The following is a 57,671-nucleotide window of genomic DNA, read 5'->3' as shown; positions in this document are numbered from 1 at the left end:
ATGGGCATAAAAGTGGAGTCTAAACTGAGTATCTTCGGTCAGTAGCTCCACTTTATGCCAATATTCAGGATGTGAAATGGCGGTTTCACCTGCGCGAATAATAATTTCTTTATCTAACTCGCCCCTGCTACCCGTATAGCCATAAAACTTTAAGCTGCCCGTTAACACTTGGATTTGCCCATATACGCCAGCCTTAGTATTGTGCATGTGCAGCAACATTTTAGGGACGTTGTCATGGTTGAAAACCGGCGTTGATTTGTAATTGACAAAATCTTTGGGGACTAGGGCCATGATGTTTTGCACTCCTTGCGTCAAATCACGAAAATCGAACAATGCTTACGGCAAGACTAATATAGCCGTTGCCGTATTTCTGTCCAACTCATATCTTGACCTGTATTAACGAGCGGGTTTAAACGTCGAATTTGAAAACACCAAAGTGCTCATTCATGCTTGCAATAGCAAGGTTAGTTACTTTCATCACTGTAATCGCTACACTAGCCCGCATTAAGTGCCACCTCAATTAGATGACATGATGCCAACGCCCTATTCATACTCCACAACGTATATTTTAGATAAAGCCCATTTCGATGAATGCTATACACAATCAGTGGTACCAGATCCCACGCTCAAACCTTACTACAAAGCCATTGGATTAACACTGATAGGTATCGCGCTTATTTTCACCGATATTAGCCTTTATTTAGCTTACTTTTTTGTTGGGTTAGGTGTTATCGAAGCGCTCAATGTGAAGTATCACAAAGCATGGTGGTTGATGCGTCAGATGATGAGTAAAGCGGCCAGCAATGAGGTCACACTCACTATTGATGGGCAAGGGATTCATACTCAATCCATGTCTGTGACCAGCCAAATTTTATGGACCGACATTTACCGGATTAAAGAAACTGAAAAAGGCTTCTTGATCACCCACAAAGCAGGCACGAGTTATGTTTCTCTCCGTAGCTTAGATGAAGCAGCTGTGGCCTATATTAAAACTAAAATCTAGTACAGCTAACACCCATAAAAAAGGCTGATCTTCATCAGCCTTTTTTACAACTCTGCATTGCTGAATCGTTACTTTTTCAATTCACCAACCGGTAAAATCGTACGGCCATACTCATTATTAAGCACCTGCGCCATCGCAAAATAAATCGCACTCGCACCGCAAAGTATCCCTTCAAAGCCCGCAATAGTGCCAATCAAGGCGCTACCCGTAAAATCACGCGCCGCCAGCAGAAAAAATAAGATAGTCAAAGAAGCAAACACAAACTGTTTGGCTCTTGGATAACGCAAAGAACCCACAAACATAAATGCCGTGAATATGCCCCAAAGCGTTAAATACCAGCCCATAAAATACGTTGGACTCGCCGCAATGCCAGCATTAGGCATTAAAATGAGGCCCACTAGCGTTAACCAAAACAAACCGTATGAGGTAAATGCCGTCGTACCGAAAGTATCGCCGCGCATGAAACACATAATCCCCACAATTACTTGACCAATGCCGCCGTAAAAAATCCCCATGGCTAAGATCATAGAATCAATAGGGAAATATCCCGCATTATGAATGTTTAACAAAATTGTTGTCATACCAAAGCCCATTAAACCTAATGGCGCTGGATTAGCCAGTTTTGTAGACACAGAGTTCCCCTAGAGAAAAATCAACAATTCAATAAAAATCAATAGCATTTGCCATTAATCTTATGCACGCGCACCTGCGAGAGCGGCGCATTCTAGAGGATAGCTATAATCTTAGCAATGTAATCATCAAAAACAAACTAACACATAAAAATAAACAATAAAAACATAAAGTTAAAATAATAAACTGTAAAATAAAATTTAAACTAAAAAACACATAAAAATTAATTCTTTTTAATTCAATATTCTAGAAAAAAACGGTCTACAACATGCGTCATATCTCATTTTATATGACTTCTTATAACTACCGCATAATTCAGTTAACAGCGGCGATTAAACCTTCATTAAAAATCGACCATAAACAGTGATAATAATGCACTTTATCGCAAATAAGTCCTTAAAGTGATGCAAGCAGCACTTTTGAAAGAAATCCAAGTTCTACTGTACGCACAATTAAGCACACAATTAAGCGCATAAGTTAAGCACATAAGTTTATGTGCAGAGTTTCATCAATAAATTTCAAACACAAGTTCAAAAGAGCCAACTTAGCGCGCATAAGTTCAGAGGGAGGGTTGTGAACCTAACTCAAGCAGCAAAAGATGCTGAGAATGAATCAAACTAGAGCAAATAAAGTACACTTATCCAGCCCATTTACTTGAAGCGAATCAAGGGAAAACAAGGTAAAAAACCTTAATCAAGAAAGGTCAAAATTATTTATATCTAAAACAGAATAGCAGTGATAAATTGCTAATGTTGGCACAGTGGTATTAAGAGAATGCTTCTTAATCTGTGATTAACAATACATAACTAAAGGAAATAAAATGAATAAGTTATCAGCTGTTTTTACTCTATTGGCATTAGTAAGTTTCACTTCCTTTGCTGACGACTCCTCTTTACCGCCTGCACCAGCAGCCGATCTCGCTCAGTTGAAAGAAGTGTGCCAGCAGATGGCCTCTGAAGATCAAGTCGAAAATGCTGAGCTAAAACAATATGTGCTTGATTGTGTAAACGATCAATTGACAGAAATGGGCTACAAGTCAGTTACTGAGGTCAATTAATCTTCATTCTAATCTCTGTGTTATTACCGCAAAGTAGGTTATTCGGCTCCAGTCTGTGCCATTCACACTTGCGAATGGCATTATTATTTCCAAGCAACACAGCTTTTACATCATAATTAACATCATTTCAGTTACACTCGAAACTTATAAAACACAAAATTTAACATCCACAATTAACCGTACGAAAGCTGCCAAGATAAGCTTTTAGCATGACTATCAACATATTGTGCAATTCATAAATTTATTATTTAATTGATAGCTGTATCATTTTGCATCTCCGTGAATGAAACCACTGTTGAATTGAGCATAAAATGCTAATCTGTTTTCCTGTATTGTTAACCTCAGCCCTTAATCGTTAAATCATGTATCGTATTCTTTTTGTCCTCATTACAAGTTTAAGTATTTTGCCTGCAATCGGAATGGCGAAAGAAGCCTGTGCACCAGAAAATCAATGTATTGAGATGAACAACTGGGATCTAGGCATCGCCATAGGCTGGGGACAAAAAAGCAATCCACTCAGGGATTTTGACGATATTCCATTGTTCTTTATTCCAACAGTGGCCTATTACGGCGAACACTGGTTCTTCGACAATGGTAATTTAGGTTATACCTTAGCCGAGCAAGAAAGCTTTACAATTAACTTAGTAACAAGTTATAGCTTAGATAGAGCCTACTTCTATCAATGGGACCCATCGAATATCTTTTTGAATCGTGGCACTCAAGTTGAAGCCAAAGCCATAAATAGTATGGCTTTGTCGACTGAGCCCGAGCCTGAGTTTAATTCCTTAGAGACTCGGAACTTCACCTTACTTGGCGGTGCCGAAGCATTCATCTATACGCGGCTCGGTATTATTAGATTGGCGTACACCCATGATATGTTTAATGTTCATCAAGGTTCAGAAGCACAAATAAAATGGACCTATGGCTGGGATTACGATCGTTTCATTTTTGAGTTTGCGCTGGTATTTGATTGGAAGAGCCAAGCCGTAGTGGATTATTATTACAGCGTTAGACCCAGTGAAAACGCCTATTGGAGTGAACAATATCAAGCAAAATCAGGTTGGGATAAAGGTGCGGAAATGACGGCCCGTTACATATTAACTGACAATTGGGATCTACTGTTGGCAGTTCGTTACACTCTAATTGCCGATGAGATTGCCGCCAGTCCCTTGTTAGACCAAGACTATAGCAGCACCTACTTTATCGGCGCAGCCTATAGGTTCTAACGTTAGTGACACTGCCTCAGTTAAGCTTGCTTTGCTTTATAGGTCTAAGCCTCGGCTTAATGGGCCAAAGTTCAGCACAAGCCAAAACTCGTGACTCGGCACTCAAACTCACACCCGAAATTTGCATCACAAGTTCAGAAACTGAGGCCTGTGACGTCTATATAGAACTACAGTGGGAACTCGCTAAAGATGAGCTTATCTGTATCTTGTCCGACAACGCCGCCTATCCAAAATGGTGCAGTGATTCAGTTTCAACCCATACGTTAAGCATGAAAATCCACACTATGACGGATATTCAATTTGTCATGGTGAGTAAAGACAGTAACCAAACTTTGGCTGGTGCCAAACTTAAAATCACTTCTGCATCACAACCTCAGGTTCGCAGACGTTACCGCAACCCTTGGAGTTTATTTTAATGACAAGCCCACAATCGAACCACAGAGTATTATTGGTTGAAGACGACGTTCGCCTAGCAAACTTGATTGTAGATTACCTAAAATCCCATGGTATGCATGTTGAAGTTGAACGCCGTGGCGATACAGTGCTAACACGATTAATCAATTACAAGCCAGATATCATACTGTTAGACATTATGCTACCGGGCATGGATGGTCTCACTCTGTGTGAGAAACTGCCCGATTATTTCGCAGGTCCAATCCTATTGATGAGCGCACTTGGCTCAAGTGAAGATCAAATCAAAGGACTAGAACTCGGTGCCGATGACTATGTAGTCAAGCCCGTCGATCCTGCTCTGTTAGTTGCGCGGATCAACAACTTACTTCGCCGTCAGAATCAGCCACCACAGGCAGAATCACACTGTCTAACCTTCGGTAAATTGAGTATCGACCCGCATACCCATGCGATTCGTCTTAATGAAACTGAAATTGATCTCACCAGCCATGAATTCGAATTGCTGTGGTTACTGGCCTCGCAAGCGGGCCAAGTGCTCAGCCGTCAGTATATTTATCAGTTGTTACTCAATATTGATTTCGATGGTAAAGATCGAAAAATTGACGTGCGGATCTCTAGATTACGTAAAAAACTCAACGATAATATTGAGACACCTTTCAGAATTAAAACCGTTTGGGGACAAGGTTATCTCTTTGCTCCTGAAGCTTGGAATAACTAAGCACAAATACAGTGAAACGTCTCTTTATCAGTTTATATCTGCTACTCAGTCTCAGCGTGCTTGGGATTGGCTGGACACTCGACAGCCTGTGGCAGAAGAATGTTGATGACAATAATGCCCTCGATGCGCCGTTAGTGGCATTGGCGCAATTATTAGCGGAATTACCTCCCGATGCCCGCCAACGGTATCTGGAGGCGATCCCAGCGAACCCTGTGATGCCACTGCAATTACTCAATGCAGATCAAGTCGCGCTGGCAGATAATCAAGCGTTAAGCACAAGCAAGGTGTTCACCACCACGGCCAATGATGATAGCCTGCTGCAATTTATTCGAGTAGACGATCAAGTCTTAATGGCAGGGCCGCTGGACATAGATCCCAGAGCCAACCTTCGCAGCCTGTTCACCCTGTTCTTTTATTTATCGCTCGCCCTCGTTGCGCTAATTTGGGTCGGCCCGCTTTCACGGGATTTGAGCATACTGCGTAAGGCCACCAAAGAATTTGGCGAAGCCAAATGGGACACGCGGATTACCCTGTCAAATCGCTCCCAAGTTAAGCCCTTAGCCAATACGTTTAACGAAATGGCGCGACATATCAGCGCCTTGATTGAGAACCAGAAACACCTATCTAATGCGGTATCCCATGAGATCCGCACGCCACTGGCGAGGCTCAAATTTGCTCTTGCACTTATGCCTATGTATTGTCAGCCAGATTCGGACGAACAGAAGCGACAAGACTTTCTCGACGAAATGCAGCTCGACATCAAAGAAATGGAAGACTTACTTCAGGAACTGCTAACCTATGCCAGCTTAGAGTCACAGCGAGAAGGTATCCAGTTGGATGAGTACGATTTAATTAATCTCATCAATCAAAGTATTAAGCGCCTAGAAACCTTAAGTCCAACGCCTATAACGCTCAAAGCCGAAGTCGAAAAACTGCCCTTATTCGGAGAACCCGCATTAATCGAACGGGCGCTACAGAATTTACTGACCAATGCACAACGCTTTGCCCGCACTGAAATCATCATTGAGGTTAAGCAGACCCAGCACAGGGTCAATTTAAGTGTGAGTAACGACGGCGAACCTATCCCTGCAGTGGATTTACCCAAAGTGTTCGAGCCTTTTTATCGCAGCCAATCGGTACAGAATGGCAATAAAGGACATGGTTTAGGCCTTGCGATCATCAAACGGATTATGCAACGACATCAAGGGAATGTGAGTGTTACCAGTGATGCACAACATACTCGATTTAGTTTAATCTGGCCGAAAAAACGTAAGCTGTAATAGGAATCGAGATGAGACTATTACAAGTCAGTCATGAATCCCACTCGCGAATATAAAAACGAGTTAAACAAGTCAATTCAACCTATTAGTCTAGCTCGAAGCCACCAAAATCCAGATCGGCTTCAGGCTCAGGCTCAAAATTCAACTGTGGGTTTAACGCTGCTCTTTCTTGCTCTATTTGTGCTTGCCTTGCTTTCATCATCGCTAACTGGCGACGACGTTTACGTTGAGTACACAGGCGAATGACATCATACTTTTGCGCATCTGAAAACGTTAACCAATTGAATCTTTCGTCACGGCTTCGCAGGCAACCATTACAGTAACCGCGCGCATCGGTAACACACACACCGACACAAGGACTCGGGATATCAAAAAAAGCTAACTGTTCCATAACCCGCCGCTATTCCTATCTAAAAATAAACCATACTCAAAACGATCCGTGCTAAAAAACAAAGCGTGTGGATTGCATTCAAAGCGATTCAAATACAACACACTTATCTAAAGTACTTGCAGAAACAACCTTAATCAAGGCACATTGAACAGAGTTTGTACAACTTGGAGCACTATCATGGGATACCGTCACTTTGCCAGTCTGCTCGTCGCTGTTGCCTTATTAAGCGCTTGCAGCAGTAAACCGAAAAACGATTATGATCTCAATTACGACTTCACCGCACTACGCAGCTTTACCCAGTTAACACCACAGCCGACGGATGACCCGTTAAGCGCCCAGCGTATTCAAGTAGAAATTAACAACCAATTGACTCAAAAAGGGTTTGTAGAAAATACAGCGTCGCCCGACTTTAACGTCGCCTACGCCTTACTCACCCAAGATAAGCCCAAAGATTCAGGGCTATCCATTGGATTAGGCACAGGCACATTCGGAAATTCGGGCGGGATTGGAATAGGCACCAGTGTTGGCGTGCCGCTGGGGAGTGATACCGCTAAAATTCAAACCATTCAGATAGATATTGTCGATCCTAAGACCAAAGCTCTTATTTGGCGTGGCAGCGACAGCTATGATTTCGATGCAGGCGGTAACGAGAAAGCCCAAGATACCGCCAAAGCCGTCAACCGAATTTTGGCGCAATTCCCACCGAAAAAATGATCACGTTTTAAAGGGTAAAAATGGGCGTATCTCGCCCATTTTCACCCATCAAATATTCATATCGCTCAATATGCTTAAAGTAAAAATCTAGGACTCAGGAAAAAAGCCCTGACGAAAGGTAACGATCGCCCCTATCACAGACAATCGCCACGACCACAGAACCCGGATATTGTTTAGCAATCTCCAGCGCAGCAAACACGGCACCGCCCGAACTGACTCCTGCACAAATCCCTTCCTCTCGCGCTAAAGTTCTCGCCATGGCTTTTGCATCTTGCTCTTCAATATCCATAACTAAATCAACCCAAGAAGCATCAAAAATCCCAGGCAAATATGCCTGCGGCCAACGCCGAATCCCTGGAATAGCACTGCCATCGGCGGGTTGAAGGCCGACGATAGTGATGTCGGGATTACAACTTTTAAGGTATTTTGACACACCCATTATGGTACCTGTCGTCCCCATACTTGACACAAAGTGGGTAATTTTGCCTAGACTCTGTTGCCAGATCTCAGGGCCTGTCGTGAGGAAATGGGCATTAGCGTTATCTTGGTTATTAAATTGATCCAGCACCTTACCTTTGCCTTCGCTTTGTAACTGCAGCGCCAAATCCCGCGCAGTCTCCATGTTATCCACTAGCATGAGTTCTGCGCCATAGGCTTGCATCGCATCCTTACGCTCCTGAGTCGAATTATTCGGCATAATCAGGATCATCTTGTATCCTTTGATTGCCGCCGCCATCGCCAGCGCAATCCCAGTATTGCCACTCGTTGCCTCAATAAGCGTATCACCAGGACTTATTTCTTGGCGAAGTTCGGCCTGAATAATCATATTGAGTGCAGGACGATCTTTTACTGAACCCGCGGGGTTATTGCCTTCCAATTTTAACAGTACAGTGGAAGTACCACAGTTAAGCCGCTGCAAGCGAACCAGCGGAGTTTGCCCGATGCAGGCTTCAATTGTCGGAAAGTCAGACACTAGGATTATCCTTTACTTGATAAAAACAACTAAGCGATAGCCTATTCTAAGTCGGTTACCACTGACAAACACGGTGAATACTGCTTATAACATAAAATAAATCGCTCATAGTTATTCAAAAAAGTTCTATTCAACTGGCTTTTTATAAACAATTAATTCTATTACTCTAGGTGCCATAACGCTGACAAAATTGCCAGATTAAGGAGTTAAAAATGTCTGTAAAATTGATAAAGGCCCTGCTAGGAACCCTCATTCTGGGAACCTCACTCAATGTGACTGCCGCAGATCAAACCCTGCTTAATTCCTCTTATGATATCGCACGGGAATTATTCAATGCCTACAACCCCGTTTTTGCCAAACATTGGGAAGAGAAAACAGGTAAAACCGTCGAAATTAAACAATCCCATGCAGGCTCATCTGCACAGGCACGCTCGATTCTGCAGGGATTACCCGCAGATGTGGTGACCTTTAATCAAGTGACAGACGTACAAGTTCTGCACGATCGCGGTAAATTGATCCCTGAAAATTGGCAACAATTACTGCCTAACGCCAGTTCACCTTACTATTCCACCATCGCATTTTTGGTACGCAAAGGTAACCCAAAGCAGATCAGCGACTGGGGCGATTTAGCTAAAGATGACGTTAAACTGGTCTTTCCTAACCCAAAAACCTCTGGTAATGCTCGCTACACTTATTTAGCCGCATTAGGTTATGCTCAGAAAAACTATGGTAAGGATAATCAGGTTAAACTGGATCAATTCCTGAAAAAATTCCTCGGTAATGTCGCAGTATTTGATACAGGCGGCCGCGGTGCGACCACCTCCTTTGTTGAACGTGGGATCGGTGATGTATTAATTACCTTTGAATCGGAAGTGAACAATATCCGCCAGCAGTATGGTACGGACGATTACCAAGTGGTTGTACCAAAAACCTCGATTCTGGCAGAGTTCCCCGTCGCTGTGGTTGAGAAAAATGCTAAGCGTAACGGTACACAGGAACTCGCAACTGAGTATTTGAATTATCTCTACAGCGAAGAAGCGCAACGTCTACTGGCAGGATTCAGCTATCGTGTACACAACGAAAAGGTAAAAGCTGAGTTTGCTAAGCAGTTCCCTACCGTTGACCTGCTGACTGTTGAGCAAATCATCGGTGGTTGGGATAATGCCATGAAAACGCAGTTTGCTAACGGTGCAAAACTCGATGAGCTATTAAAGCGCTGATATCGTCCTTAATGTAGTAAGATATCAACATTGAACCCGAGCAAAGTCTCGGGTTTATCGCTAATTGGCATTTATCAATCAGTGTTAGCCGTAAAGATTGCATCCTACAAATGGCTTGAGCCAACAACGAGCGAACCTTATAAATAGTATTGGTTTAACGCAATTAACCTGATCGGGTGATTATTCTGTGATTTTTAATAACGGGCGTTTACGCCATAAGCGGGTTCTTCCCGGTTTTACCATCAGCTTAGGCGTGTCCCTACTGTTTGTCAGCCTAATCCTATTATTGCCGACCACAGGCTTAATCATGCAGACCAGTTCAATGAGCTGGTCCGAATACTGGGGCGTGATTGCCGATCCCAGAGTGGTTGCCAGTTACCGAGTCACCATACTATCGGCGCTCGCGGCATCATTATTTAACTGCCTTTTCGGATTATTACTCGCATGGGTACTCGTGCGTTATGAATTTCCCGGCAAACGCATTTTAGATGCCTTGGTAGATTTGCCCTTTGCCTTGCCGACCGCCGTTGCCGGTATCACCTTAGCCACCCTTTATGCGGAAAACGGCCAAATCGGTAGTCTATTAGCTGAATGGGGCATAAAAGTCGCCTACACCCCGCTAGGCATAGTGGTCGCGATGATTTTCACCAGTATTCCCTTTGTGGTTCGTACAGTACAACCCGTTCTCGAAGAGTTATCCCACGAGGAAGAAGAAGCGGGAATGACGCTTGGCGCCTCGGATCGTTCGGTATTCTGGCGGGTTATTTTGCCCTCCCTTTGGCCAGCATTAATGATTGGAACGGCACTATCTTTTACCCGCAGTCTGGGTGAGTTTGGTGCAGTGATCTTTATCGCTGGTAATATGCCTTATATCAGTGAAATCACTTCGTTAATGATCTTTGTCCGCCTACAAGAATTTGATTTTGCAGGTGCCAGCGCCATTGCCTCAGTGGTTCTGATGACCTCGTTACTGCTATTACTGCTGATAAACCTGTGGCAGGCGCGTTATCTGCGCCGCATTCATGGACGATAAGGAGCGAATATGAACTCATTTAAACCCTTAAGAGTCGGTGAAGCGCCCCTGATCAAATGGAGCCTTATTACCCTCGCCGTGCTCTTAGGCTTACTATTGTTGCTATTGCCGTTGGTGAGTATTTTTCAGCAGGCGTTTGTCGGAGGTTGGGAGCGTTATATTGGGCACCTAACTCAACCGGATTCGCTGCATGCGATTGGTTTAACACTGATGGTGGCAGCACTCACAGTACCGATCAATTTAGTGTTCGGAATCATGCTGGCCTGGAGCGTGACTCGCTTTGAATTCCCCGGTCGCAAGTTACTGATCACGCTAATTGATATTCCATTTGCGGTCTCCCCTGTCGTCGCAGGTTTGCTCTATTTGCTGCTCTATGGCAACAGTGGCTGGCTGGGCGAATGGCTATATGAGCACGATCTGCAGATCATGTTTGCTTGGCCGGGAATACTATTAGTGACCATTTTTGTCACTTGCCCCTTTGTAGCCAGAGAACTGATCCCATTGATGCAACAACAGGGCGCATCGGAAGAAGAAGCTGCAGTGATCCTTGGAGCGTCATGGTGGCAACTCTTTCGCCGCGTGACCCTACCCAACATCAAATGGGCACTGATTTACGGTGTGATCCTCACCAATGCCAGAGCCGTAGGAGAATTTGGTGCCGTTGCTGTCGTGTCTGGCAACATTCGCGGCGAAACCAATACCTTACCTTTACATGTGCAATTATTGTACGAAGATTATCAGGCCGAAGCCGCCTTCGCGAGCGCATCATTACTGGCCCTGATCGCCCTATTTACCCTAATGTTAAAAGCCGTAGTGGAATGGCGGCAACAACGCAGTTTAACCGCCAATGACAATAAAGAGCAGAGCCAACTATGAGTATTCGTCTTACTAATATTTCCAAGAAATTTGGCCAATTTCAGGCGCTTTCCCCACTTAATCTCGATATTCAAGAAGGGGAAATGATTGGTCTGCTGGGACCATCAGGTTCAGGTAAAACCACACTGCTGCGGATTATTGCCGGTCTTGAAGGAGCCGATAGCGGCCAAATTCAATTCGGCAATCGAGATGTCACCCAAGTGCATGTGCGTGAAAGACGCGTGGGTTTTGTGTTTCAAAACTACGCGCTGTTTCGCCATATGACGGTCGCCGATAACGTCGCCTTTGGACTCGAAGTCATGCCGAAAAAACAAAGGCCTTCGGCGGCAGAAATTCATAAGCGAGTGACACAACTGCTAGAAACAGTACAACTAGGCCATCTCGCACAGCGCTATCCAGAACAACTCTCGGGAGGACAAAAACAGCGCATTGCATTGGCCCGCGCACTGGCGACCCAACCAGAAGTCTTGCTACTGGATGAACCCTTTGGCGCCTTAGATGCTAAAGTGCGTAAAGAACTACGCCGCTGGCTACGCAGCCTGCATGATGAATTGAAATTCACCAGCGTGTTTGTGACCCACGATCAGGATGAGGCGCTTGAGCTCTCAGATAGAGTGGTAGTGATGAGCAATGGTCATATAGAGCAGATTAATACACCTGCTGAGCTATACTCACACCCCAATAGTCGCTTTGTGTTTGATTTTCTTGGTAACGTCAATGTCTTTGAAGCCAGTTGGCAACAAAAACGTTGGGAAAATGGTCAAGCATTTTTAACACCTCCAGAACAGCAAACCCTGCAGCAAGATGGTGTTCTCTATGTACGCAGTCACGAATTAGCGCTGTCAAATAAGCCCAATAGTCAGGCCAATTTGCCGTTCAATATTGTCGCCATGACCCCAATCGGCGCCGAAGTTAGATTGGAATTAGCCCCACATGGCTGGCATAGCGAAGAACTGTGGGAAGCCAAATTTACCCACCATAATCTGCAGGAACTCGGGTTGCAAAAAGGCAGTGTAGTTTACGCTACCCCAAGAACAGCTTACTTCTTTGGTGCGCAGGGTGAGAGTTCACCGACGCGTCTAAGTTGGCCATTCCTGACTCCGGGCAGTCTCGCCTTTGATATCTAATGTCATCATGATAGGAATAAGCAGCATTAGCGGTACCACAGGGAGTGGATACCGCTAAGATTCAAACCATTTAAAGAGATATTGTCACGCCAACACTAAAGCACTCATTAGGCATTGCCGCGACAGCTTTTGGTGATAGCGACAGCTTTGATTTTTGATGCAAGCGGTAACGAGAAAGCCCAAGATATCGCCAAAAACGTCAGCTAGATCTTGGTGCTGTCCCCTCCGAAGAAGTGATTAATCATGGATGGCATATACAGCCCAGCATATACAGCCCATCCATGTTGAATCAATAGAGCTGATAAGCAGATTTACATCTAACAATCAATATATTAGATGTTTATAACAAATAATTATTGCAGAAGTACTCATAAAATCAGCGGGTAAACGAATTAACTAACCGAGGTTAATAATTCCAATTTCAGCCTATACATTTCATCAACTGACACCACTTTCACGCTGCTTATTTCAATAGAACCTTCTTTCGCCCATAAAAATGGATAAAAGCTCAGGCATTTATCTGTAGCTATCTGTGAATAGGTTTTTTGAAAGCGCTCTTTACCTAAACTCGCATAAAACTCATTGATTCTCTTTGTAGCTGACCATTGAAAAAAATCTGTGAACCCGATTTCTAACCCTTCCCAATGAATTGAGTCTGGCGACCAATAGTATATATTCCCAACATCTGCGCCTAAACCGCCACCGTTGATAGCAAAAAATCCACCAACTACGTCATTAGCCACTAAAAGATAATGTGCACTTCTATTCCAATCAGTAAGGTTTCTAGACAATCTTTCATGTCCAGAGCCGAAAAATCGAATCCATCCATTGTCGATCAAAATCCCACCGGTTTCGTAGGCAATAGCCCCTAATACCGAACGAGTCGATACCTGAAGGGATTCAAGTACTTCAACCCGATCCTTTGAAGGCGGCAGTATCTCTACACAATGCTCAGCACCAGCAACCACTTCATTGACTACTTTTATGCCAGAGTCTTCGATATCAATCAGTTCATATATACTTTTCAATCTCTTATCCTTGTATCACTAATATCCAGTAAAACGACTCACCATTCATAACGGTACCTTGGGAATCTCGAAAATAACTAAGCCAATATAGCGTTTAAAAATGCTAGTTAGCACTCATGGTACCAAGCAAAAATCTTACTCATGGGCATTCACGGTTCGGCCTGCGGCCCATTGTCGTAGCGCATTGATTTTATCGCTCATGACCACAGATAAAGGCCGTGTCTTACTAAGTTCTTCAAGTAATAGCACTTGGTCGACACTGCACTCGACACTTCTTGCGGTATACATGGCAGCAATAACTGCTTGTTCGATTTCGGCGCCGGAAAATCCTTGGCTACGCGCCGATAACTGGGCGAGATCTAAGCTCGCCACATCGATTCCACGGCGCTTACAGTGGATTAAGAAGATGGCTTTGCGTATAGCTTCGTCGGGTAAATCGACAAAAAAGATTTCATCCATCCTGCCCTTTCGCATCAACTCTGGCGGCAGAACTTGAATATCATTAGCGGTAGCCACCACAAACACTTCAGATTTACGCTCCGCCATCCAAGTGAGTAAGGTGCCGAGGATCCGCGTCGAGGTGCCCTCATCGCTGCTACTCCCGCTTAAGCCTTTTTCAATTTCATCTATCCAAAGCACACAGGGCGACATCATGTCAGCCAGATCCAGTGCATTACGCAGGTTCTTCTCGGTTTCGCCTATGTATTTGTTATATAAGGCTGCCATATCGAGCCTAAGCAAAGGTCGTTGCCAAACGCCCGCAACCGCCTTAGCCGCGAGGCTCTTACCACTGCCCTGAACGCCCAGCAGTAAAATCCCCTTGGGCGCATCGAGCGCTTTGACGTGCTGAACTGGAGTCGGCTGGCCGCCTTGGTCAATGGCGCTGACAGCCAATATGGGCGAGCGCTGCTTGAGCCATTTTTTAAGATTATGTAGTCCTGCGACCTGTGAAAAATCACTGGTGTCGTATTCAAATTGCAGCACACCATTAAGATCGAGTAGCTGAAACTTGGCTTTATTGATGGCGTCGATATCTGACAAGGTAATAGCACCGTCATTGACTATGGCTTTGCGTACGAGACGACGGGCATCGTCTAAAGTCACGCCCCGCAGATTATCGGCTAATTTGACCACAGCATCATCATCGACCTGTAGCGGCGTACCTTGGTGACGAATTTTATCAACTTCAAGATAAATCAGATTTTGCAATTGCACTGTACTTGGCAAAGTTAAGTGAAAATAAGCGCAATAACGTTTGATTTCAGGCGGGATTTCAAAGGCATGGCTCACCAGCACTAATGTGTGTTGCAGCGTCTCGTACTCAAGGGCGATTTCTTTAAGCAAACGGACATTCTTAGGTGCATCAATCACAAAGGGATGGAAGTCGCACAGCACATAAATCCCCTGCTGTGAGGTTGATTTAATTTGCCCGAGTAGATCGGTTGGCTCACTATTAAACTTTTGCGCCGCCAAGGGCTTATCGACCCGTGCTAGGCCTTGGGTGATGCTCCATGTAAACACAGGTTGATAGAGCACACTGGCGACCCGCTTAAGCAGCTCAACCACGCGATATTCTTCATAGGTTTCAATCACTACAATTGGCGTATTGGAGCGCAGCACTGAGGTTAAATCGTGAATATCTTGCATGCTTTCAAATTCCTTTTTATTCACCCCAAAATGTGTCACAAAAAAGTCCAGCGAACTGGACTTGATACAACAGACAAAAGTTAACCGATTAAGGGTTAATGTCCATCAAAAAACAAGTAATTCAGCCAACCTTGCATCCTCAGCAATACTTTACGCATCACAGCGACATGATGGAAATGTTCAGTATAAATTGCAACCTGCCCAGAAACACCCGCAGGAAATTGCTTACGGATGGCATCATCTTCGATATCAATCAGCACAATCACGCGACCATTTTGAAATAAACGAGCCGATGACTGCAGCGCGCCGCCCATTTGAACTTCACCTTCAGCCATAGCGGGTAATATTTTCGCCACTTTCCCCTTAAAGATTTGTCCTGGAGCGGCATCCAATATCACTTCAGCTTCATCACCTTCCTGCAAACGCATTAACGAGTTTTGCCAGAATGCCCCCGCAAAGTAGCGTTGCTCGTCGGGAATAAAGCTCATTACTGGACGTAATGGTAAAGGCACTGCCATCGCTCCCGCACGAAGTGCCATTTGCGTTACCACACCATCTGCAGGTGCCCGCACGACTGTCTGTTCTAAATCGTAGAGTGCACTGGCTAAATCAGCTTGCAAGCCAGCCACTTTGGTATTAACACCATCAATATTAGATTCATAGGCCAGCCTGACACGCAGTTCTTCAGCATTCGCGACGGTCAGTTGTGCCTCTGAGGCTAAGTACAATTGACGCCTATTATCGAGTTCCAGTTCAGTAAAAGGCGAATTCGCGCCCCCTTTCTTGCGGCCTAACTCATAACGCTCGAAGGCAGATTTATTACGGTCTTTATCGGCCCTAGCGCGCTCTACATTAGCCTTAGCCGACTCCCACGCCGCGGCGAGTTGTGGCACTTGGAGCTCTGCTTCCATCAAAGCTGCGCGTTTACGTTTAACAACGGCCTCGAAGGGAATAGGATCGAGACGAAATAACACATCCCCTTGTTTAACAGGCATATTAGGCTGCACTTCCACCGAAGTCACTAAGCCTTTTACTGCGGGTGTGATAGGGATAGTGACAAAATATTCACGGGCAAAACGAGAATAAGGATGGTTGTAATTCATCACGAGCAATAAGGTACCAATAATGAACACCCCACCCAGCACTGCGGTGGGAACCGTCCATTTGTTCATCGGAATTTTAAAGACTTTAAAGATAGCAATACACACGGCCGCATAGGTGAGTATGAGTAATAAATCCATGTTATACCTCAACTTTGTCTGTTTTTATCGCATCCACAGCAGGCGCTATATTCATGGGAGTTATTTGCTCTAACTGTTCAAGCCGAGTCTGAAGCCCTCTGACCGTCTCGCGCAATGAATTCACATCCTCCTCTAAAACTAATTCTCGCTTCATTACAGTATTGAACCCCCAACCGCGATCTTCACGGTATAAAGTCGCCCAGATCCATAAAAATGGCCAAATAGCATGTAGGGTGAATAGACTCACCCACCCGGCGATATGCAATGCATCTTGCTGGGGATGATTACGTTTTTTGGCTATTTCATAGGGGATATCATGAATGGCAATGACACCATAAAACATAATAATGATGACAAAAAACAAAATACCTAACGCAAAGTAATCTAAGAACATCTGCATCTCCTTGTATTAATAATATGTATTCCATCCCAAAGATTAGTGGATGGTCTCCAAACATGCCACCAACATGAAATTAACATGACACTAACATTTGAGTTTGCTCTCAACCTCAGCCCCAATATTAACCAAAGATATGCTGTTTCGTTTTTGCCCCCAGTGATCCGGGACACACTTGTCGATTTACTCCATGATCCTAAAGCCTGTTCAGGCTAAACTAGCCACATCATTGCGGCATAGAACGCAAGCATAAAACCCATCATCCCTACAATCTCAAAGGTACCCACACATGATAGGCACTCCCTACACTGAGGGCGCACGACGCGCCATGTTGCTCGGCTGCGGTGAACTTGGCAAAGAAGTGGCCATTGAACTGCAACGCTTAGGCGTTGAAGTGATTGGCGTTGACCGTTACGCCAACGCCCCCGCCATGCAAGTCGCGCATCGCTCCCATGTGATCAATATGCTCGATGCCAACGCCCTGCGTGCGGTTATCGAGTTAGAAAAACCGCACTTAGTCATCCCAGAGATTGAAGCCATCGCCACCCAAACCTTAGTGGACATGGAAGCCGAAGGGGTAAATATTATCCCGACTGCTCGGGCAACAAAGCTCACTATGGACAGGGAAGGTATTCGTCGCCTCGCCGCTGAAACCTTAGGTTTACCAACCTCGCCATATTTTTTCTGTGATACCGAAACCGAATTTAATCAAGCGATTAGTGAAATTGGCGTGCCCTGTGTGGTGAAGCCAGTCATGAGTTCCTCGGGCAAAGGCCAAAGCGTTATTCGCGATATCGCCCTCAGCCATAAAGCATGGCAATACGCCCAAGAAGGCGGACGCGCCGGCGGCGGTCGCGTGATAGTCGAAGGCTTTATTCCCTTCGATTATGAAATCACCCTGTTAACCATCAGCGCAGTCAACGGCATTCATTTTTGTGCGCCCATTGGCCACAGGCAAGAAGATGGCGATTATCGCGAGTCATGGCAGCCACAAGCCATGTCCGATGAAGTGTTAGCAAAATCCCAAGCGATTGCGAGCAAAGTCATCGAAGCCCTTGGCGGTTATGGACTATTTGGCGTAGAACTGTTTGTTAAAGGCAATGAAGTGTATTTCTCTGAAGTCTCGCCAAGACCACATGACACAGGCTTAGTCACACTCATCAGCCAAGATTTATCGGAATTTGCCCTGCATGTTAGAGCGATTCTCGGCCTGCCGATTCCCAATATCCATCAGCATGGTCCAAGTGCCTCGGCGGTGATTTTGGCCGAAGGCACCTCAAGCAATATCCGCTATCAAGGGATTGGTGCGGCATTAGAAGCGGTCAATACTCAGCTTAGATTATTCGCCAAACCCGATATTGATGGTCGCCGCCGTTTAGGTGTCGCGCTTGCCCGTGATATCGATATCGACAGCGCAATCAGCAAAGCACTCGATAGCGCCAGTAAAGTGAAAGTCATCTTTTAAGCGGGTTTAACCGTTTAAAATTGGCTTTAAGTACAAGCTACATATCAAAGGGAAATGCGCTTTAATGCCATTTCCCTTTTTCAACACAGAGCCGCACCAATAAAAAGTGACAGCCCAAAATCGACAGTCCCAAATCGACAGAGTAAACTAACGCCCTTTCTTGATAGCCCTCATCTAAGTTGTGGCTTAACCCAGATAATTAACTCCGATAATTAACCCAGATAAGTAAAACCAACAGTAGACCCCAATATGCATCTTCAGCCTTCTTGCTTTACCTCTTTCACACAAGCCATTGATGCCTATGCCCTACCGCAGCGTTTTACCTTTCCTTTCTATTACGAACCGCACCCACTGTGCATGATCGCTGCCAACGAATTACAACGCCACCTAGAGACTCAAAACGATTGGCAACATAACTTTGGCCTCACGGGGGAGTTAACGGGTGCCATTGGTAAAATGTTTGGTGTGCTTTTAGTGCAAGACCCGCAGGGGAAAGTGGGCTATTTGTCGGCATTTTCGGGCAAGTTAGCTGAGCAAAACCATTGGCCACGCTTCGTTCCACCTGTGTTTGATATGCTGGCTAAGGACAATTTTTTCCACGCCGAAAATCTACAAATCAACCAAATTAACGAGCAGCTACTTGCAGTAGAAAATCACCCCGATATTCCTCGGCTATCGAGCGAACTCAACGCTGAGCAAGCTCAAGCACAAGCCAAGCTTGCCGCCCACAGGCAAGTGATGATTGACGGCCGTCAATCCCGCAAGACGCAGCGCAATCAACTCGCAGTGCAATGGGCTGCCAATCCAACTGATGAGACTTTACGTGAAAATACTGTAATCGAAGCTAAACTCAGCCAAGAAAGCATTAACGAAAAGAATCAGTTAAGAGATATTAAACGCTATTGGGATGAACGTATCCATGCCATCAGCCAAGCGTTAACTCTGCTCACTGATAAGCGTGACGCATTAAGACTACAGCGTAAACAGCTCTCGGCGGCGCTGCAGCAAAAGCTGTTTGAGCAGTATCGTTTTTTGAATATTCGCGGCGCAGAAAAAAGCCTTAACGGCATATTTAACGGGACGGTTGAGTTAACACCGCCCGCAGGCTCAGGGGAATGTGCCGCCCCTAAGTTGCTACATTACGCCTTTAAACACGGTCTTAAACCATTGGCGATTGCCGAATTTTGGTGGGGGGCGCCGCCAAAATCAGAAATTCGCCAACATAAGCAGTTTTATCCTGCCTGTCTGCGCAAATGCCAGCCTATCTTGGGGCATATGCTCGAAGGGCTTGTTGTCGATGATAATCCGCTGCTGACGAACCCCGCCGAAGGCAAAACCTTAAACATCCTCTACCAAGACGAGGCGATGGCGATTGTGAACAAACCCGCCGAATTTTTATCAGTGCCCGGCAAAGAAATTGAAGACTCAGTGTATTCGCGCATGCGGCAAACGTTTCCCAATTCCACTGGACCACTTATCGTCCACAGGCTCGATATGTCGACCTCGGGATTAATGGTGATCGCATTGACAAAAGACGCCCATAAACAGCTGCAAAAACAGTTTATCCAGCGCACTGTAACTAAACGTTATGTGGCACTTTTAGCAGGGATCCCTACAGCAATGGCAGATAAGCAGGCAGCCGGACAAATCTCTTTACCCCTACGTGGCGATTTAGACGATAGACCGAGACAACTCGTTTGCCATGAGTTTGGCAAAGCGGCCCAAACCTATTGGGAATTAAGCCATATCGATGAAATGGCACGTACAGCCCGCGTATATCTATCCCCAAAAACGGGCCGAACCCATCAACTCAGAGTTCACTGCGCCCACTCAGAAGGGCTAAATACGCCCATTGTAGGTGACGATCTGTACGGCACTCGCGCCAATCGCCTGCATCTGCATGCAGATTTATTGATGCTTCAACATCCCGTCACCCGTGAACAGATGCGCTTTCAAGTCGATCCTGATTTTTGAGATCTGAGTTCTGATATTGATTAACAAGGCACCAAAAGGAAAACCAAGCTTAGTGGGCATTATCAGAAGTTTGACCGCGATGTATAAGTGGCATTTTTCGGGCATAGTAATGCCTCACTCAAAACGGAATCGACAGCGGTAGTATGGGCATAGGCAATCTGGTTAAAAACATAAACCGAAATCAATGGTTCTTATTTGCTTTGTTGAGCGCCACCGTATTTATGAGCGCCTGTCAGCCAGCATCGAACGCTAATGAAACCACGGCTAGCCCAAATACCAGTGTCGCAGTAAAAGCCGCTACAGAAGCAACAACGCTTCGAGCGCCACTTTCGCAGGAAGTCTATATCTGGCAGCGCCAATGGCGCCCCGCCAATCAAACGGCATTAGTGCAAAGCCAAGGTGCATTCCAAGGATTACGTATTTTAGCGCTGCAAGCGCATCCAAAACCCAATGGCGCAGACATTTGGTTTGAAGTTGCGGTCAATCATGCTTGGTTGCAGGCGGATCCTAGGCCAAAAATTGCCGTGATTCGCTTAGATGGTCAGTTCGTGCATTTAAATGATGAACAAGTGATCAATAAAATCAGCCAAGTACTGACAGATTGGCAGGCAAAAGGCACGCACATCGCGGGGGTTGAAATCGACCACGACAGTGCCAACAGTAAACTGCCAGCCTATCGGGATTTTCTTAAAAAGCTTAAAGCGCAGTTACCCGCAGAACTCAAACTCAGCATTACTGCACTGCCCGCTTGGCTCAGTAGCGCCGATTTTCCCGTGTTACTCACCAGTATTGATGAACTCGTGCTACAAATTCACAGCGTAAGCGATCCACGCCTCGGACTATTCGATGCGACTCAAGGTTGGCAGTGGGTGCAGCAACTGTCAAATATCAGCACTGTGCCTTACCTTATTGCGCTCCCCGCCTATGGTTCGGCGGTCATCATTACAGCTTCAGGTTATAAAGTTGAAAGTGAAACACCGCTGCGCGATCAACTCAAATCAGTCAATGTAGTACAGGAACTGATGGCCGATCCTCTAGTATTACAAGCCTTTGTGCAAAAACTACACACACAAAAAGATGCCAAACTCAGAGGCATTATCTGGTTTAGGCTGCCGCTGGAAGGGGATAAAAGGGTTTGGCCACTCAACACCTTAATCGCCGTTGCACAGCAAGGTGAACTTGCCGCCAAGATTGAATTAGTGATCTCAAGCGATAATAAGGCCACAACCCAAACGACATTAACCGCTGAAAATAAGCCAAAAAATCTGGAAATCCACAAGCCACAGCTATTCCAACTGAGCTTAATGAATCACGGTAATATTGCAGGTGAAATTCCTCCTCTTTTGTCGCTAGCGGGACAAGCTTGCAGCGGGTATGATGCGCAAAATGGCTATAGCGTAATGCAAAAAGATGGGCTGTTAACGTGGCAATGGCGAGCTGAGAATACAGCAGCGTTGACACCAACCAAAACAGTTTCACGCACTGCAATCATGCCTATGCCGCAATCAAACAGAGACATTCAAACACACATGCTCAACCCTGGCGGCCAAAAAGTGATAGGCTGGGCACGTTGTGAGTCATTATATTTACAGGGAATTTATGCGCCATAAGCCAAAACTATCGTTTACCATGGCAACACCCAATCGGGCTTTTATGCTTAAAAAGACCACGCTCATTTGTTTAAGCTTATTTTCCCCTATGCTATTGGCCTGCGGCCCCGATTTTCCTTTGCAACTCACTCAGGATAGGCAGAGCAATCTCAGTTATTTACCGCAAACCTCTTTCAGCCAGCAGCTCACCGCCCTCGCAAAACCTTTGCCTTGGCAGTATCAAGATGCACCCGCTGCACAAGAATATCTCTGGGATGAAGTGCATAGCCGTTATCTTTCACAAACTCGCGCCTTTGAAAACAGCGAGTTAAGTGACGCCCATTTGGCCTTAGTAAACACCCTGCGGGATGCAACTGGCCCCATTGAAGCCGAGCAAATGGCCGCTAAGTTAGACAAAGATCTACCACAAGCGCTAACTTGGTACACCTTAGGTGCCGTAGCGTTTGAAGCAAAAGATTATGAGAGGGCGAGTAACTATTTCAGCAAAATCATTAAATTACCACAAAGTGAACGCGCATCTCGTAGCCTGTGGGCACTCTATTCGCTGTCGCGTATTGAGCTTATCTTAAGCAAGACTTCGGCTGATCCTGAACATTTTAATCGTGCCAATGCTTACCTAACACAATTACAAAGCGAAGTCGCACAAGGCGCCGCCGATCCCCTTCGTTTGAGTTTAGCGAGCTTAGGTGAGCAAGCCTATATCCTGCTACACCAAGGCCAGCCGCTCCCGCAATTGACCAATCAAGCTACAGGTGAAACTGAGTCAGAGCTGCAAATGACTCTCACCCCTGATGCACTGAATAAAGCTATTGAGCTCTACGCCACCCAATCAGTACAGGGCGATAGCGGCGGTTATGATTCCTTATTGATGTTAAGCCGCACTTTGATGGGTAAAGAGATTGCTGAACTTAAGCCGCTACTGCAACAGGCGAGCGTGCAGCAGTTATTGATTGCCTATTGGCAAAGCAGCACTAATGAATTTGCCTATAATGGCCAGCTTTCAGAAATGGGATTAAAGGTTGCTGAGCTCCTTAAAGTATTTCCAACCGATGGCTTACAGCTCAACCATGGCGATAAATTAGCGGCGATTTATTACCAGTTAGGGGATTATGCCAGTGCTGAGCGCCTATTAACGCTAGCGAAACCGAGCGGCCTCACTTGGTGGCTCAACGCAAAATTAATGCTACAAAAGGGCGATCAAGCAGAAGCGGCCAAGGCATATGCTCAGGCAGCGCGTCACTTCCCTGAGCAACTCAATAAGATCTCGGCCACAGTTGACGCTAAAGAAACTCAGCAACAAGCCATTAATGCCGATGAAGATACAGCCACTTACTGCCGTATTCGTGCCGAGCAAGGAGTGTTGTCACTAGAGCGTGGCGAATATGTCGATGCGCTCAATCACTTACTCGCCAGCGGTGATGAGTACTGGCAAGACATCGCCTATGTGGCGGAGCGCGTGCTCACCACGGCTGAACTTAAGTTATTTATCGACGAACATGTGCCATTTATCGCCTTTGAATACCCTAAAGACAGCGACTGGTACGATAATATTGAGCCAATTAACAACCGCTTGCGCTACTTGTTAGGTCGCAGGCTATTACGCGAAGGCGCGATAGCTGAAGCACCGGTTTACTTTCCTAATCCTAAACTTAATGCCAGCGCCCTTGCCTACGGCACAGAGTTGAATGCAGCGAAAAAAACAAAAGGCATTGATAGCGCGAAAGCCTATTGGGCTGTTGCCGAACTTGCCCGCCACCAAGGCATGGAACTCTTAGGGTTTGAATTAGCCCCGGATTACACTATTTACCAAGGTGTGTTCGATCTAAGTGATTGGAATGAACCGAGCAAACTGGCTGAGAAAGAACAGCTGCGGATCAGTGCCAGCCAAGCAATCCCCGATAAACGCTTCCATTATCGCTACACGGCGGCGGAACTAGCCAACAAGGCATCGGATCATGTGCCCCACAACAGCCAAGCCTATGCAGCGCTACTCTGCCAAGCCACAGGTTGGGTATTATATCGAGATCAAGAACTTGCCCTGCGTTACTACAAAAAATACGTCGCCAACGGCCCCTTTGTGCCTTGGGCCGAGAACTTTGGTTTGCAGTGTGAAGCGCCCGATTTTGACGGTGCAGTAAAACGAGCGCAGGCGAATGAAATGGCAGAATGGAACGCCCTGTACCACAAGCTGAAAAAGCCCGTCGTATTTGGCGTATTAGCCCTCACAGGCTTATTGGGTGTGTGGTGGATGCGTAGAAGAAAAACTCAATAATAAATAACCATTTACGTCTTTCTCTCTCAACATCGATATGATGAAAAGAGAGGAAGACGCATACCGCTTTACTTGTTCACGCAGTTAATCACTTCCCCCTTCAAATAACCGTTCAAATTCGCCACTGCGATATTGAGTAGACTTTGCCTTGCTTCCTTCGTCGCCCACGCATTATGCGGGCTGATGCTGATATTAGGCGCATGCAGTAAGGGATTATCTGCAGTGGGCGGCTCAGTCGATAACACATCCACGCCGGCAAATAACTTGCCTTGAGCCAGCGCAGCAGCAAGCGCGGCTTCATCAATTAATCCACCGCGCGCTGTATTAATCAGCAGCGCATTAAGCTTCATCAAGGCGAGGGTTTGTTGATTGATAAATTGCTCAGTTTCTGGAGTAAGCGGACAATGGAGCGAAATAATATCTGATTCGCTAAGCACAGTATCACGTTGCGCCCACGTCACGCCTTGGGGTAAATCCTTGATGATTGAACGAGTATTGACAAGAACTTTCATCCCGAATGCGAGGGCGAGCGTTCCCACCTGCTGACCGATATCGCCATAACCTATTAAGCCTAAAGTCTTGCCTTTTAAAGATTGCAACGGCATTAAAGTAAAACAAAAATCTTGGCAGTTCACCCACTGGCCATCGACCACAGCTTGATGATGGGCGGCCACGGCTTGGGTGTGATGCAGAATATGGGCAAACACCATTTGCGCAACGGCATCAGGCGCATAAGCGGGCACATTAGTGACCACTATACCTTGCGCTTTAGCTGCCGCGATATCGACAACGTTCGTGCCCGTGGCCAATACGCCTATGTATTTGAGACTAGGAAGTTGCGCTAGCGTCTTTGCAGTCAACGGCGTTTTATTGGTGAGAATGACTTCAGCACCTTGGGCTCGCGCGACAATATCAGCGCCACTCGTACGGGAAAAACACGCAAACTCGCCTAATTCATTTAAGGATTGCCAGCAGAGATCGCCAGGATTTAAGGTTTCACCATCAAGTACGACTATTTTCATGCCACTAAATCTCCTTTTAAGACGATGCGTTAGATCTAAAAACTGACTTTGAGCCCAAGGTTAGCCTGAGCCTGCCACATCACATCCGACGTAATATGCCATAGGCATTCATCTTCATTGCAAAACAGCGAAGTGTCACTGTTGATAAAAGTCGCATAACCCCGAATATCCGCAAACAGGCCAAAGTGTGGCGTCACTTGATACTCTACCCCGCCACCAATTCCCATGGAGAAACGCGTTTCGCTCGACCAACCGCTAGGCAGCATGCGGGTGATCCCCGCGCTGGCGGTGACATAGGGCAGGATATCGCCACGGGGGAAATATAAAGTGCCACCCAAGTGGATGTAATCTAAATCTAACGAGGTAAGAAAGTCTGGCGTAAACAAGCCGCCACTTTTCAGTTCAGAGGCTTGATGACTATATAAAAGATAAATATTACCGGGATCATTGGTGCCAATACCCACCATCAAACCGTAATGACTCGACTCCTCAACCTTCACATCGGCCTTATCACCAGTTTGATCTGTGTTGACCTCATATTGATTCACATCAAATTGACCGCCCCCCAGACTATAACCACCAAAAGGAGCGATAAACACCTCGGCCTGCGTAGACATAGCCACAGGTAACAAACTCGCCAACAGCAACAAACGGTAAGTGTTTTTCATAATGAATTCCTTATCTTTTACAAAAACCAATTTTATCAAGGCTAACGCATACCGCGCTCAGACTTGACTCTGTCATAGGCTGCTTGAATATCCTGAGCCTTACGATTAGCTAACTCCATCATTTCCGGTGGCAACCCTTTCGCCACTAACTTATCGGGATGATGTTCATTCATCAATTTACGGTAAGCCCGTTTAACTTCTTGGTCGCTAGCTTCGTTCGTAATGCCAAGTAAACTGTAGGCATCAGTAATCGATGTTTTATTGCCACTCGATGTTTGATGGAAACGAAACTCCGCCTGCCAGCGTTTAAGTAATTCATCTAACTGCGCTCGACCATAACCTAACTCTTGAGCAATCGTCATCAAGATAGCGTGCTCAGCAGGATCCAATTCACCATCAGACAGTGCCGTTTGGATCTGGATTTCGATGAACATCTGCACTAACTCTTTGCGTCCCATCGTAATAACACGGAAAGCTTGTAAGCTGCTGCGCAGATCAAAATCCGCCGATTTACCCTCACGAAATGCCTGTTGCGCCTCTTTACGGGCTTCTCCCGTTAAACGCATTTGATCCATTAATAAGGTCGCAATGCGAATATCGGTTTCGGTAACATGTCCTGATGCTTTCGCCACATGCCCCATTACTGCAAATGTGGTATTAAAGAAAATGGCTTGGCGATTCTTAGCCTGCCCTAAAACCTGTCGAAAACCCACGCCCGATGCTGCACGCTTATCGTAAAGATGACCGAGCCACAAACCTAGCAGTGCACCAAAAATACGGCCGAACATAAAGCCAATGACAAATCCAAAAAACTTACCCCAAAGCCGCATCTTATTTCCTGATTTCTATTATGTATTTGATGCACTAGCTTAATCCTATGGATATGCCAGCACCGAAATTTACTTGTTACTTTGTAACCTTAGTTCAAGCGCTTGCAATCGTGCAATGGTACCGACATCACACCAAAATCCATTAAACAAGGCACCACTAACTCTGTCTTGAGCCATTTGCGATCGGAGCAACGGACCCAGTGCAAAGGCGCCCTGCGGCGTGTCATGAAATAGCGCAGGGTGATAAATGCCCATGCCCGAAAACGTGTGCTTAACATCGCCACGCTCCTGCACTTGATGACCATTCAAAGCAAAATCGCCATTTGGATGCTGCTCAGGATTAGGCACTAACCATAAGTGAGCGAGCCTATCCGCAGCCAGTTGCGTGATTGACGGTAAAGCATCAATAAACACATCACCATTAATCACTAAAAAAGGTTCGTCACTTCCGTCCTCACACAATAAAGGCAAAGCGCGTTTAATGCCGCCGCCGGTTTCAAGCGCACTCTCTTCTGCGCTATACCGAATGCGCACCCCAAAAGTGCTGCCATCGCCCAGTGCTTCGACTAACTTATGCCCTAGCCAAGCATGGTTGATGACGATATCGACTATGCCTATCGCGGCAAGTTTTTCAATATGATAAACAATCAGCGGCTTACCTAACACTGGCACCATAGGTTTAGGCAAACTATCCGTTAACGGCCGTAACCTTTCCCCTCGTCCAGCGGCCAAGATCATGGCTTTCATTGCTTAACCTCAGATGAAGACTGACTCACAGTAAACGCAGGTAACACACGACGAGTTAACCAGTGTGCAAATGGCACGAGTTCGGGATACTGCAGCGAAATGTCGACAATATACGTTAATGTCAGTGGAATATCCGCCATATACGCAGTTTTACTATCGCGATAGTTTAACCGTGCAAAAATCCCCACCGCCTTAATGTGGCGCTGTAAGCCCATGAGATCAAACCAAGTTTGATATTGCTCAAAAGGAGTCTGTGCGGGAATAAAACCAAGCGCTAATGCTTGCTGATAATGATACCGCATCAAGTCTGCAACTAACGGCTGCGGCCAACGAATATAACAATCGCGTAGTAGTGATACCGCATCGTAAGTCACAGGACCAACGACGGCATCCTGAAAATCAATCACGCACAGCTTGTCCGCTTGCAGCATAAGATTACGGCTATGGAAATCCCTATGCATTCCCACACTAGGTTGAGACAGCGCATTGCCGACGAGGCGATCAAAAGTATCATTCAGCAACTGCAACTCTGCCGCGTCCAAAGACAAATTAAGATGTGTTCCTAACAGCCACTCAGTAAAAATGTGTAATTCACGGCGCACAAAGGCTTCATCGTAGTTAGGTAATGCCTGAACTAAACCGCTATCAAGATTCTTGCACTCAATCACAGCGGCCACTTGCGGTAATAAATCGAGCGCCTGACGGTAAAACCCTTCCACATTTTGTACCGTCAATACAGATAAGAGTTGGGTATCGCCCAAATCACTCATCAACATAAAACCCAAATCGGCATCGGCGTGGATTACTTTTGGAACTGTCAGTCCCACGGCTGAATAAGCATTCGACAGTGCAATAAAGGGGGCGATAGGCACTAACTGAGGCGGTGAATCAGCGGCGATAAAGGTAGCATCAGGCATCGAAATCCGAAAGTAACGCCTAAAACTTGCGTCTCCGGAAATCAACACAGGCATCACCTCACAGGAAAAATAAGCATTCAGCCACTGATTAAGGGAAAGAAATCTCGGATCGGATAAAGTCATTTCATGGCTCTTAAAGAAAAATTGCTTTATTATAGCTGGCATAGAATTTGGAAACAGCTAAGAAATTGAGAGATTTATTAAGCGATGTTGCGTTTGTCAATTGCAACTTTCCCCATCCATACTTGTCCAGAATAAGAAATCATAATTACTGACCTAAAGATGCAGATCCGATACCTTCTGGCCCTGAGCCTGTTACCGCAATTAGTCCTGGCAGACGACTCTCTAACCGCTTCGGCATCCCAATGCTTAATCGAACCGCCAGTACCCCGTATCGTATCTCAAACCCAAGGGATGAGTGCGGCTGAACTCAACAAAATTCGTATTGCGTCTGATAACACCAATGCCGAAATGGGGAAGCAGGCGATTTTCCGTGGCGATGTGGTTTTTAGCCAAGGCGATAGGCACATAGCTGCCGATGAGGCGATTTTAGATCAAGCTACTGAACAGTTTGATGCCAATGGTAATTTAGTCTTTCAAGACAGTAACTTCACCGTTACAGCCGAATCCTTACAAGCTCAAATGCGGACAAACCGTGCCACCCTTAAAGGCGCACAATATTGGATCCATGGCCAACAAGTTCACGGTGATGCCGAAAAACTGCAAATTACTATCAATAACAATTTAATTTTAACGAATACCAACTTCACTACTTGCCCTCCTGACAATGTGTCTTGGCTACTCGAGGCCGAAAAGATCAAGATCAACAGTGAAGAAGAATGGGGCGAAATTTGGAATGCCAAACTAAGAATTGGCGGTGTACCTGTATTCTATATTCCCTACATGACAGTCCCCGTTTCAGACAAACGTAAATCTGGCTTTCTCTACCCTAGTTTTAGCACTAGCACTACTGATGGTGTCGAAATTTCCGCACCCTATTATTGGAATATTGCCCCAGAGTACGATTTAACATTTACACCTAGCTATATGTCAAACCGTGGTTTATTCACTAAAACAGAGTTTGGTTATCTGGCGGGTGAGGCCCAAAATGGCCGAGTCAATTTAGAATATCTAGGCAATGACCAATTGATCGATGGTAGCCCGAATCGCTACTTATATAACTGGCAGCATCAAGGGGCGATCGACAAAAATTGGCGTGTATTAGCGAATTTTACCGATGTATCAGATAACAATTATTTCAATGACTTAAAGTCAGATGTTAACCGTGCAACCGATAACCAGTTATCACGCATAGGTGAAATCAGCTACTTCGAAAGTAACTGGGATCTAAGCACCCGAGTACAAGATATTAAAGTACTGGGTGAGGATGAAAAACCATATCAAGTCATGCCTCAGGTTAACTTTAACTATCGTGCCGCTGATTTTTGGAACAATTTAGATTTTGGTTTTAATTCAGAGCTAACGAATTTTGCCCATCAGGACAACAATGTTAATACGGCGACTCGTTTGTACATGTCACCAAGCGTAACTCTGCCAATACATGGGCCTTCAGGCTCGCTCACCAGTCAAGTTAAGTTGATGCAGACCAATTATTGGCAGCATAACGAAGATCCAGACATAGTTGTTGACGACACAGTGAATCGCACCATCCCGCAGGTACGGATTAATGGTCAAATCAACTTCGAACGTTTTACTGAGCTTTTCGATCAAAACTACCGCCAAACGCTCGAGCCACAATTTCAATATCTTTATGTCGGCTACGAAGATCAACGCAACATAGGCATTTATGATACGGCTCAATTACAGGACGACTACTTTGGTCTATTCCGTGATCGTCGCTTCTCGGGTCTGGATCGGATTTCCGATGCAAATCAAGTCACTCTAGGTGTTACTACACGCCTGTTTGATAGTCACAACCAAGAAGCCACTAAATTCAGCCTAGGACAAATTTTTTACCTGCAAGACAGTAAAGTCGGTTACGAAGACAGTATTTTTGAGTCTAATCAATCAACTTCAGTACTTGCTGCAGAGTTAGATACCCGCTTGTCCCATGATTGGTATATGGGGGCTGCGATTCAGTACGATACCAACACCAGTGACAATAAAAAATCTGAAGTCACCTTAGATTTCAGACCTGAAGCGAATAAATTACTGCAATTTAGCTATCGCTATGTCCCTGATTTATTGAACTCAAATACCAATGATACAGTGAACATCTCCCAAGCGGGCGTTCGTGGCGCTTGGCCAATCAGTGACGATCTCTACTTTGTTGGTAATTGGTATTATGACCTTAACGAAAGTCGCAGTATTGAAACTTACACAGGTATCCAATACGAATCATGCTGTTACGCAGTAAGACTTAGTTATCATTATCGCATTAAAACCAACTATGACGACAATATAGGTTCTGCCACAATTGATCCTCGTGAGCAGTTTGATAGTGGTGTCTACCTGAACTTAATCATTAAGGGACTCGGTGGTTCTGGCCCATTAGGCGTATCCGATATGCTCAATGACGGCCTGTTTAACTACAGAAAACCGCTTTATCTGAGGAATTAGCAAAGAATTGTGATAGATTGCTGAACCTCAACAAGGACTCAGAGTCCAAACAGATTAATGAGTGCTTTACCGTTCACCTTTTGCTAAAGCGAATAAAAGCGGATCTTAAGGTCTAACCTTGCACTCAAATGCGTCGCCAAAAAATTACATTAGGGCAACTCACTGTAATTTCGATATAAATGGTAAAGTTATTTCAATTAAGCCGTCGAACCTGACCTTAGAACGTGCCAAGGATTTTGTGGATGAAACCCAGTAAACATCTGATTTTTGCTTTATTTGCACTCGCGATCAGCCAACCTACATTGGCCGCACCCCAGCCGCTCGACCGCGTTGCAGTCCAAATTAACGACGGCATAGTGCTCGAAAGTGAAATCACTAACATGATTGACACTGTTAAAGCGAATGCCAAAGCAGCAAACCAATCATTACCTTCTGACAGTGCCCTGCGTACTCAGGTGATTGAGCGTTTAATCTTAACTCGCCTACAATTGCAAATGGCCAGTCGTATAGGGCTGAATATTGGTGACTTACAACTAGACCAAGCGATTGAAAACATCGCGCGCGAACAAAAAATGTCTGTCGCGCAGATGCAACAAAAAATTGAAAGCGAAGGTTTAAGTTTCAGCCAATACCGCGAACAATTGCGCGAAGAAATCACTCTAGGTGAAATTCAACGTATTCAAGTACAACGCCGTATTCAAGTATCACCACAGGAAATTACTAGCCTAGTCAAACTCATCCAAGAACAAGGGATGAAAGATGTGGAATACCAAATTGGCCATATCCTGATTGACGTGCCTAATAACCCCACCAGTGAACAACTCGAAGCATCAAGCAAACGCGCCAATATCGTATTAGAACGTTTGAAGAGTGGTGAGGATTTCCGTCGTACCGCTATCGCTTCTTCTTCAGGTCCTAAGGCACTCGAAGGCGGTATTTGGGATTATATGAACATCAACGAAATGCCAACTCTGTTCGCCGAAGTGATTAACGGTGCGAAAATGGGTGACATTATCGGCCCGATTAAGAGTGGTGCAGGTTTCCATATTATTAAGATCATGGATGCTCGCGGCCTACAAACCAAAGAAATCGAAGAAGTTAGAGCGCGCCACATTTTGCTCAAGCCATCGCCGATCCTGTCAGAAGACCGCGCTAAAGCCATGCTTGAGCAATTCCTGAAGCAAATCCGCTCAGGTGAAGCTAAGTTTGAAGACCTAGCGCGTCAGTACTCAGAAGACCCTGGTTCGGCAACAAAAGGTGGTGAATTAGGTTGGGCAGAACCAAGCATTTACGTACCTGAGTTTGCTCAAACGCTCAACAGTTTGAAAAACGACCAAATTAGTGAGCCATTCCGTACGACTCACGGTTGGCATATCACTCAGTTAGAAGAACGCAGAAAAACCGACGCCACGGATCAGTTCAATAGCAACCGTGCGCACCAGTTGATCTTCCGTCGCAAATTTAACGAAGAACTGCAAAACTGGCTAGACGAAATGCGTTCAGACGCATACATTGAAATCTTCCAGCCAGAGACCAATCGAGGTTAATTCTAATTGAGCACTAAACGTATTGCCGTTACCCCAGGCGAACCCGCAGGTATTGGCCCCGATTTAGTCGTACAACTCGCTCAGCAGGCTTGGCCTGCTGAGTTAGTCGTTTGTGCGGATCCAGAATTACTTGCGAGCCGCGCGAAACGACTCGGTTTGCAAGTGACTTTCCGCCCTTACCAGCCAAATCAAGCTCCTAAACCGCAAGAAGCGGGCACATTAACCATAGCGCCCTTTAAGTTAGTGAGCGAATCGATTTGTGGTCAGCTCGATGAGCAAAACAGCACTTATGTAGTTGAAACCTTGCGTTATGCGGGCGAAAAAAACATGAGCGGCGAGTTTGATGCTGTCGTGACAGGCCCCGTGCATAAAGGCATTATCAATCAAGCAGGTATTTCCTTTAGTGGCCATACTGAGTTTTTTGCCCATCAAGCAAATTGCCCCGATGTAGTGATGATGCTGGCAACGCCGGGTTTGCAAGTGGCACTCGTGACCACCCATATTCCTCTGGCCTATGTTGCAAAAGCCATAACACGCCAACGCTTACAGCATATTATCAAGATTCTACATGCCGATCTCATCAGCAAATTTGGCATAGTTTCACCGAAAATTTATGTCTGTGGTCTCAATCCACACGCAGGTGAAGACGGCCATTTAGGGCGTGAAGAAATCGACGTGATTATTCCTGCACTCAACGAGTTGAGAGAAGAGTTCCAGATGAATATTGTCGGCCCATTACCGGCCGATACTCTGTTCCAACCTAAATATTTACAGGACGCCGATGTCGTCTTGGCCATGTACCATGACCAAGGACTTCCCGTTCTCAAGTCACAAGGATTTGGCAAATCGGTAAACATCACCTTAGGTTTACCTTATATTCGTACCTCGGTTGACCACGGTACGGCGCTCGATCTCGCGGGTACAGGCAAGGCCGATATTGGCAGTTTTGTCTGTGCTCTGAATAAAGCCATTGAGTTATCCTCAAAGAACTAAACGATTACATTATTAATGAGCAACAAAGTACATTTAGGCCACACGGCCAGAAAGCGTTTCGGACAAAACTTCCTTACCGACGGCAATGTGATTGACCGCATTGTGGGTGCGATTGCACCCGATAATCACCATGTGATGGTCGAAATCGGCCCTGGCCTTGGTGCCTTAACTGAACCTGTAGCCGATGCTGTGGATAATCTGACTGTTGTCGAACTCGACCGCGATCTGGTTGAACGCTTACATCAACACCCAGTCCTTAAAGATAAACTGACCATCCACCAAGGTGATGCACTGCAGTTTGATTTTGGCCAACTGAGTGTGCCCGGCAAAAAAATGAAAGTGTTCGGTAACTTACCTTACAACATTTCAACGCCGCTGATGTTCCACCTGTTCGAATTTGCCGAACAGATTGAAACCATGCACTTTATGCTACAAAAAGAAGTGGTACTGCGTTTATCGGCAAGCCCAGGCTGTAAAGCCTATGGCCGTTTAACGGTCATGGCACAATACTTCTGCCAAGTGGTTCCGGTTCTCGAAGTACCGCCCCACAGCTTTACCCCTGCGCCTAAAGTGGACTCAGCAGTCGTACGCTTATTGCCATACGCCGTAAAGCCGTTCCCTTGTAAAGATGTGACCGTACTACGCCACCTTTGTACCACCGCATTCAACATGCGTCGTAAGACTCTGCGTAATAACTTAAAGCACATGTTATCTGACGATGAGTTCGAGCAGTTAGGGATTGACTCAAGTCAACGCCCAGAACAGATTAGCGTGCAGCAGTATGTTGCTATGGCTAACATGGTTTGCGATAAGAAAGCATAAATATGTCAGGGCACTTAGATGCCCTTAGACCAGAGCCTAGGAACAAGAATGAGCGCATTGGACACCTCCATTCGGGTCGAAGTCAAAACTGAGTATATAGAGCAGCAGTCATCGCCCGAGGATGAAAAGTACCTCTTCAGTTACACCATCACTATCATCAATTTAGGTGAGCAAGCGGCTAAACTTGAAACTCGTCACTGGATAATCACTGATGCCAATGGCAACACCAGTGAAGTCCAAGGTGCCGGTGTTGTCGGTGAAACGCCAACCATAGCGCCGAATACTGCCTATCAATACACTAGTGGTACTGTGCTCGATACGCCACTTGGCATAATGCACGGCACTTATGGTATGGTCAGCGAATCGGGTGAGCGTTTTCAGGCGACAATCCGTCCCTTCCGTTTAGCGACCCCAGGCTTACTACATTAATATCGTTAGGAAAGGGGTACTGTGGCGCATTATTTTGTTGGTGATATTCAAGGCTGTTTCGCTGAGTTACAAAAATTACTAGCTAAGGTCGATTTTAATCCTTCCCGCGATGAACTCTGGGCTGTAGGTGATCTTGTTGCACGCGGACCTGACTCCTTAGCTACCCTACGTTTTTTTCGCTCTTTAGGTGATTCCGCTAAAACGGTTTTGGGTAACCACGATCTCCATCTAATGGCATTACACGGTAAGCTCAAGCGCGCTAAACCCAGCGATAATCTCACTGAAATTCTAGAATCCCCCGATATCTCAGCCTCAATTGACTGGCTGAGACAACAACCTCTTATGCGTGAATTACCTGAACACCAACTCATTATGAGTCATGCGGGTGTACCACCTCAGTGGTCGCTGGAGGTATTAAGAGAAGAATCCGCACTCGTCAGTTGCGCCCTCAAGCACGATGATTATCTTGAGACATTAATAAGCCAAATGTATTCAGATACCGCCGAACAATGGGATCCAAGTGCAATTGGCATAGAACGCTTACGTTATTGCATCAATGCATTAACACGCATGCGCTATCTTTATGTCGATGGCCGACTTGATTTTGATTGCAAACAACCTCCTGAAAACTGTACTAATCCACAACTCAAACCTTGGTTTGAGTTTGCTTCGCCGCTACGCCAGAGTCATACCTTAGTATTTGGCCATTGGGCTGCGCTGATGGGCAAAGTCGACGATACTAAATTAAAGGCTTTAGATACAGGCTGTTGCTGGGGTGAGCACTTAACCTTATGGCATCTTGAAAAAGACCAAAAAATTACGCAAAAAAAGTTAAAAAAGAGTTAAACTAAAACAGCTTAAAGTCGATAACAGACTGAACCGCCTAACCCTGAATATCACCCTGTTTTCATTTGGAAAAATATAATAAAAATCGGAGTATCCTATGAAATTTAATGTAGCCACCAGAGTGATTGGCGGATTTGGTATTGTCACACTTTTACTCGTGTTGCTAGGATTTACATCTTATTTAACCAACAATAGCCTAAAAGCCAGCTCTGCTATGATGCAAGAATTAAGCTTGCCCGCGCTGAAATCGACAAACCACCTTAGTGAAGCATTGAGTGAGCAACAAAGACAAATCCTCATTGCCTATAACACCCCTAGATCGGCAAATATCCCGAATATTCGTAAAGTGTTCGAAGACCATGGGACTCAGTTCAAAAACGAAATTGCCACCCTCACTCAGTTAGTCAAGAGCCAGCAGAATCTATCTTCTTTAATTGCCCAATTAAGCGGCAGCTTTGCCACCTTTGAGCGAGATAGTATTGCCATGATCGCCGAACGTGAGGCCTCATTGAGCAAGCAAGAACAGCTCGTTGAACTAAAGAAAAAGCTCGAAAATGCCGCCGATGATGCCTCATCAGAACTGCTCGATATTGTTGATTTAGAAAGCAGTCAGAATCCCGATGAGCAGAGTCTTGCTGCATCAGCCAGCGCTATTGATACTAGCCTCGGAAATATCATCACCACTATTGCAGATTTAGTAACAAATGACGAAGACAGTAAGCACGAACTGATCTCAAAGGAACTTGACTACATTATCAGCGAAACCAAGAACAAACTTGAATATGTGAATCGTCACGGTCAAGGTATCGTCGAAGCGGATACCTTAAGCTCGGTCACTAAAGATATCGAAAAAGTATTAGCGCTCGTCACAGGTCCGCAATCTATGTTGCTGCTAAAATCGAGTCAGCTCTCCCGCTCCAAAGAAGCTGTGATAAAACTTGGCATTATTGAAAATGATGTGAAAGTCATCAATTCGAACATGAATGATGTCAGCGATAACATCGAACTTGTTGCCGCGAACATGAGCAATGACACCATAGCCAAGATTGACTCTGCCAGCATACAAACCATGATTGTCGTGTTAATAGCAATCGTTGTCGCTGTGATTGTAAGTTTTGCTGTGGTGAATCCGTTAAAACGCTCACTCAGCCAAGTGAACAATGCCCTGAACGTCTTAGCCTCAGGCAACCTTACCCATAAACTAGATGACTCTGGACACGATGAATTTGCCGAACTAGCAAAAAACTGTAATCGTCTCGTCGATAGCTTACGCAGTTTAATCATAGGTATTTTAGATAGGTCAAATCAACTTGCCGCGGCAGCCGAACAAACATCGGCAATCACAGCGCAAACCACCTCAGGCATACAAGAACAAAAAAGCCAAGTTGACCAAGTGGCTACTGCAACAACTGAACTTAGCTCTAGTGCTCAGCAGGTGTCTTTAAGTGCCAATCAAGCCCTTGAGCAAATCAAACAGGCTGATCAAGAAACTCAGCATATGCGTGCCATTGCGCAAGAGAACAAACTGACTATTTTGGCTTTAGCCGATGAAGTGGCTAAAGCGGGTGTTGTGATTAATAAAGTGCAGTCGGACAGCGCCTCTATTGGCTCAATTTTGGATGTGATCCGTGGTATTGCAGAACAGACTAACCTACTCGCCCTTAACGCCGCTATTGAAGCCGCCCGTGCGGGTGAACAAGGTCGTGGTTTTGCGGTAGTTGCCGATGAAGTGCGTAGTTTAGCCTCACGCACTCAAGTGTCGACCCGAGAGATCCAACAGATGATCGAAGTGTTGCAGCAAGGTGCAGAGCAAGCCGTTGCCGCCATGGATATGGGGCGTGCTCAAGCCAACGCCTGCGTTGAAAAAACGGAGCAAGCCAACATTGCCCTCGAGACCATCAGCCAATCTGTGCATAAGGCCTATGATTCTGGCACCCATATCGCCCATGCTGCGCAGGAACAGAATTTAGTAAGCCAGCAAGTTTCTGAAAAACTAGAGCATATTGCAGCAATTTCAGAAGAAACCGCTATCGGTGCAGATCAAACGGCTCAGTCTAGCCATCAAGTCGCCAAATTAGCCGAAGAACTCCAAGCTTCGGTCGGTGAATTTAGAGTCTAATGTTTATCACCACTAAAACCTAGGGTCGCTTAGCGGCCCTTTCTTTTGAGACGAATTCACTTGCCTATCTTACTGACGACTCGAACTGTCCGGCCTTTGCACAAATTAAGGCCATAAAAAATGCCAAACTTAAGTTTGGCATTTTTATCTAGCTTAATGCTAGATACTTGATATTAGACGCTTAATATAACGTAGCAGCAAATAGAGCTAAAGTGCCGCTAAGTTCAAATCCGCATTACTCTTCTTCACCGCCCGCAGCAGCGCCAAGACGCTCTTTCACTGCAGCGGTAATTGGGCTAGCACCATGACCGTTTGCTTCAGCCCAAGCTTGGATAGTCATCCCATCAGCTTCAGCAACACTCAATTCAGTCGCCGACAAACGCTTAGCCACAAACTCACCGGTATCGTTCGCACTCGCACCGTAAGCGGTGCGCAATAGACTTGCACCATCGCAACTGATACCACTGTAAATCTGACGTAACTTAACGCGGCTTTCTTTTAACTTTTTACGTAAGCGGTTTTTGTCATTAGCTTTTACATAATCACAAAGACTCGCTACGAGTGGATCTTCCCCCGCAACGGCAGAGGTTGGTACAGCAATAGAACTAAATCCAATCAACGCAGCCAAGGCCACAGGCATAAGACGCATCCGATACTCCTTAATACTTTCTTATAGTTTTATTATCAATTCTGTATGGGCTGCATCTATTGTCTAAATGATATTGACCTCTTGGCTTTAGCTCTCGTTCGAAATCTAGGATAACGAAATAGGCTATCTCTTTCCGTGAAAACTAAATGTCCGATATGATGCAATACGTTAGATAAACTGACGCCCCATACACACAGGGTACACAACAGAAGCTGCAATTTAACATTTTTTTACCAAATTGATAAAGCGATATTCCAAACCAGCCGCATTTATACTCGCCAAAGATTCAGTTTCCTTCCAAGTCCCATCGTCCCAGTGGGGGAAAAATGTATCGCCTTCCACCTCAAGATTGATTTGCGTCAAATATAAGATATCGGCGCAGGGCAATAACTCGGCATAAAGCTGGCCACCACCTATAACCACTAACTCTTCACATTCAGCAGCAACTTGTTTGGCTGCATCAAATGAGGTCACACAGGTCACGCCCTCAATCACAAGATCCGTTTGGCGTGAAATCACTATGTTATGTCGACCAGGAAGGGGCCTACCGATTGACTCAAAGGTCTTACGTCCCATCACAACAGGCTTGCCTAGGGTCATCGCTTTAAAGTGACGTAGATCTTCTGGAAGATGCCATGGCATTTTATTATCTTTTCCGATGACTCGATTGTTTGCCATCGCGGCTATCATAGCAATGCGCATGCTCACTCCTGTTTTATAGAAATAGAATTATTGAATGACGGGGCGAGTCCTGAAATACAGCAAACTCGGCATGGCCAAACCCACGGCTAACGCCCCTAGAATAAAGACGGTTTTGAGGCCATTACTAATCACTTGCCCCGTCAGTTCAGGACTGACTTGAGATTGAGCGGTTAATTGCACTAAGGCAATCACAGTATTAAATGCATAAGTGCCTGGGATCATAGGAATAATTGCGGCGACAGCATACATTAAAGGTGGCGCTAAGTGGCGCTTACCAAACCCTATGGTAATAATCCCTACTAATGCCGCGGCGGCGAAGGTTGCCCACTCGATTGGCAGACCAAACTGTAACATTAAAGTACGGGAACTGTGGCCAATGGCTCCCGCTAAAGCGCAGTAAGGAAGAAATCGTTTAGGAACATTAAATACCATAGCAAATCCTACGGCGGGAATTGCTGAGAAAAAAGCATCGTGCAAAAGAGCTATCAATAATTCCATCATAGGAAAATTCCGCCGATCTGCATCGCAATTGTAATCCCTATCACTGAAGAAACAGTCAGCAAAGTAGCATGACCCCAGCGGGATATACCGACATTCATGTGCCCTTTTACCATGTCGGAAATCGCATTAATCATCGGAAAACCCGGCACTAACATCAGCACACTCGCGGCCATAGCAGCCTTAGGAGTTTCACTTAACTCAAACAAATAACCCGTTTGAGCCAGCATACTGGTGACGAAAGCTGTGATGGCAAAATTGACTAATAAATTAAAATGCCGCTTAGCAATTGCTAAACGTACCGACATACCCACTGCCGCGGCAAAAAAAGTAATCACGCAGGCAGTGAGATCGCCATTAAATAAATGACAGAAGCTAGCGCACGACAGGCCAATCATGAATACCACTAAGCTAGGAGGATAGGTTTTAGGTTCAATCCGCGCCAAGCGTTTACGCACTTCATTTGGGCCATACAACCCTTTTTCAGCGAGTAAACAGATACGTTGTAATTCACAGACGACTGTCATGTTAATGCCATGCTCACGAATACGACGAGTAGTTGTGATACAGCGACCATGAACCAAACTGGTTAACACGAGGGAATTAGAGGAAATAGAGAGTTCTACGCTGGCAAGACCTAAAGCCTGACCTAGACGCTGGCTGATTTCTTCAACTAAATCAGATTCCGCGCCGTAGGCCAGTAGCAATTGTGCAGCACGCACAACTTGCCGAGTAATATCATTTTGAGTATCAGCGTACACAGAACTCTCAAAACTCAAAGATTACTATTATCTTTGGTAAATAACTTCTACGTCGTAGTCGTCATCATCAAAGTCGTCGTCATCATCTTCATCAACATAGTCTTCATTCAATGAATCAAGGTTTGCTTGATGATAATTATCCCACTTAAACTCAACTTCACTATCTGGGTCGACTTCATTGTCTTCAGGTGGAAGACTCGCAATATAATCGAGGAGTTTTAATGCCAACTCACTGGTACCGTCGCGGTTATAGGCGGAGATAGTATAAACATCGCCTTCCCAACCCATTTCTTTAACGATACGATCAACCTTCTCTTGCAGCTCTTCTTCAAGCAGCAGATCGGTTTTGTTAAAGACTAACCAACGCGGCTTACTCGCCAACTTTGGAGAATATTTCTCAAGCTCACCTACGATAGCGCGCGCAGACTCAACCGGATCGGTTCCGTCAATCGGCTCAATATCTATGATGTGCAGCAGAATACGGCAACGCTCAAGATGCTTTAAGAAGCGAATACCTAAACCCGCACCATCGGCAGCGCCTTCGATGAGACCAGGAATGTCCGCAATCACAAAGCTTTGACCAGGACGTGGATTAACCACACCTAAGTTAGGCACCAGTGTTGTAAACGGATAATCAGCCACTTTCGGCGTTGCACGGGAAACCGCACGAATGAATGTCGACTTACCCGCGTTAGGCATGCCAAGCAAACCAACGTCAGCCAGCAGTAACAACTCTAATTTAAGGCTACGAACTTCACCGGGTGTCCCTAACGTCTTTTGACGTGGGGCACGGTTAGTACTGCTCTTAAAACGGGTGTTACCTAAACCATGGAAACCACCTTTGGCAACCAATAGCTTTTGACCGTGGGTTGTTAAATCCCCAAGGACTTCTTCAGTATCATGATCGACCGCGCGAGTACCAACAGGAACTTTTAAGATCAAATCTTTACCGCTATGACCAGTACAATCACGGCCACGACCATTTTCGCCACGTTCAGCCATGTGAAAACGTTCAAAACGGAACTCGATCAAAGTGTTGAAGTTTTCGTCAGCCTGCAGAAAAACACTGCCACCGTCGCCACCATCACCACCATCAGGACCACCATCAGGTACATACTTTTCGCGCCTAAAGCTAACACAACCGCTACCGCCGTCGCCTGCTTCGACCCTAATTACTGCCTCATCGACAAACTTCATACTTACTCCTGGCACCACTGAATGAAGCAATTATACCGTCTAACTTCATTGGTCGCCAAAAAACTCGAGATACTTTGCTCCCAATCTTACCTGTCAATGCTCATTCTTGGTAATCATTTACCAACTCAAGCATCTACACGGCGTAAATAGAAGCACAAAAAACAGAAAGCCCCACCAATGGCGGGGCTTTAACAGTATAAGCTAGGTTCGAAAGTTAAGCTTCGATGCTAATAAACTTACGGTTATTAGCGCCTTTAACTTCGAATTTAACTTTACCGTCAGTCAGAGCAAACAGAGTATGGTCACGACCAATACCTACGTTTACACCAGCGTGGAATTTAGTACCACGTTGACGAACAATAATGTTACCAGCTAGAACTGATTCACCGCCAAAGCGCTTAACACCTAGACGTTTACTTTCTGAATCGCGGCCGTTACGAGTAGAACCGCCAGCTTTTTTATGTGCCATGAGTTAGACTCCTATTATGCGTTGATAGCAGTAATTTTAACTTCAGTGAACCACTGACGGTGGCCCATTTTCTTGTCGTGGTGCTTACGACGACGGAACTTAACGATAGTAACTTTATCGCCACGACCGTGACTTACAACTTCAGCAACGACTTTACCGCCAGCTACTAAAGGAGCACCAACATGCACTGTTTCTCCATCAGCGATCAAAAGAACTTGATCGAACTCGATAGTTTCGCCAGTTGCAACTTCTAACTTCTCTAAACGTACTGTGTGGCCTTCAGCTACACGGTGTTGTTTACCACCACTTTGAAAAACAGCGTACATAGCTATTTTACTCCAATTCCTAACACGCGGGCTCATTCTTGGATGAGGCAGGGTGCTACAAAAACTTTATTGACAATGGGCGCGGAGTTTACGCGAAGAATCTAACTCTGGCAAGCCCTAATTAGGAAAGAATAAAAAAAGACCGGATTAACTCTCACATTAGTTGAGCTAGTGCTGTCATATGTCAGAATTTTAGGTAAAATTCATTTCATTATAACACGTGAGCCTAAACAGGGGCCGGGTACGTAATGACCCCACAACCAGAGTCTATTATGGATTTAAACGCTATTCGTCAACTGGCTGACACTGATATGCAAGCAGTCAATCAGCTGATATATAAACAGCTTGAATCAGATGTCGCCCTAATTAATCAATTAGGTTTTTACATTATTAATGGTGGTGGTAAACGTCTTCGTCCTCTGCTGTCGGTTTTAGCCGCACGTGCGGTGAGCTACGAAGGCGAAGCACATCTTAAGCTAGCGGCGATTATTGAGTTTATCCATACAGCCTCATTGCTCCACGATGATGTAGTTGATGAATCGACGTTACGCCGCGGACGAGAAACCGCCAATGCACTGTTTGGCAATAGTGCCAGTGTGCTAGTCGGGGATTTCCTTTATACCCGCTCATTCCAGATGATGACCGAACTTGACAACATGAAAGTGCTCAGAGTGTTAGCTGATACGACTAACGTGTTGGCCGAGGGTGAAGTCTTACAGCTGATGAATTGTAATGACCCAGACACCACTGAAGAAAGCTATATGCGGGTCATTTATTGCAAAACTGCCAAGTTATTTGAAGCCGCTACGCTACTCGCGGGCGTGCTAGCAGGTGCAACGCCTGAGCAAGAAACCGCCTTAGGCAACTATGGTAAGTATCTCGGCACCGCCTTTCAGCTTACCGACGACTTACTCGACTATACCGCCGACAGTGACGAGCTAGGAAAGAATATTGGCGATGACCTTGCCGAAGGTAAACCGACGCTGCCACTCATCTATGCCATTGCCCATGGCACAGACGAAGAGAAACAGCTCATACGTCAAGCAATTGAGCAAGGTGATGGTACTCAGGCCATAGATAAAATCGTAGCAGCACTGCACCATTGCGGCGCGTTAAACTACACCCAACAAAAAGCAATTGAAGAATCAGAGAAAGCCATCGCGGCATTATCTGCTTTACCCGATAGCGACTATAAGCAAGCCTTAGTAACGCTAGCTAAGATTTCGGTCGACAGAAACCACTGATTGCTAACTAATGTAATTTCGCCCCAAAAATAAGGTCTTACTCAGTAAGACCTTTTTTATTGCTTTAACCGCAATCCTAAAATCAAACCTGCCAAAGGATCGGCGTTTCGCCTCGCTCAAGCAATAATTGATTCACTTGAGAGAAATGCCCACAACCAAAAAAACCGCGATAAGCCGATAAAGGTGAAGGATGTGGTCCTGTGAGCACTTGATGTTGCGGTGCGTTAACGACTTGACCCTTTTTAATGGCATGACTACCCCAAAGCACGAAAATAATCGGCTGAGTCTGCCGATTTAATAATTCCAGCACCGCAGTCGTAAAGACTTCCCACCCGGCTTTGGCATGGGAATGCGCCTTGCCTTGCTCAACGGTCAGCACCGTATTGAGCATCAATATCCCCTGCTCCGCCCATGCGGATAAATCGCCATGGGATGGCACAACAAAACCTTCAATATCCGTCGCTAATTCTTTGTACATATTGGCTAAAGATGGCGGTGGTTTTATCCCGCATTTAACCGAAAAACATAAACCATGGGCTTGATCTGGGCCGTGATAGGGATCTTGGCCAATCAAAACCACTCTGACTTGTTCAAGGGGCGTCATACTAAAAGCATTGAAAACATCAACTTCGGGTGGATAAATCACTTTCCCAGCCCTGCGTTCATTGTCAACAAATGCGCTTAGTTGCTGAAAATAAGGCAAAGCTCTTTGCTCATCGATAAATGTTTGCCATGTCGCCTGAGTCACTATTTTACTTCCTCAATTCTATAATCGGATTAGCTTAAAAGTCCTGTAGTAGTATGGCAAGTTTGCAGACCTTACCTGCCGCTAAGTAATACCACTAAACCTGCTAGGTCTCACGTTAAGACTTTCAATTTAAAACATTCGAAATTAAGTGATATAGTGCGCCCATTCTCGCACACTCTGATACGTAATGATGATCCAACATTCTGATAAATCAATTCAAAGACATCAAACGGGTTTCACCTTAATTGAACTTGTGGTGGTCATCATAGTGCTCGGTATTTTAGCCGTAGTGGCCCTGCCAAAATTTATCAATGTGCAACAAGATGCGCAAATTGCAACCGTTAAAGCGGCAGGCGGAGGCTTTAAATCAGCCATCAATCTGGCACGTTCCGTATGGGCTGTAAAAGTGGGCTCAGGTCCAAAAGAGGATTTACCCGTATTTGGTACGGCACAATCCGAACAAATAGATTTCAACGCCTTCGGTTGGCCAGCACAACACTATATCCATGGCAATGAGGCCTCTCCGGCACTCGATAATGTCGAAGACTGTATATCGGTATGGGAAGTATTATTTCAAAATGCCCAGCCGAGTGTCTCGCGCTTGAATATTGATGCGACTGAAACCGACTATAAAGCCAGTTATACCGATCCTGGCCAGTGCACTTATTTGTATCGAACAAACGATAAACTGTCGATTAATTATGACTCCCATACAGGAGTCGTCATTACCGACACAGATCCCAATAGTTAATGCCTGACGATTCCTTCTTACACCAATTAAGTTAGAATCGAACTTTAATCTGTTACTTTTTTAGAGTGAACGCCATGACCGACACGAGCAGCACCACCATTTACGAACTTGCCGATCAGTTTATTGCCTTAGCCAATCAGCTAAGCCAACAAGAAGCAGATGTAGGTAAAGTTGGCACAGCACTCCGTTTTGCCGCAGCACGTTTTAATGCCTTCGAAGCCGCGATTAAATCAGCGGATCTCGGTGCAGAAAAAGAGAGCGCATTAGAATGGTTTAGCAGTGAATTCAAAGAAATGCTGAGTGACAACTTAGACGACCACATTGCCAACCCACCCATTATCCAAGAAAGTGTGGCAGAAGAAGCTGATAATTCTGTGCAAATGTTTAAAGGCTAATCACGCCTTGATTTAAATGCATAGCCATAAACAAACACGCCATCGATTGATGGCGTGTTTGTTATTTAAAACCAAAAATTTTAGATAGATCACTAAAGCGTGTACACCACACGGATCGCCAGCAATATCAATACTACGCCGGATAACTTATCAATTAACCCCGCTTTTTCTCTCAACTTAGGCAACACACTCGAGTGGGATAGCAATAAGGCTATCAAGGTGTACCAAAGACCATCGACCACTAACGGTGTAAAAACAATTAATGCTTTAGCCGTCATGCTGTCGGCGACCATCACAAATTGGCTGAATAACGCAAGAAAAAATAGCATTATCTTAGGATTGAATAAAGAAATAGCGATACCATCACGGGCTGCAGTTAAGGTATCTGTCGCCTCCCCTGCAGCCAATTTAGCTTGCATACCGCCATTAGAACGCAGCGCTTGAACTCCCATCCAAGCAAGGTATAAGGCACCGAGAATCGCAATGCCATTAAAGACTAAGGGCGCCTTTTTAAGGACTACGGCTAAGCCCAGTAACGTCACCAGCGCATAGATCCCAATCCCTATCGAGTGTGCCCAAGCACAAACGATACCCTTTCCCCGCCCACCACCTAAAGTATGACGTACTACCATAGTCAAACTTGGGCCCGGCGACATAGCCCCCAAACAACAAATAGCCAATAAACCTAACCAAGTACTCCAACTCATTGATGACACCTTTCGCCGAATAAAAAAGCCCACTGCTGGGCCTTAAACTTGCTTGCTATTCTAACATCGCGTCATCAAGGCGTTAACGCTAATAAATCCATTTTCAATAAATGAACAGTCATTTAAGAGAACCCAAAACGCGATAATCCCATAAATTCACACTGATTTAAGCCGTTAACCGCTAAGATTAGCGTTAACCTAAGTCTTTATAGCCAAACCTTAATACCTAAGCCTTCATCGCAATCACCACAAAGGCGATTCTCAATCAGGACATTTTATGAACACTATAACGCTGATCAGTATTTTTATTCTTTGCCTATTAATAGGTGCGATCTTATTACTGCTTTGGCAAAGACAAAAAGGTAAAACCATATCGCTGACGGTGATTTTTGTGCTGGGATTTTTCGCCTTAGGACTCAGTGCTATTATTGGATTTGTGCACAAAAGCGAGGATTACCAAGCCTATCAAAAACTACAATGGCACACCTTAGCCCCAGAGAAAATCGCGCCTCTGGTTGCCCAAGGCTATACCGTCTTTGTCGATATTACCTCTGATTGGTGCACCATCTGCCAAACGAATAAAGCGGAAGTCACCCACAGGGAGCAAATTGTAAATGCCTTGATGGCCGACAATATCATTCTGATGCAAGGAAACTGGAGTGAGGCGAATAAAACGATTGAAACCTATATGCGCCACGAAGGAGTGCCCGGCACGCCCTACAATAAAATTTATGGTCCAAGCGCCCCCAATGGAATTCTCTTGCCGTCAAAACTCAGTATGAGTGATGTGTTAAATGGTTTAGTTGCCGCGCAAACGAATCGTAACTAAGCACTAAACTATATTTAGGACGAGTCAAATACGAATAAAAAAGGCTGCATTGCAGCCTTTTTGCTTACTTCACTTCTATTTATAAAAGCCAAATTTCTTGAAAGGTGGGTTAGAAATCGCTTCTATAAATTGGCTTACTCATTAAAAACGGTAATTCACTCGACCATAGTAGAAACCGCCGTTGTAATCGAATGGCCCACTTTCATAATAAACGCCACCGAGTTCACCCAAGGTCCCTTCTTTCAGCTTTTGCGCTTCTTGATCAAATAGATTATTAGCCCCTACCGCCAGCGTTAAGCCATCAAGTAATTGATAGCTCATTTCAAGATCGACGGTCACCGCAGCATCAGCCATTTCAGAGCCCCAATCAGAGGTATCGTCAGCATGAGTGGCATAGTACTCACCGAAGTAGTTACCACGTAATGATATGCTTAATTGATCCCATGACTGCGCCCAAGTTAAGGTGGCACGATGTGCAGGAATACCATCTTCTAACCGACGAACTTTACCTTCATCAGTGGTTTCGGGATCGTATTTATCAACGCTGGTATCGGTCCAACCATAGGCAAGACTGAATTTAGCATTACCCGACAGGATTTCCGCATCATAAGAAGCGACGATATCGATGCCTTGAGTCGTAGTATCAAAGTCATTGGTGTAATAGCTCACACCTTGGATCAACTCAGGGAACTCAACCCCAGCGGCACGTAAAGCATCATAATCTGTAGCCTCAACATCAATCTTACTCGACTGTGCAATACGGCCCTCTACGCCAATGTTGTAATAATCGACCGTTAAGAAGAAGCTTTCATACTCATATACAGCTCCAATCGCATAACTAATCGACTCTTCAGGCTTTAACACTTCACCACCGTAAAATGCCGCAAGCGGATCGGTTGGGGGGGCAATAAAGGTCTGGATCAGTTCACCTTCGATAATCGATGTCTGCGTGTTGACGACGTTTTCTTGGCCAACCGTTGGTGCACGAAAGCCGGTGCTGTGTGAGGCGCGGAACGACAATTCATCCGTTGCAGAATACTGCAACGTCAATTTGTAATTTAACGTATCACCAAAGGTTGAAAAGTCTTCGTAGCGCAGTGCTAAACCGAGTAACCAGTCATCACTTAAATAAGCTTCTAAATCAGTATAAATACCTATGTTATGACGTGAGTTTTTACCCGCAGACTCTGGGCCAAAGCCTTTAAAACCATGCGCACCAATGTTGAAACCTTGACTAGCATAAGGGCCAGCAATCCACGAGGCTTCATCACCTTGAGAAATCTCAAACGACTCATTTCGCCATTCAAAACCAGAAGCAAAACTAATGTCTTCAATGCCTCCTAAGGTTATGAAGCGCGAGAAATCGAGGTTAACGGTAGTTTCAACTTGCTCATAAGCTCCCGTATCGAAATCCGTCGGGGTATCTAATCCCAGTGATGGATTCAACGAATTTTTAAGACCAAAACTGGCTTTGTTCGCCCCCGTACCAGCACTAAAATCATAATTCCATTCACCGATATCGCCTTTTACACCTGCGAAGAAGGACATATCTTCAATGGTGCCGGTGAACTGTGGCGTATAGCCACCTGGAAATATCTGGTTCATAGCAAAGCAATTTGGGTCGGCAACCATCGCCTTGTATGCATCTGTGTCGAGTACGTTGCCGTCACTTCCATCAGCATTTTTAGGGATAGGTACGAGTCCACATGTTGATGGATCACCATTTACAGCGCCCACAAGTAAATTCTGGCCACCATCATTGGAATACACGTTGCTACGATTTTGTGGGTAACGATAATAGAAGCCCCCCACGGCATCACGGGAAGACAGATTACCAAAGGCATAGGCATGCATATTGGCATTAATGTCTAAGCCTGAGTTGATGAACACTGAATAGTCATCATTAATCTCAGGATTACCCCACACTTGAGCGGGGTCATTAATCGCGGTATTACCCTGCTCGGCTAAGTTAGCCGCATCAGGACGCTGCACACTACGGCTAGTGGAGTCAGCATTTTTATACTGGAAGCTTAAATTGACGAAGCCATTTTCAGTCACAGGTAAACCAACATCACCTTCGACCGTAGTTGTAGCACCATCACCCTCGTAATATTCTCCTTGGGTCACAGTGATGGAACCACCCTCGGAATTATCTTTTAAAACAAAGTTCATGACTCCGGCAATCGCATCCGATCCATACTGCGCCGCAGCGCCGTCGCGCAACACTTCAACTTGCTTTAATGCAGAACCAGGAATAACTGAGATATCAGGACCTTGAGCGCCATCGTTAATACCACCACCTTGGAACGCAATCACAGATGCACGGTGACGACGCTTACCGTTGACTAGCACTAGCGTACTGTCTGATGGCAAACCCCGTAAATTAACGGGACGAACTAAGGTTGCTGCATCACTAATAGGTTGAGCGCGTGAGTTAAACGATGGCACCGAAGTCACTAACATATCAATCATGTCAGTCGAACCATTCTTTTTAAGGTCGTCACTACTAATAATATCAATAGGAACGGGAGAATCGCCGATCGAGCGTGGCGCAGCACGGGACCCTACAACTGCAATTTTTTCAACGTTCTCATTTTTAACAGCCGTCTCATCTTCTTCTGCTATTGCCTGCGGACTGATTAAACTACCAGACAAGGCTAGAGTAATCGCCAAACTCACTGCACTTAATCCAAACTTCAGCTTCTTTGAGGTCATCATATTCATCCCAACTGCTTATTATTTTTAGAATACCTGACCTGCTTTGTGCGATTCTCGTCCCTAAACCTTGCTACCACGGCCAACACAAAATCACATTGCAAAAACATTTTTATAACATAAATTAAACAATATCCAATGTTAAATCAGACTTTTGAATGAATATTAGTCATTTATCTTTTATATCAATTTCTTAGATGAAAATATTTTTTAGAGTATGGCACCAAGTAAAATGTACTCGAACGGCAAAAAGTGTGAGCAGAAAAATCACCAAAGAAAAAATGCTTAAAGGGCATAATCAAAAACACGATATATCGCGTCACAGTACTTAAGGTATACTCAGAAAATACCGCCAAAACCAGAGTAAGACAGATGACCAATAAGATTTCAGTCAATAATGAAAAATCGATAGATAAGCATTTCTTACCGGAAAACCAGTTACTGCTCAACGCTGTCGGCGAAGGTATTTATGGATTTGATTTAAGCGGTAATGCGGTGTTTATCAATCCGGCAGCCGAACGCATGACGGGTTGGAAGAATGAAGAGCTACTCGGTAAAAACATCCATAACTGCCACCATCACAGCCATGCAGATGGCAGTCATTATCCCCAAGAGGATTGTCCGATTTACAACACCTTAAAGGATGGGATCACCCGAGAAATCACCCACGATGTATTTTGGCGTAAAGATGGCAGTAGCTTCCCCGTTCATTACAGTTCCACCCCTGTTTACCGTGACAATCAACTGATTGGCGTAGTCGCGATATTTCGTGACATTAGTATTCAAAAACAAACAGAGCAGTCATTACGCCAAGCCCTAGCCCAAGTACAAGCACTCTCGGAGCGACTCGCCTCTGAAAATCATTATCTACAGGCAGAGTTGGCAGACAAAACGGGTGATGTGGATATTTCGGGTGCCAGTACAGTGATCCGCCATATGATCCAGCAATTGCACATGGTGGCCAATACCGACAGTACTGTGCTCATTTGTGGTGAAAATGGCACAGGAAAAGAACTCGTTGCCCGTAACTTACATCAGCTCAGTCGCCGCAAAGATAAACCCATGATCAGTGTCAACTGTGCCGCGTTTTCGGCATCTTTACTAGAAAGTGAACTCTTTGGTCACGAGAAGGGGGCATTTACTGGCGCCACAAGCCGCCGTAAAGGTCGCTTCGAACTTGCTCATCAAGGCACACTGTTCCTCGACGAAGTCGCTGAACTCAGTTTAGAAGCCCAATCAAAGCTACTGCGAGTCATCCAAGAACAATCCTTCGAACGTCTCGGTGGCAGCGAAACCATTCAAGTGGATATTCGCTTAGTCGCCGCCAGTCACCACGATTTACTCAAGCGAGTCGAACAGGGATTATTTAGGATGGATCTCTATTACCGTTTGAATGTATTCCCTATTCAAGTACCACCACTGCGCGCAAGAATCGAAGATATTCCCGAACTCGTCAGCCATATTCTGCACAACTTGAATCGTAAGCTAGGTAAAAAAATTCGTGGAGTGAGCCAAAAAGGGCTACAAAAACTCATGGCTTATACTTGGCCGGGCAATGTGCGCGAACTGCAAAATATCCTCGAACGCGAAGCCATTCTATCCCAAGGAGATATTCTGCAGATCCACGCTATGCCGAGCAATAATCCCTTAGCTCAAACCCAAGGGCAAACCTTAGCAGAAGCGGAAGCGCTGCATATAGAACAAACCCTTAAGCGCTTAAACTGGCGCATATCCGGCCCACTCGGCGCAGCGAATGTCCTCGGTGTGCCCGCAAGTACACTGAGATCGCGAATGAAAAAACTGGGGATCCAGCGTCAATCGAGTGAAATCTAATTCAAAACGAGCACACTAAAAACGCGATATATCGCCAATGTGTGATATATCGTGTTCTCCATCTAGTTCCAATCAAAAAATAATTATAAATATCATGATGTTGAGCCAATTAAAACTTGGCCTAGCGCTTGCTATAGGGAGGCGAATCTTATTTAAGCCGTTAGGACCCTTTATGCCCAAGAGCGAAGTTACCCCAAATTCTCCAAGTGTAAATAAGAGTGTGGGCGCAAAACCTGCCTCAGTAGAGCTACACATTCCGGTTAAAAATCTCTCTACTGAAACCGCAGCAAAGAATCGTCTCCCCTCTGGCAATATCCATTTCCGTGAGCAAAAAGGTGATTTTCAGCGCCTGCGAACCATGATGAATAGCCTATTGATCGTGATGTTTTTCGCCTTGCCGTTTATCTCAATCGATGGCCGCCAAGCAATACTGTTAGATATCAGCCAACAACAGTTTTTCTTCTTTGGTATCACGCTCTGGCCACAGGACTTTACCTTGCTGGCATGGATTTTTATCGCCGCCGCCTTCGGTCTGTTTTTCATTACCGTATTTTGGGGCCGTGTTTGGTGCGGTTACCTTTGCCCACAAACGGCGTGGACCTTTATCTATGTGTGGATAGAAACGCGCATCGAAGGCAGCAGTAATAAACGTAAGCAGCTCGACAAAGCCCCTTGGTCTAGCAGTAAAATCGGTAAAAGAAGTGCAAAGCACTTACTTTGGGGTCTAACAGCTCTGCTCACTGGCTGTGGTTTTATCGGTTATTTTATTCCCGCCCGCGAACTTTATGTGGACATCTTGACGGGTAATGCCAGCTTCTGGGTGACAAGCTGGGTGTGGTTTTTCGCCATTTGTACTTATCTCAATGCGGGCTGGATGCGCGAGCAAATGTGCTTACATTGCTGCCCCTATTCACGTTTCCAAGCTGTGATGTTCGATGCCAACACTAAAACCGTGACCTATGATGCACAGCGCGGTGAAGCCCGTGGCCCTCGCAAACGTAAACAAGAGAACAATCAAGATGACCATACTTTAGGTGACTGTGTTGACTGTAATTTATGTGTCGAAGTGTGCCCAACAGGGATAGATATTCGTAACGGTTTGCAATATGAGTGCATTAACTGCGGCGCCTGTGTCGATGCCTGTAATGAGACTATGTTGAAGTTCGATTACAAGCAGAATCTTATCGGCTATATGAGTGAAAATGATCTTAAGGGAGTGAATTACTCCTATTGGCGCTCGCCGCGTTTCTTAGGCTACGGTGCAGCGGTCATTATCATGTTTATCGTCATAGGGTTAGACTTAAATAGCCGCAGCGAGATCCAGCTTAACGTGATCCGTGATCGTCAAAGCTTGTACCGTGAAACCTCGGATAATAAAGTTGAAAATACCTATCAGCTGAAGATCCGCAACAAGACGCAAGATACTAAGCAATATCAACTCGCCGTCGACAGTGAAATGCCCTTTAGCTTGATTGCCGATCCTATTATTACCTTGGCAGCGGGTGAACAAGTGGACTATCCCGTCACAGTATTAGCCGATAAGGATGCCATCCCCTCGGGGCGCAAAATTATCCAATTCTCGGTGACGGATGTTAAACAGCCAACACAACAAGTAAGCCAAGAAACCGGATTCTTCAGTCCTTAGCACTAAGCTTTTAGCGCTTAATATGAGTTACCGTAACATTGGTCATCATCAAATTAACTACCCAATCGGCGCTTGAGGAATCAACTCAAGCGCCGGTTAAAGGCAGAAATTCATCCCCAAATGACAACCTGATCTTTAACGTCTCATACATCGGAATAAAACCTTAAACACCTACAAAGCTGAAAATTTCCCCGTTAAACGGCGCATAGACAAAGCGAATTGAGCACATTCAATCTTAATCCTTAGAAACATAACGGTTACAAATTTTAAATTGTCTTTCCCTCAACTCTTATTTAGGTTTTGTGGTTCATTAGATAACTAAGCTTCTAAGATAACTAAGCTATAGTTAAGCACTCAGCTTTAGAGTAAAAATACTATTTGTTACATAAAGATACCGTTATTGGCATAAAGATGTTTTTCGCGATAAGCATTGACCTCTAGTACTAACACCCTCTAATCTAAACACCTGTTTAACTCCAAAATAATAACAACTAATAAACATCATCTTTGAGGTAGTTCAGCATGGCATACGATCAAGACTCTCAACTCAAACTAAACTACTCATCACTGGTCGATCTGATCGAGAAAACCAGCCTGCGTTACGGTGATAAACCCGCCTATGCCTGTCTCGGTAAAACCTGCAGTTTTAACGAGATAGAACGCGATTCTCGTTACTTTGCCGCCTATTTACAAAATAAGACCACACTCAAACCTGGCGATCGCATCGCCATTCAATTGCCTAATATCACCCAATTTGTCATCGCGGCCTACGGCGCAATCAGGGCTGGGCTTATTTTAGTTAACACTAATCCCCTATATACCGAGCGCGAGCTCATCCATCAGTTCAATGATTCTGGTGCCAAAGCGATCGTGGTTTTATCCGATCTATTACCGACCTTAGCCAAAGTCATCGACAGCACCAAAATAGAATATGTCATTTCAACCCACCCATTAGATTTGATCGATCCGCACGTACAGCCTAAGACAGGCCTGAAGAATGTGGAGTTTTGCCAAATTTTAAAACAAGGCGCAGACCTCCCCTTTAGCCGATTTATCTCAAATCTCGACGACCTCTCGGCGTTGCAATATACGGGCGGCACCACTGGATTATCTAAAGGTGCCATGTTGACCCACGGCAATATGCTCGCTAATGCGGCGCAGGTAAAATCCCGCATCGCGAGCGTGATCACCGAAGGGGAAGATATCTTCGTTGCACCGCTACCGATTTACCATATTTATGCGTTTATGGTGAACTTAGTGCTGTATTTCGAGTGTGGCGGCTGCTCGGTATTAATTCCAAATCCACGGGATATTAGCGGCTTAATTAAGACACTCGCCAAATATCCCTTCACTGGATTTGCAGGACTCAATACTCTGTTTGTCGCCCTATGCCATCAACCCGAGTTTAAAGCACTCGACTTTAGCCATTTAAAAATCACCATCTCTGGCGGCACAGCACTGACGGCCGCCGCGGCCAACATTTGGCAACAGACGACAGGCAACATGATCAGTGAAGGTTATGGGCTATCTGAAACTTCGCCGGTGATTTCACTCAATGCACCCGGTTATCAAAAACTAGGCACTATTGGTAAACCGGTGATTGGCACAGAGGTTAAACTCTTAGATGAAAACGACATTGAAGTGCCCTTAGGTACGGCCGGAGAATTAGCCGCACGCGGCCCACAAGTCATGCGGGGGTATTGGAATAATCCGCAGGAAACCGCCAATGCTATGACTCAAGATGGCTTCTTCAAAACTGGGGATATTGCCATAGCAACAGCAGAAGGTTTCCACCAAATAGTTGATCGTAAAAAAGATATGATCATAGTCTCAGGTTTTAATGTCTATCCCAACGAAGTGGAAAACGTCCTAGCGAGCCACCCTAATGTGATCGAATGCGCCGTAGTGGGAGTAAAAGATGAACACTCGGGTGAAGCGGTTAAAGCCTTTATCGTGCTAAAGGATGATAGCCAAGATCATCAACAGGCTAAAGAGGCCATTCTAACCTATTGCCGCGAGCAGTTAACCGCCTATAAATTGCCAAAAATCATTGAATTTATGGCGCAATTACCTAAAAGTACCGTAGGTAAAATTCTGCGCCGCGAGCTAAAAGATAAAGCTTAAAAAACGCATTTAAAGACAAAGCTAACCCAGTGAGCTAGCTTAAGCGTTTTAGCTAGCGACTGGGTTTTATTTTACCTACACGGTCTCATTCAAGGCGCTGGCATTGGCCTCTTCGGTTAACAATTGCAGACTGGCAAATTCACGATATAACGCATTAGATTGCATCAACTCTTGGTGGCGACCGCTGGCGACAATCTCGCCCTTATCAAACACAAAAATCCTATCGGCATTGATTACTGTCGATAAGCGATGGGCAATAATCAAGGTGGTTTTACCCGCCATCAATACGTCCAACGCTTGCTTCACTTTCTGCTCGCTCACCGCATCTAAAGCGCTGGTCGCTTCATCGAGTAACAATATCGGTCTGTCGGCTAAAATCGCCCGCGCAATGGCAATACGTTGTTTTTGTCCACCAGAAAGCCGCACACCACGCTCGCCTAAATAGGTTTGATAACCTTCAGTAAACTCGCTAATAAACTCGTGGGCACGTGCTGCAATACAGGCATCTATCACTTCTTGTTCGGTGGCATCGACTCGACCATAACGCACGTTTTCAAGTACGCTAGTCGCAAAAATCACAGAGTCCTGCGGCACTAGAGCAAACTGCGACCGCAACTGCTGTGGCAGAAGATTGGCAATATCAATACCTTCCAGTCGAATACTGCCAGCGCTAGGCACGTAAAAGCGTTGCAATAACTGGAACAAGGTACTTTTACCCGCGCCACTTGGCCCGACTAAGGCAACCCGTTCACCCGCGGCAATAGCCATATTGAGCTGTTTTAGCACTAAGACATCATGCTCTGGATAGGCAAAATTGAGTCCTTCAATCATTAACTCCCCACTGACCTTGGCGGGCAAAGTCACAGGATGAGTTGCAACGGGAATATCCACTTGCGTTTCAGCCAGTTCGATTAAACGTTCGGCGGCGCCAGAAGCCCGCTGGATCTCGCCTATCACTTCGCTAATGGTCGCTACTGCGCCCGCGACCATGACAGCGTAAAACATAAAGGCAGATAACTCACCGCCCGTCATCTTACCCGCCATCACATCGTGGGCACCGACCCAAGTCACCATAGCAATTGCGGCGATACTTAAAAACATCACGGTTGAGATCAATAAGGCACGGTAACGGATCCGGCCACTGGCCGCAGACATGACATCTTCGACGCGGCGATTGAACAAGCTACGGTCTTTATCTTCATGCCCATAGGCTTGTACCGTATGGATTTCATGAAGCGTTTCATCAACATAAGCGCCGAGATCAGCAACCCTATCTTGGCTTTCTCGCGCCAGCGTACGGACTTTACGGCCGAAAAAGATCACCGGCCCTAACACTAAGGGCACAGCCAACAACACCAGCAATGTCATCTTAACGCTAGTGATACCCATCATGACTAAACCACCAAGCACAGTTACGCTAGAGCGCAGCGCCATGGAAAGACTCGAACCCACCACAGTTTGTAACAAAGTAGAATCGGCGGTAAAACGGGAGATCACCTCACCGGTGCGTACCTTAGCGTAAAAGGCGGGAGAGAGTTTAAGCAGTTGATTGTAAACCGTTAGACGAATATCGGCGCTGACCCGCTCGCCAAGCCAAGTCATCAAGTAGAAGCGGCAAAACACCGCTGTGCCACTGACGGCGGTAATTCCGAGCACTAACAGTATGATTTCATTCAGCCGCTGCGCATTATCCCTTACAAAGCCTTCATCGACCATCAAGCGCACACCTTGGCCCAATGATAACCAAGCGAGCGACCCTATCATCAAGCAGATAATCGCCGCGACAACTTTCAGTTTGTAGGGTTTAAGAAAACCCATAATCCAAGGCAATACCGATCTTTGCTGCGCCGAGGTCCATTTAGCCTTTGATGTATCAGCGCTTGTTGTAGACGTGACTGGAATTAACTTTTCGGGCAATGGCTCAGCCCCCGCTTTAATGGGTTCGGAAGATTTGGCGAGTTCAGCTGTAGGCTCGGTCACGGGTGGCATCCTTGAGGTAGGTAAGGCAATTCAAATATAACATCAGCATGAATGGGATCATCAGCAGCCGTTAGCCGCGCAGCATGACTTAAAGCATATAAGTGAGATGCTACCTCTTGCAGTGGAATTCAAGGGCTGTGTGGATTTACTCAAAAGAAAAGCATAAAAGAAACCCGCAGCGAGTGCGGGTTTCTTTTATTGCAGTAGCTTGACGCGGCTTAAGCGACTTGCTTGTTTTCCGGCGTTTTTGGCGTGCCGTGGTGGCCATCGCGCTTCCAATCCACA

Annotated in this window: 54 protein-coding genes (2 of these 54 cut by a window edge); 29 read left to right on the top strand and 25 right to left on the bottom strand. The window is 45.5% G+C overall.

Going from position 1 to position 57,671, the window contains the following annotated elements:
• On the bottom strand, nucleotides 1–291 hold the 5' portion of the coding sequence (locus L5M28_RS09255) for a DUF1971 domain-containing protein (RefSeq protein WP_168825047.1). Its footprint begins 48 nt before the window's first position; 291 of the gene's 339 nt are visible here — the first part of the coding sequence; the start codon lies at nucleotides 289–291; the stop codon falls past the left edge of the window.
• A gap of 241 nt (nucleotides 292–532) precedes the next feature.
• Between L5M28_RS09255 and L5M28_RS09250 the strand changes: the two genes are divergently transcribed.
• Nucleotides 533–1,003, top strand: coding sequence for a YcxB family protein (locus L5M28_RS09250; protein WP_219255296.1), 471 nt, complete (start codon nucleotides 533–535; stop codon nucleotides 1,001–1,003).
• Nucleotides 1,004–1,071: 68 nt separating this feature from the next.
• Here the strand turns inward: L5M28_RS09250 and L5M28_RS09245 are convergent, their stop codons facing one another.
• A complete protein-coding gene (locus L5M28_RS09245) occupies nucleotides 1,072–1,635 on the bottom strand; it encodes an acetate uptake transporter (RefSeq protein WP_113939919.1) in 564 nt (187 codons plus the stop codon).
• 818 nt (nucleotides 1,636–2,453) lie between these two features.
• Between L5M28_RS09245 and L5M28_RS09240 the strand changes: the two genes are divergently transcribed.
• The 5 genes from L5M28_RS09240 to L5M28_RS09220 all read left to right on the top strand — a co-directional run bounded on the left by L5M28_RS09240 (nucleotide 2,454) and on the right by L5M28_RS09220 (nucleotide 6,325).
• Nucleotides 2,454–2,690, top strand: coding sequence for a hypothetical protein (locus L5M28_RS09240; RefSeq protein ID WP_028759260.1), 237 nt, complete (start codon nucleotides 2,454–2,456; stop codon nucleotides 2,688–2,690).
• A 362-nt stretch (nucleotides 2,691–3,052) separates the two neighbouring features.
• Complete coding sequence (locus tag L5M28_RS09235) at nucleotides 3,053–3,916, top strand: MipA/OmpV family protein (protein WP_263203165.1); 864 nt, start codon at nucleotides 3,053–3,055, stop codon at nucleotides 3,914–3,916.
• Between the two features lie 5 nt (nucleotides 3,917–3,921).
• Nucleotides 3,922–4,332 (top strand): DUF3019 domain-containing protein, encoded by a 411-nt coding sequence (locus L5M28_RS09230; protein WP_028759258.1) that lies wholly within the window; start codon nucleotides 3,922–3,924, stop codon nucleotides 4,330–4,332.
• Nucleotides 4,332–5,045: a response regulator gene (locus L5M28_RS09225; protein ID WP_006080570.1), complete on the top strand. Its 714-nt coding sequence runs from the start codon at nucleotides 4,332–4,334 to the stop codon at nucleotides 5,043–5,045. Before L5M28_RS09230 ends, L5M28_RS09225 begins: the two co-directional genes overlap by 1 nt.
• Before the next feature lie 11 nt (nucleotides 5,046–5,056).
• Nucleotides 5,057–6,325 (top strand): ATP-binding protein, encoded by a 1,269-nt coding sequence (locus L5M28_RS09220; protein ID WP_168825043.1) that lies wholly within the window; start codon nucleotides 5,057–5,059, stop codon nucleotides 6,323–6,325.
• Between the two features lie 85 nt (nucleotides 6,326–6,410).
• Here L5M28_RS09220 and L5M28_RS09215 read toward each other — a convergent pair whose 3' ends face one another.
• Entirely contained in the window at nucleotides 6,411–6,716 is a 306-nt protein-coding gene (locus L5M28_RS09215; protein WP_219250279.1) for a DUF1289 domain-containing protein, read from the bottom strand.
• A 177-nt stretch (nucleotides 6,717–6,893) separates the two neighbouring features.
• On the opposite strand from L5M28_RS09215, the gene L5M28_RS09210 reads away from it, so the two are divergent.
• Nucleotides 6,894–7,430 carry a DUF4136 domain-containing protein gene (locus L5M28_RS09210; RefSeq protein ID WP_219250280.1) on the top strand — a complete coding sequence of 179 codons (537 nt, stop codon included), beginning with the start codon at nucleotides 6,894–6,896 and terminating at the stop codon, nucleotides 7,428–7,430.
• Between the two features lie 94 nt (nucleotides 7,431–7,524).
• On the opposite strand, the gene cysM is transcribed toward L5M28_RS09210, so the two are convergent.
• Nucleotides 7,525–8,403 (bottom strand): cysteine synthase CysM, encoded by an 879-nt coding sequence (gene cysM / locus L5M28_RS09205; protein ID WP_105249981.1) that lies wholly within the window; start codon nucleotides 8,401–8,403, stop codon nucleotides 7,525–7,527.
• Between the two features lie 212 nt (nucleotides 8,404–8,615).
• Here cysM and cysP point away from each other — a divergent pair, with 212 nt between their 5' ends.
• The 4 genes from cysP (at nucleotide 8,616) to L5M28_RS09185 (ending at nucleotide 12,659) form a co-directional block, all read left to right on the top strand.
• Nucleotides 8,616–9,623 carry a thiosulfate ABC transporter substrate-binding protein CysP gene (gene cysP, locus L5M28_RS09200; RefSeq protein ID WP_263203164.1) on the top strand — a complete coding sequence of 336 codons (1,008 nt, stop codon included), beginning with the start codon at nucleotides 8,616–8,618 and terminating at the stop codon, nucleotides 9,621–9,623.
• A 187-nt stretch (nucleotides 9,624–9,810) separates the two neighbouring features.
• Nucleotides 9,811–10,656: a sulfate/thiosulfate ABC transporter permease CysT gene (cysT, locus tag L5M28_RS09195; protein ID WP_105249982.1), complete on the top strand. Its 846-nt coding sequence runs from the start codon at nucleotides 9,811–9,813 to the stop codon at nucleotides 10,654–10,656.
• Nucleotides 10,657–10,665: 9 nt separating this feature from the next.
• Entirely contained in the window at nucleotides 10,666–11,532 is an 867-nt protein-coding gene (gene cysW, locus L5M28_RS09190) for a sulfate ABC transporter permease subunit CysW (protein WP_028759251.1), read from the top strand.
• A complete protein-coding gene (locus tag L5M28_RS09185) occupies nucleotides 11,529–12,659 on the top strand; it encodes a sulfate/molybdate ABC transporter ATP-binding protein (protein WP_131523841.1) in 1,131 nt (376 codons plus the stop codon). The genes cysW and L5M28_RS09185 overlap by 4 nt, the downstream gene beginning before the upstream one ends.
• Before the next feature lie 392 nt (nucleotides 12,660–13,051).
• Here L5M28_RS09185 and L5M28_RS09180 read toward each other — a convergent pair whose 3' ends face one another.
• The 4 genes from L5M28_RS09180 to L5M28_RS09165 all read right to left on the bottom strand — a co-directional run bounded on the left by L5M28_RS09180 (nucleotide 13,052) and on the right by L5M28_RS09165 (nucleotide 16,969).
• Nucleotides 13,052–13,687, bottom strand: a complete 636-nt coding sequence (locus tag L5M28_RS09180) for a DUF2625 family protein (protein WP_173246350.1) — start codon at nucleotides 13,685–13,687, stop codon at nucleotides 13,052–13,054.
• 135 nt (nucleotides 13,688–13,822) lie between these two features.
• Nucleotides 13,823–15,334, bottom strand: a complete 1,512-nt coding sequence (locus L5M28_RS09175; protein WP_263203163.1) for an AAA family ATPase — start codon at nucleotides 15,332–15,334, stop codon at nucleotides 13,823–13,825.
• A 95-nt stretch (nucleotides 15,335–15,429) separates the two neighbouring features.
• Nucleotides 15,430–16,575, bottom strand: coding sequence for an HlyD family secretion protein (locus L5M28_RS09170; protein WP_131523844.1), 1,146 nt, complete (start codon nucleotides 16,573–16,575; stop codon nucleotides 15,430–15,432).
• Nucleotide 16,576: 1 nt separating this feature from the next.
• Nucleotides 16,577–16,969: a DUF3302 domain-containing protein gene (locus tag L5M28_RS09165; RefSeq protein ID WP_028759246.1), complete on the bottom strand. Its 393-nt coding sequence runs from the start codon at nucleotides 16,967–16,969 to the stop codon at nucleotides 16,577–16,579.
• A 292-nt stretch (nucleotides 16,970–17,261) separates the two neighbouring features.
• Between L5M28_RS09165 and purT the strand changes: the two genes are divergently transcribed.
• From purT to L5M28_RS09145, 4 genes are all read left to right on the top strand, one after another.
• The gene (gene purT / locus L5M28_RS09160) at nucleotides 17,262–18,437 is read left to right on the top strand and encodes a formate-dependent phosphoribosylglycinamide formyltransferase (protein ID WP_263203161.1); all 1,176 of its coding nucleotides are present in this window, start codon (nucleotides 17,262–17,264) and stop codon (nucleotides 18,435–18,437) included.
• 249 nt (nucleotides 18,438–18,686) lie between these two features.
• Nucleotides 18,687–20,411, top strand: coding sequence for an RluA family pseudouridine synthase (locus L5M28_RS09155; RefSeq protein ID WP_263203160.1), 1,725 nt, complete (start codon nucleotides 18,687–18,689; stop codon nucleotides 20,409–20,411).
• Nucleotides 20,412–20,554: 143 nt separating this feature from the next.
• On the top strand, nucleotides 20,555–22,021 hold the full coding sequence (locus L5M28_RS09150) for a DUF3142 domain-containing protein (protein WP_263203158.1): 1,467 nt from the start codon (nucleotides 20,555–20,557) through the stop codon (nucleotides 22,019–22,021).
• The gene (locus L5M28_RS09145; protein ID WP_263203172.1) at nucleotides 22,011–24,293 is read left to right on the top strand and encodes a hypothetical protein; all 2,283 of its coding nucleotides are present in this window, start codon (nucleotides 22,011–22,013) and stop codon (nucleotides 24,291–24,293) included. The genes L5M28_RS09150 and L5M28_RS09145 overlap by 11 nt, the downstream gene beginning before the upstream one ends.
• A gap of 68 nt (nucleotides 24,294–24,361) precedes the next feature.
• Here L5M28_RS09145 and L5M28_RS09140 read toward each other — a convergent pair whose 3' ends face one another.
• From L5M28_RS09140 to L5M28_RS09120, 5 genes are all read right to left on the bottom strand, one after another.
• Nucleotides 24,362–25,315, bottom strand: a complete 954-nt coding sequence (locus L5M28_RS09140) for a D-2-hydroxyacid dehydrogenase (RefSeq protein WP_263203156.1) — start codon at nucleotides 25,313–25,315, stop codon at nucleotides 24,362–24,364.
• Between the two features lie 35 nt (nucleotides 25,316–25,350).
• The gene (locus tag L5M28_RS09135; protein ID WP_263203155.1) at nucleotides 25,351–25,983 is read right to left on the bottom strand and encodes a porin family protein; all 633 of its coding nucleotides are present in this window, start codon (nucleotides 25,981–25,983) and stop codon (nucleotides 25,351–25,353) included.
• A gap of 41 nt (nucleotides 25,984–26,024) precedes the next feature.
• On the bottom strand, nucleotides 26,025–26,813 hold the full coding sequence (gene djlA, locus L5M28_RS09130) for a co-chaperone DjlA (protein WP_107402465.1): 789 nt from the start codon (nucleotides 26,811–26,813) through the stop codon (nucleotides 26,025–26,027).
• A 69-nt stretch (nucleotides 26,814–26,882) separates the two neighbouring features.
• On the bottom strand, nucleotides 26,883–27,560 hold the full coding sequence (gene murU / locus L5M28_RS09125; RefSeq protein WP_263203152.1) for an N-acetylmuramate alpha-1-phosphate uridylyltransferase MurU: 678 nt from the start codon (nucleotides 27,558–27,560) through the stop codon (nucleotides 26,883–26,885).
• Nucleotides 27,557–28,642: an aminoglycoside phosphotransferase family protein gene (locus L5M28_RS09120; protein ID WP_263203150.1), complete on the bottom strand. Its 1,086-nt coding sequence runs from the start codon at nucleotides 28,640–28,642 to the stop codon at nucleotides 27,557–27,559. Before L5M28_RS09120 ends, murU begins: the two co-directional genes overlap by 4 nt.
• A gap of 117 nt (nucleotides 28,643–28,759) precedes the next feature.
• On the opposite strand from L5M28_RS09120, the gene lptD reads away from it, so the two are divergent.
• The 7 genes from lptD to L5M28_RS09085 all read left to right on the top strand — a co-directional run bounded on the left by lptD (nucleotide 28,760) and on the right by L5M28_RS09085 (nucleotide 37,813).
• Nucleotides 28,760–31,057: an LPS assembly protein LptD gene (lptD, locus tag L5M28_RS09115; RefSeq protein ID WP_263195838.1), complete on the top strand. Its 2,298-nt coding sequence runs from the start codon at nucleotides 28,760–28,762 to the stop codon at nucleotides 31,055–31,057.
• Between the two features lie 242 nt (nucleotides 31,058–31,299).
• Nucleotides 31,300–32,604 carry a peptidylprolyl isomerase SurA gene (gene surA / locus L5M28_RS09110; protein WP_105249993.1) on the top strand — a complete coding sequence of 435 codons (1,305 nt, stop codon included), beginning with the start codon at nucleotides 31,300–31,302 and terminating at the stop codon, nucleotides 32,602–32,604.
• Nucleotides 32,605–32,610: 6 nt separating this feature from the next.
• Complete coding sequence (gene pdxA / locus L5M28_RS09105) at nucleotides 32,611–33,597, top strand: 4-hydroxythreonine-4-phosphate dehydrogenase PdxA (RefSeq protein WP_105249994.1); 987 nt, start codon at nucleotides 32,611–32,613, stop codon at nucleotides 33,595–33,597.
• 15 nt (nucleotides 33,598–33,612) lie between these two features.
• A complete protein-coding gene (rsmA, locus tag L5M28_RS09100; protein ID WP_212600376.1) occupies nucleotides 33,613–34,419 on the top strand; it encodes a 16S rRNA (adenine(1518)-N(6)/adenine(1519)-N(6))-dimethyltransferase RsmA in 807 nt (268 codons plus the stop codon).
• A gap of 48 nt (nucleotides 34,420–34,467) precedes the next feature.
• Entirely contained in the window at nucleotides 34,468–34,848 is a 381-nt protein-coding gene (gene apaG, locus L5M28_RS09095) for a Co2+/Mg2+ efflux protein ApaG (protein WP_028761528.1), read from the top strand.
• A gap of 21 nt (nucleotides 34,849–34,869) precedes the next feature.
• Nucleotides 34,870–35,694, top strand: coding sequence for a symmetrical bis(5'-nucleosyl)-tetraphosphatase (locus L5M28_RS09090; RefSeq protein ID WP_263203148.1), 825 nt, complete (start codon nucleotides 34,870–34,872; stop codon nucleotides 35,692–35,694).
• 97 nt (nucleotides 35,695–35,791) lie between these two features.
• Entirely contained in the window at nucleotides 35,792–37,813 is a 2,022-nt protein-coding gene (locus L5M28_RS09085; RefSeq protein ID WP_263203147.1) for a methyl-accepting chemotaxis protein, read from the top strand.
• Nucleotides 37,814–38,048: 235 nt separating this feature from the next.
• On the opposite strand, the gene L5M28_RS09080 is transcribed toward L5M28_RS09085, so the two are convergent.
• The 7 genes from L5M28_RS09080 to rplU all read right to left on the bottom strand — a co-directional run bounded on the left by L5M28_RS09080 (nucleotide 38,049) and on the right by rplU (nucleotide 42,415).
• The gene (locus L5M28_RS09080; protein ID WP_105249997.1) at nucleotides 38,049–38,462 is read right to left on the bottom strand and encodes a DUF3718 domain-containing protein; all 414 of its coding nucleotides are present in this window, start codon (nucleotides 38,460–38,462) and stop codon (nucleotides 38,049–38,051) included.
• A gap of 219 nt (nucleotides 38,463–38,681) precedes the next feature.
• Nucleotides 38,682–39,164: a type 3 dihydrofolate reductase gene (folA, locus tag L5M28_RS09075; RefSeq protein ID WP_263203144.1), complete on the bottom strand. Its 483-nt coding sequence runs from the start codon at nucleotides 39,162–39,164 to the stop codon at nucleotides 38,682–38,684.
• Between the two features lie 27 nt (nucleotides 39,165–39,191).
• Complete coding sequence (locus L5M28_RS09070) at nucleotides 39,192–39,665, bottom strand: threonine/serine exporter family protein (protein WP_028761533.1); 474 nt, start codon at nucleotides 39,663–39,665, stop codon at nucleotides 39,192–39,194.
• Complete coding sequence (locus L5M28_RS09065; protein WP_113939893.1) at nucleotides 39,662–40,423, bottom strand: threonine/serine exporter family protein; 762 nt, start codon at nucleotides 40,421–40,423, stop codon at nucleotides 39,662–39,664. Before L5M28_RS09065 ends, L5M28_RS09070 begins: the two co-directional genes overlap by 4 nt.
• A gap of 27 nt (nucleotides 40,424–40,450) precedes the next feature.
• Nucleotides 40,451–41,620 carry an Obg family GTPase CgtA gene (cgtA, locus tag L5M28_RS09060; protein WP_105250000.1) on the bottom strand — a complete coding sequence of 390 codons (1,170 nt, stop codon included), beginning with the start codon at nucleotides 41,618–41,620 and terminating at the stop codon, nucleotides 40,451–40,453.
• 214 nt (nucleotides 41,621–41,834) lie between these two features.
• Nucleotides 41,835–42,089 (bottom strand): 50S ribosomal protein L27, encoded by a 255-nt coding sequence (rpmA, locus tag L5M28_RS09055; protein ID WP_006080527.1) that lies wholly within the window; start codon nucleotides 42,087–42,089, stop codon nucleotides 41,835–41,837.
• Between the two features lie 14 nt (nucleotides 42,090–42,103).
• Nucleotides 42,104–42,415, bottom strand: coding sequence for a 50S ribosomal protein L21 (rplU, locus tag L5M28_RS09050; protein ID WP_006080526.1), 312 nt, complete (start codon nucleotides 42,413–42,415; stop codon nucleotides 42,104–42,106).
• A 272-nt stretch (nucleotides 42,416–42,687) separates the two neighbouring features.
• Here rplU and ispB point away from each other — a divergent pair, with 272 nt between their 5' ends.
• A complete protein-coding gene (gene ispB, locus L5M28_RS09045; RefSeq protein ID WP_049821790.1) occupies nucleotides 42,688–43,659 on the top strand; it encodes an octaprenyl diphosphate synthase in 972 nt (323 codons plus the stop codon).
• An 82-nt stretch (nucleotides 43,660–43,741) separates the two neighbouring features.
• On the opposite strand, the gene ung is transcribed toward ispB, so the two are convergent.
• Nucleotides 43,742–44,407: a uracil-DNA glycosylase gene (gene ung, locus L5M28_RS09040; protein ID WP_263195841.1), complete on the bottom strand. Its 666-nt coding sequence runs from the start codon at nucleotides 44,405–44,407 to the stop codon at nucleotides 43,742–43,744.
• Nucleotides 44,408–44,594: 187 nt separating this feature from the next.
• On the opposite strand from ung, the gene L5M28_RS09035 reads away from it, so the two are divergent.
• Nucleotides 44,595–45,158: a Tfp pilus assembly protein FimT/FimU gene (locus L5M28_RS09035; RefSeq protein WP_028761538.1), complete on the top strand. Its 564-nt coding sequence runs from the start codon at nucleotides 44,595–44,597 to the stop codon at nucleotides 45,156–45,158.
• 74 nt (nucleotides 45,159–45,232) lie between these two features.
• Nucleotides 45,233–45,553: a DUF3144 domain-containing protein gene (locus L5M28_RS09030; protein WP_105250001.1), complete on the top strand. Its 321-nt coding sequence runs from the start codon at nucleotides 45,233–45,235 to the stop codon at nucleotides 45,551–45,553.
• A gap of 92 nt (nucleotides 45,554–45,645) precedes the next feature.
• On the opposite strand, the gene L5M28_RS09025 is transcribed toward L5M28_RS09030, so the two are convergent.
• Nucleotides 45,646–46,260 carry a LysE family translocator gene (locus L5M28_RS09025; RefSeq protein ID WP_105250002.1) on the bottom strand — a complete coding sequence of 205 codons (615 nt, stop codon included), beginning with the start codon at nucleotides 46,258–46,260 and terminating at the stop codon, nucleotides 45,646–45,648.
• A 277-nt stretch (nucleotides 46,261–46,537) separates the two neighbouring features.
• On the opposite strand from L5M28_RS09025, the gene L5M28_RS09020 reads away from it, so the two are divergent.
• Complete coding sequence (locus L5M28_RS09020) at nucleotides 46,538–47,089, top strand: thioredoxin family protein (RefSeq protein WP_263195842.1); 552 nt, start codon at nucleotides 46,538–46,540, stop codon at nucleotides 47,087–47,089.
• Nucleotides 47,090–47,230: 141 nt separating this feature from the next.
• Here the strand turns inward: L5M28_RS09020 and L5M28_RS09015 are convergent, their stop codons facing one another.
• Nucleotides 47,231–49,807 (bottom strand): TonB-dependent receptor plug domain-containing protein, encoded by a 2,577-nt coding sequence (locus L5M28_RS09015; protein ID WP_263195890.1) that lies wholly within the window; start codon nucleotides 49,805–49,807, stop codon nucleotides 47,231–47,233.
• 369 nt (nucleotides 49,808–50,176) lie between these two features.
• On the opposite strand from L5M28_RS09015, the gene L5M28_RS09010 reads away from it, so the two are divergent.
• From L5M28_RS09010 to L5M28_RS09000, 3 genes are all read left to right on the top strand, one after another.
• Nucleotides 50,177–51,637, top strand: a complete 1,461-nt coding sequence (locus tag L5M28_RS09010; RefSeq protein ID WP_105250005.1) for a sigma-54 interaction domain-containing protein — start codon at nucleotides 50,177–50,179, stop codon at nucleotides 51,635–51,637.
• A gap of 172 nt (nucleotides 51,638–51,809) precedes the next feature.
• A complete protein-coding gene (ccoG, locus tag L5M28_RS09005) occupies nucleotides 51,810–53,282 on the top strand; it encodes a cytochrome c oxidase accessory protein CcoG (RefSeq protein WP_263203142.1) in 1,473 nt (490 codons plus the stop codon).
• Nucleotides 53,283–53,804: 522 nt separating this feature from the next.
• Nucleotides 53,805–55,406: an AMP-binding protein gene (locus L5M28_RS09000; RefSeq protein WP_263203140.1), complete on the top strand. Its 1,602-nt coding sequence runs from the start codon at nucleotides 53,805–53,807 to the stop codon at nucleotides 55,404–55,406.
• Nucleotides 55,407–55,481: 75 nt separating this feature from the next.
• On the opposite strand, the gene L5M28_RS08995 is transcribed toward L5M28_RS09000, so the two are convergent.
• Nucleotides 55,482–57,386, bottom strand: a complete 1,905-nt coding sequence (locus tag L5M28_RS08995; RefSeq protein ID WP_263203138.1) for an ABC transporter transmembrane domain-containing protein — start codon at nucleotides 57,384–57,386, stop codon at nucleotides 55,482–55,484.
• 218 nt (nucleotides 57,387–57,604) lie between these two features.
• Nucleotides 57,605–57,671, bottom strand: partial view of a heme utilization protein HutZ gene (gene hutZ / locus L5M28_RS08990; protein ID WP_028761546.1) — the final stretch only. Its footprint extends 491 nt past the window's final position; the window shows 67 of its 558 coding nt (coding positions 492–558); its start codon lies off the right edge, out of view — the gene reads right to left on this strand; it ends in the stop codon at nucleotides 57,605–57,607.

Source organism: Shewanella sp. SW32, from assembly GCF_025653365.1.
In the GTDB taxonomy this organism is placed as follows: domain Bacteria; phylum Pseudomonadota; class Gammaproteobacteria; order Enterobacterales; family Shewanellaceae; genus Shewanella; species Shewanella oncorhynchi.
This window is presented reverse-complemented; position numbering and strand designations above follow the sequence as displayed.

Excerpts from the sequence above, each read along its gene's own strand:
- L5M28_RS09250 (WP_219255296.1), top strand. The coding sequence starts at position 533 with ATGCCAACGCCCTATTCATACTCCACAACGTATATTTTAGATAAAGCC.
- L5M28_RS09240 (WP_028759260.1), top strand. The coding sequence starts at position 2,454 with ATGAATAAGTTATCAGCTGTTTTTACTCTATTGGCATTAGTAAGTTTC.
- L5M28_RS09235 (WP_263203165.1), top strand. The coding sequence starts at position 3,053 with ATGTATCGTATTCTTTTTGTCCTCATTACAAGTTTAAGTATTTTGCCT.
- L5M28_RS09225 (WP_006080570.1), top strand. The coding sequence starts at position 4,332 with ATGACAAGCCCACAATCGAACCACAGAGTATTATTGGTTGAAGACGAC.
- L5M28_RS09215 (WP_219250279.1), bottom strand. The coding sequence starts at position 6,716 with ATGGAACAGTTAGCTTTTTTTGATATCCCGAGTCCTTGTGTCGGTGTG.
- L5M28_RS09210 (WP_219250280.1), top strand. The coding sequence starts at position 6,894 with ATGGGATACCGTCACTTTGCCAGTCTGCTCGTCGCTGTTGCCTTATTA.
- cysP (WP_263203164.1), top strand. The coding sequence starts at position 8,616 with ATGTCTGTAAAATTGATAAAGGCCCTGCTAGGAACCCTCATTCTGGGA.
- cysW (WP_028759251.1), top strand. The coding sequence starts at position 10,666 with ATGAACTCATTTAAACCCTTAAGAGTCGGTGAAGCGCCCCTGATCAAA.
- L5M28_RS09185 (WP_131523841.1), top strand. The coding sequence starts at position 11,529 with ATGAGTATTCGTCTTACTAATATTTCCAAGAAATTTGGCCAATTTCAG.
- L5M28_RS09175 (WP_263203163.1), bottom strand. The coding sequence starts at position 15,334 with ATGCAAGATATTCACGATTTAACCTCAGTGCTGCGCTCCAATACGCCA.
- L5M28_RS09170 (WP_131523844.1), bottom strand. The coding sequence starts at position 16,575 with ATGGATTTATTACTCATACTCACCTATGCGGCCGTGTGTATTGCTATC.
- L5M28_RS09165 (WP_028759246.1), bottom strand. The coding sequence starts at position 16,969 with ATGTTCTTAGATTACTTTGCGTTAGGTATTTTGTTTTTTGTCATCATT.
- purT (WP_263203161.1), top strand. The coding sequence starts at position 17,262 with ATGATAGGCACTCCCTACACTGAGGGCGCACGACGCGCCATGTTGCTC.
- L5M28_RS09155 (WP_263203160.1), top strand. The coding sequence starts at position 18,687 with ATGCATCTTCAGCCTTCTTGCTTTACCTCTTTCACACAAGCCATTGAT.
- L5M28_RS09150 (WP_263203158.1), top strand. The coding sequence starts at position 20,555 with ATGGGCATAGGCAATCTGGTTAAAAACATAAACCGAAATCAATGGTTC.
- L5M28_RS09145 (WP_263203172.1), top strand. The coding sequence starts at position 22,011 with ATGCGCCATAAGCCAAAACTATCGTTTACCATGGCAACACCCAATCGG.
- L5M28_RS09140 (WP_263203156.1), bottom strand. The coding sequence starts at position 25,315 with ATGAAAATAGTCGTACTTGATGGTGAAACCTTAAATCCTGGCGATCTC.
- L5M28_RS09135 (WP_263203155.1), bottom strand. The coding sequence starts at position 25,983 with ATGAAAAACACTTACCGTTTGTTGCTGTTGGCGAGTTTGTTACCTGTG.
- djlA (WP_107402465.1), bottom strand. The coding sequence starts at position 26,813 with ATGCGGCTTTGGGGTAAGTTTTTTGGATTTGTCATTGGCTTTATGTTC.
- murU (WP_263203152.1), bottom strand. The coding sequence starts at position 27,560 with ATGAAAGCCATGATCTTGGCCGCTGGACGAGGGGAAAGGTTACGGCCG.
- L5M28_RS09120 (WP_263203150.1), bottom strand. The coding sequence starts at position 28,642 with ATGCCAGCTATAATAAAGCAATTTTTCTTTAAGAGCCATGAAATGACT.
- lptD (WP_263195838.1), top strand. The coding sequence starts at position 28,760 with ATGCAGATCCGATACCTTCTGGCCCTGAGCCTGTTACCGCAATTAGTC.
- surA (WP_105249993.1), top strand. The coding sequence starts at position 31,300 with ATGAAACCCAGTAAACATCTGATTTTTGCTTTATTTGCACTCGCGATC.
- rsmA (WP_212600376.1), top strand. The coding sequence starts at position 33,613 with ATGAGCAACAAAGTACATTTAGGCCACACGGCCAGAAAGCGTTTCGGA.
- apaG (WP_028761528.1), top strand. The coding sequence starts at position 34,468 with ATGAGCGCATTGGACACCTCCATTCGGGTCGAAGTCAAAACTGAGTAT.
- L5M28_RS09085 (WP_263203147.1), top strand. The coding sequence starts at position 35,792 with ATGAAATTTAATGTAGCCACCAGAGTGATTGGCGGATTTGGTATTGTC.
- L5M28_RS09080 (WP_105249997.1), bottom strand. The coding sequence starts at position 38,462 with ATGCGTCTTATGCCTGTGGCCTTGGCTGCGTTGATTGGATTTAGTTCT.
- folA (WP_263203144.1), bottom strand. The coding sequence starts at position 39,164 with ATGCGCATTGCTATGATAGCCGCGATGGCAAACAATCGAGTCATCGGA.
- L5M28_RS09070 (WP_028761533.1), bottom strand. The coding sequence starts at position 39,665 with ATGATGGAATTATTGATAGCTCTTTTGCACGATGCTTTTTTCTCAGCA.
- cgtA (WP_105250000.1), bottom strand. The coding sequence starts at position 41,620 with ATGAAGTTTGTCGATGAGGCAGTAATTAGGGTCGAAGCAGGCGACGGC.
- rpmA (WP_006080527.1), bottom strand. The coding sequence starts at position 42,089 with ATGGCACATAAAAAAGCTGGCGGTTCTACTCGTAACGGCCGCGATTCA.
- rplU (WP_006080526.1), bottom strand. The coding sequence starts at position 42,415 with ATGTACGCTGTTTTTCAAAGTGGTGGTAAACAACACCGTGTAGCTGAA.
- ispB (WP_049821790.1), top strand. The coding sequence starts at position 42,688 with ATGGATTTAAACGCTATTCGTCAACTGGCTGACACTGATATGCAAGCA.
- L5M28_RS09035 (WP_028761538.1), top strand. The coding sequence starts at position 44,595 with ATGATGATCCAACATTCTGATAAATCAATTCAAAGACATCAAACGGGT.
- L5M28_RS09030 (WP_105250001.1), top strand. The coding sequence starts at position 45,233 with ATGACCGACACGAGCAGCACCACCATTTACGAACTTGCCGATCAGTTT.
- L5M28_RS09025 (WP_105250002.1), bottom strand. The coding sequence starts at position 46,260 with ATGAGTTGGAGTACTTGGTTAGGTTTATTGGCTATTTGTTGTTTGGGG.
- L5M28_RS09020 (WP_263195842.1), top strand. The coding sequence starts at position 46,538 with ATGAACACTATAACGCTGATCAGTATTTTTATTCTTTGCCTATTAATA.
- L5M28_RS09015 (WP_263195890.1), bottom strand. The coding sequence starts at position 49,807 with ATGATGACCTCAAAGAAGCTGAAGTTTGGATTAAGTGCAGTGAGTTTG.
- L5M28_RS09010 (WP_105250005.1), top strand. The coding sequence starts at position 50,177 with ATGACCAATAAGATTTCAGTCAATAATGAAAAATCGATAGATAAGCAT.
- ccoG (WP_263203142.1), top strand. The coding sequence starts at position 51,810 with ATGCCCAAGAGCGAAGTTACCCCAAATTCTCCAAGTGTAAATAAGAGT.
- L5M28_RS09000 (WP_263203140.1), top strand. The coding sequence starts at position 53,805 with ATGGCATACGATCAAGACTCTCAACTCAAACTAAACTACTCATCACTG.